This is a genomic window from Pseudoclavibacter caeni (assembly GCF_008831125.1).
Taxonomy (GTDB): domain Bacteria; phylum Actinomycetota; class Actinomycetes; order Actinomycetales; family Microbacteriaceae; genus Pseudoclavibacter_A; species Pseudoclavibacter_A caeni.
Window position 1 is genome coordinate 1 of sequence record NZ_WBKA01000004.1, and the last position, 56233, is coordinate 56233.

The 56233-nt window shown below is 72.5% G+C and carries 54 protein-coding genes (1 of these 54 cut by a window edge); 16 read left to right on the forward strand and 38 right to left on the reverse strand.

Annotated elements, in window-relative coordinates:
* Positions 1 to 636 precede the first annotated feature (636 nt).
* From tyrS to infC, 14 genes are all read right to left on the reverse strand, one after another.
* Positions 637 to 1947, reverse strand: a complete 1311-nt coding sequence (gene tyrS / locus F8O02_RS05840) for a tyrosine--tRNA ligase (RefSeq protein ID WP_225734140.1) — start codon at positions 1945 to 1947, stop codon at positions 637 to 639.
* A 185-nt stretch (positions 1948 to 2132) separates the two neighbouring features.
* On the reverse strand, positions 2133 to 3596 hold the full coding sequence (gene argH, locus F8O02_RS05845; RefSeq protein WP_158036321.1) for an argininosuccinate lyase: 1464 nt from the start codon (positions 3594 to 3596) through the stop codon (positions 2133 to 2135).
* A complete protein-coding gene (locus F8O02_RS05850; RefSeq protein ID WP_158036322.1) occupies positions 3596 to 4906 on the reverse strand; it encodes an argininosuccinate synthase in 1311 nt (436 codons plus the stop codon). Before F8O02_RS05850 ends, argH begins: the two co-directional genes overlap by 1 nt.
* A gap of 86 nt (positions 4907 to 4992) precedes the next feature.
* A complete protein-coding gene (argF, locus tag F8O02_RS05855) occupies positions 4993 to 5916 on the reverse strand; it encodes an ornithine carbamoyltransferase (protein WP_158036323.1) in 924 nt (307 codons plus the stop codon).
* Positions 5913 to 7133 (reverse strand): acetylornithine transaminase, encoded by a 1221-nt coding sequence (locus tag F8O02_RS05860; protein ID WP_158036324.1) that lies wholly within the window; start codon positions 7131 to 7133, stop codon positions 5913 to 5915. The genes argF and F8O02_RS05860 overlap by 4 nt, the downstream gene beginning before the upstream one ends.
* A 38-nt stretch (positions 7134 to 7171) precedes the next feature.
* A complete protein-coding gene (gene argB, locus F8O02_RS05865; protein WP_158036325.1) occupies positions 7172 to 8140 on the reverse strand; it encodes an acetylglutamate kinase in 969 nt (322 codons plus the stop codon).
* A gap of 4 nt (positions 8141 to 8144) precedes the next feature.
* Positions 8145 to 9299 carry a bifunctional glutamate N-acetyltransferase/amino-acid acetyltransferase ArgJ gene (argJ, locus tag F8O02_RS05870; protein ID WP_158036326.1) on the reverse strand — a complete coding sequence of 385 codons (1155 nt, stop codon included), beginning with the start codon at positions 9297 to 9299 and terminating at the stop codon, positions 8145 to 8147.
* A complete protein-coding gene (argC, locus tag F8O02_RS05875) occupies positions 9296 to 10360 on the reverse strand; it encodes an N-acetyl-gamma-glutamyl-phosphate reductase (protein WP_158036327.1) in 1065 nt (354 codons plus the stop codon). Before argC ends, argJ begins: the two co-directional genes overlap by 4 nt.
* A 40-nt stretch (positions 10361 to 10400) precedes the next feature.
* The gene (gene pheT, locus F8O02_RS05880) at positions 10401 to 12923 is read right to left on the reverse strand and encodes a phenylalanine--tRNA ligase subunit beta (RefSeq protein WP_158036328.1); all 2523 of its coding nucleotides are present in this window, start codon (positions 12921 to 12923) and stop codon (positions 10401 to 10403) included.
* Positions 12923 to 13981, reverse strand: coding sequence for a phenylalanine--tRNA ligase subunit alpha (gene pheS / locus F8O02_RS05885; protein ID WP_158036329.1), 1059 nt, complete (start codon positions 13979 to 13981; stop codon positions 12923 to 12925). The genes pheT and pheS overlap by 1 nt, the downstream gene beginning before the upstream one ends.
* An 82-nt stretch (positions 13982 to 14063) precedes the next feature.
* Entirely contained in the window at positions 14064 to 14906 is an 843-nt protein-coding gene (locus F8O02_RS05890; RefSeq protein WP_158036478.1) for a TrmH family RNA methyltransferase, read from the reverse strand.
* A gap of 48 nt (positions 14907 to 14954) precedes the next feature.
* Positions 14955 to 15335 carry a 50S ribosomal protein L20 gene (gene rplT, locus F8O02_RS05895; protein ID WP_158036330.1) on the reverse strand — a complete coding sequence of 127 codons (381 nt, stop codon included), beginning with the start codon at positions 15333 to 15335 and terminating at the stop codon, positions 14955 to 14957.
* Positions 15336 to 15364: 29 nt separating this feature from the next.
* Positions 15365 to 15559, reverse strand: a complete 195-nt coding sequence (gene rpmI, locus F8O02_RS05900; protein ID WP_158036331.1) for a 50S ribosomal protein L35 — start codon at positions 15557 to 15559, stop codon at positions 15365 to 15367.
* A 51-nt stretch (positions 15560 to 15610) separates the two neighbouring features.
* On the reverse strand, positions 15611 to 16198 hold the full coding sequence (gene infC / locus F8O02_RS05905; protein WP_158036332.1) for a translation initiation factor IF-3: 588 nt from the start codon (positions 16196 to 16198) through the stop codon (positions 15611 to 15613).
* Positions 16199 to 16609: 411 nt separating this feature from the next.
* Between infC and F8O02_RS05910 the strand changes: the two genes are divergently transcribed.
* The gene (locus F8O02_RS05910; protein ID WP_225734186.1) at positions 16610 to 16924 is read left to right on the forward strand and encodes a DUF1844 domain-containing protein; all 315 of its coding nucleotides are present in this window, start codon (positions 16610 to 16612) and stop codon (positions 16922 to 16924) included.
* 28 nt (positions 16925 to 16952) lie between these two features.
* Here the strand turns inward: F8O02_RS05910 and F8O02_RS05915 are convergent, their stop codons facing one another.
* The 6 genes from F8O02_RS05915 to F8O02_RS05940 all read right to left on the reverse strand — a co-directional run bounded on the left by F8O02_RS05915 (position 16953) and on the right by F8O02_RS05940 (position 21505).
* Complete coding sequence (locus F8O02_RS05915; RefSeq protein WP_158036333.1) at positions 16953 to 17732, reverse strand: SseB family protein; 780 nt, start codon at positions 17730 to 17732, stop codon at positions 16953 to 16955.
* Positions 17733 to 17761: 29 nt separating this feature from the next.
* The gene (priA, locus tag F8O02_RS05920; RefSeq protein WP_158036334.1) at positions 17762 to 18514 is read right to left on the reverse strand and encodes a bifunctional 1-(5-phosphoribosyl)-5-((5-phosphoribosylamino)methylideneamino)imidazole-4-carboxamide isomerase/phosphoribosylanthranilate isomerase PriA; all 753 of its coding nucleotides are present in this window, start codon (positions 18512 to 18514) and stop codon (positions 17762 to 17764) included.
* Entirely contained in the window at positions 18507 to 19202 is a 696-nt protein-coding gene (hisH, locus tag F8O02_RS05925) for an imidazole glycerol phosphate synthase subunit HisH (RefSeq protein ID WP_158036335.1), read from the reverse strand. The genes priA and hisH overlap by 8 nt, the downstream gene beginning before the upstream one ends.
* Complete coding sequence (gene hisB / locus F8O02_RS05930; protein ID WP_158036336.1) at positions 19199 to 19807, reverse strand: imidazoleglycerol-phosphate dehydratase HisB; 609 nt, start codon at positions 19805 to 19807, stop codon at positions 19199 to 19201. Before hisB ends, hisH begins: the two co-directional genes overlap by 4 nt.
* 64 nt (positions 19808 to 19871) lie before the next feature.
* The gene (locus tag F8O02_RS05935; protein WP_158036337.1) at positions 19872 to 20978 is read right to left on the reverse strand and encodes a histidinol-phosphate transaminase; all 1107 of its coding nucleotides are present in this window, start codon (positions 20976 to 20978) and stop codon (positions 19872 to 19874) included.
* 128 nt (positions 20979 to 21106) lie between these two features.
* Positions 21107 to 21505 carry a LysM peptidoglycan-binding domain-containing protein gene (locus F8O02_RS05940; protein WP_158036338.1) on the reverse strand — a complete coding sequence of 133 codons (399 nt, stop codon included), beginning with the start codon at positions 21503 to 21505 and terminating at the stop codon, positions 21107 to 21109.
* Between the two features lie 325 nt (positions 21506 to 21830).
* Between F8O02_RS05940 and lexA the strand changes: the two genes are divergently transcribed.
* Complete coding sequence (lexA, locus tag F8O02_RS05945; protein WP_158036339.1) at positions 21831 to 22508, forward strand: transcriptional repressor LexA; 678 nt, start codon at positions 21831 to 21833, stop codon at positions 22506 to 22508.
* Between the two features lie 30 nt (positions 22509 to 22538).
* Here the strand turns inward: lexA and hflX are convergent, their stop codons facing one another.
* A complete protein-coding gene (hflX, locus tag F8O02_RS05950) occupies positions 22539 to 24107 on the reverse strand; it encodes a GTPase HflX (protein WP_158036340.1) in 1569 nt (522 codons plus the stop codon).
* Positions 24108 to 24132: 25 nt separating this feature from the next.
* Here hflX and F8O02_RS05955 point away from each other — a divergent pair, with 25 nt between their 5' ends.
* The 3 genes from F8O02_RS05955 to F8O02_RS05965 are packed head-to-tail and all read left to right on the forward strand — an operon-like array spanning position 24133 to position 26886.
* Positions 24133 to 24750, forward strand: coding sequence for a class I SAM-dependent methyltransferase (locus F8O02_RS05955; RefSeq protein WP_158036341.1), 618 nt, complete (start codon positions 24133 to 24135; stop codon positions 24748 to 24750).
* A 47-nt stretch (positions 24751 to 24797) separates the two neighbouring features.
* Positions 24798 to 26516 (forward strand): AMP-binding protein, encoded by a 1719-nt coding sequence (locus tag F8O02_RS05960; protein ID WP_158036342.1) that lies wholly within the window; start codon positions 24798 to 24800, stop codon positions 26514 to 26516.
* Positions 26517 to 26568: 52 nt separating this feature from the next.
* Positions 26569 to 26886, forward strand: coding sequence for an antibiotic biosynthesis monooxygenase family protein (locus F8O02_RS05965; RefSeq protein WP_158036343.1), 318 nt, complete (start codon positions 26569 to 26571; stop codon positions 26884 to 26886).
* Positions 26887 to 27089: 203 nt separating this feature from the next.
* On the opposite strand, the gene dapD is transcribed toward F8O02_RS05965, so the two are convergent.
* Positions 27090 to 28052, reverse strand: coding sequence for a 2,3,4,5-tetrahydropyridine-2,6-dicarboxylate N-succinyltransferase (gene dapD, locus F8O02_RS05970; protein ID WP_158036344.1), 963 nt, complete (start codon positions 28050 to 28052; stop codon positions 27090 to 27092).
* A gap of 123 nt (positions 28053 to 28175) precedes the next feature.
* Between dapD and dapE the strand changes: the two genes are divergently transcribed.
* The gene (gene dapE, locus F8O02_RS05975) at positions 28176 to 29273 is read left to right on the forward strand and encodes a succinyl-diaminopimelate desuccinylase (protein ID WP_158036345.1); all 1098 of its coding nucleotides are present in this window, start codon (positions 28176 to 28178) and stop codon (positions 29271 to 29273) included.
* 189 nt (positions 29274 to 29462) lie between these two features.
* Positions 29463 to 29630, forward strand: a complete 168-nt coding sequence (locus F8O02_RS05980) for a DUF3117 domain-containing protein (protein ID WP_158036346.1) — start codon at positions 29463 to 29465, stop codon at positions 29628 to 29630.
* A gap of 104 nt (positions 29631 to 29734) precedes the next feature.
* Here F8O02_RS05980 and F8O02_RS05985 read toward each other — a convergent pair whose 3' ends face one another.
* Complete coding sequence (locus F8O02_RS05985) at positions 29735 to 30373, reverse strand: O-methyltransferase (protein WP_225734141.1); 639 nt, start codon at positions 30371 to 30373, stop codon at positions 29735 to 29737.
* Positions 30374 to 30449: 76 nt separating this feature from the next.
* Between F8O02_RS05985 and F8O02_RS05990 the strand changes: the two genes are divergently transcribed.
* Positions 30450 to 30830 (forward strand): twin-arginine translocase TatA/TatE family subunit, encoded by a 381-nt coding sequence (locus F8O02_RS05990; RefSeq protein WP_225734188.1) that lies wholly within the window; start codon positions 30450 to 30452, stop codon positions 30828 to 30830.
* 96 nt (positions 30831 to 30926) lie between these two features.
* Here F8O02_RS05990 and F8O02_RS05995 read toward each other — a convergent pair whose 3' ends face one another.
* From F8O02_RS05995 to F8O02_RS06005, 3 genes are read right to left on the reverse strand one after another with little or no spacing between them, the layout of a single operon-like run.
* A complete protein-coding gene (locus F8O02_RS05995; protein WP_158036348.1) occupies positions 30927 to 32057 on the reverse strand; it encodes a P-loop NTPase in 1131 nt (376 codons plus the stop codon).
* Positions 32035 to 32730 carry a DUF1003 domain-containing protein gene (locus F8O02_RS06000; protein ID WP_158036349.1) on the reverse strand — a complete coding sequence of 232 codons (696 nt, stop codon included), beginning with the start codon at positions 32728 to 32730 and terminating at the stop codon, positions 32035 to 32037. The genes F8O02_RS05995 and F8O02_RS06000 overlap by 23 nt, the downstream gene beginning before the upstream one ends.
* Positions 32708 to 33976, reverse strand: a complete 1269-nt coding sequence (locus F8O02_RS06005; protein ID WP_158036350.1) for a magnesium transporter MgtE N-terminal domain-containing protein — start codon at positions 33974 to 33976, stop codon at positions 32708 to 32710. Before F8O02_RS06005 ends, F8O02_RS06000 begins: the two co-directional genes overlap by 23 nt.
* 46 nt (positions 33977 to 34022) lie before the next feature.
* Between F8O02_RS06005 and F8O02_RS06010 the strand changes: the two genes are divergently transcribed.
* Positions 34023 to 34547 (forward strand): general stress protein, encoded by a 525-nt coding sequence (locus F8O02_RS06010; protein WP_158036351.1) that lies wholly within the window; start codon positions 34023 to 34025, stop codon positions 34545 to 34547.
* Between the two features lie 81 nt (positions 34548 to 34628).
* Here F8O02_RS06010 and F8O02_RS06015 read toward each other — a convergent pair whose 3' ends face one another.
* On the reverse strand, positions 34629 to 35297 hold the full coding sequence (locus F8O02_RS06015) for a M24 family metallopeptidase (protein ID WP_158036352.1): 669 nt from the start codon (positions 35295 to 35297) through the stop codon (positions 34629 to 34631).
* Positions 35294 to 35692, reverse strand: a complete 399-nt coding sequence (locus F8O02_RS06020) for an aminopeptidase P N-terminal domain-containing protein (RefSeq protein ID WP_179416293.1) — start codon at positions 35690 to 35692, stop codon at positions 35294 to 35296. Before F8O02_RS06020 ends, F8O02_RS06015 begins: the two co-directional genes overlap by 4 nt.
* Positions 35693 to 35726: 34 nt before the next feature.
* Here F8O02_RS06020 and F8O02_RS06025 point away from each other — a divergent pair, with 34 nt between their 5' ends.
* Positions 35727 to 36605 carry a PHP domain-containing protein gene (locus F8O02_RS06025; protein WP_158036354.1) on the forward strand — a complete coding sequence of 293 codons (879 nt, stop codon included), beginning with the start codon at positions 35727 to 35729 and terminating at the stop codon, positions 36603 to 36605.
* A gap of 20 nt (positions 36606 to 36625) precedes the next feature.
* On the opposite strand, the gene F8O02_RS06030 is transcribed toward F8O02_RS06025, so the two are convergent.
* The 3 genes from F8O02_RS06030 to efeU all read right to left on the reverse strand — a co-directional run bounded on the left by F8O02_RS06030 (position 36626) and on the right by efeU (position 40978).
* Positions 36626 to 37990, reverse strand: coding sequence for a Dyp-type peroxidase (locus tag F8O02_RS06030; RefSeq protein WP_225734143.1), 1365 nt, complete (start codon positions 37988 to 37990; stop codon positions 36626 to 36628).
* Between the two features lie 161 nt (positions 37991 to 38151).
* Positions 38152 to 39372, reverse strand: coding sequence for an iron uptake system protein EfeO (gene efeO / locus F8O02_RS06035; RefSeq protein ID WP_218859563.1), 1221 nt, complete (start codon positions 39370 to 39372; stop codon positions 38152 to 38154).
* Between the two features lie 31 nt (positions 39373 to 39403).
* Positions 39404 to 40978 carry an iron uptake transporter permease EfeU gene (efeU, locus tag F8O02_RS06040; protein WP_158036355.1) on the reverse strand — a complete coding sequence of 525 codons (1575 nt, stop codon included), beginning with the start codon at positions 40976 to 40978 and terminating at the stop codon, positions 39404 to 39406.
* A gap of 156 nt (positions 40979 to 41134) precedes the next feature.
* Between efeU and F8O02_RS06045 the strand changes: the two genes are divergently transcribed.
* The 5 genes from F8O02_RS06045 to F8O02_RS06065 all read left to right on the forward strand — a co-directional run bounded on the left by F8O02_RS06045 (position 41135) and on the right by F8O02_RS06065 (position 46663).
* Positions 41135 to 42460 (forward strand): PIG-L deacetylase family protein, encoded by a 1326-nt coding sequence (locus tag F8O02_RS06045; protein WP_179416292.1) that lies wholly within the window; start codon positions 41135 to 41137, stop codon positions 42458 to 42460.
* A 94-nt stretch (positions 42461 to 42554) separates the two neighbouring features.
* Complete coding sequence (gene fdxA, locus F8O02_RS06050; protein WP_158036357.1) at positions 42555 to 42881, forward strand: ferredoxin; 327 nt, start codon at positions 42555 to 42557, stop codon at positions 42879 to 42881.
* 56 nt (positions 42882 to 42937) lie between these two features.
* On the forward strand, positions 42938 to 44044 hold the full coding sequence (gene dapC / locus F8O02_RS06055; protein ID WP_158036358.1) for a succinyldiaminopimelate transaminase: 1107 nt from the start codon (positions 42938 to 42940) through the stop codon (positions 44042 to 44044).
* Between the two features lie 139 nt (positions 44045 to 44183).
* A complete protein-coding gene (locus F8O02_RS06060; RefSeq protein ID WP_225734144.1) occupies positions 44184 to 45470 on the forward strand; it encodes a citrate synthase in 1287 nt (428 codons plus the stop codon).
* A gap of 149 nt (positions 45471 to 45619) precedes the next feature.
* The gene (locus F8O02_RS06065) at positions 45620 to 46663 is read left to right on the forward strand and encodes a YdcF family protein (RefSeq protein ID WP_179416291.1); all 1044 of its coding nucleotides are present in this window, start codon (positions 45620 to 45622) and stop codon (positions 46661 to 46663) included.
* Between the two features lie 125 nt (positions 46664 to 46788).
* On the opposite strand, the gene typA is transcribed toward F8O02_RS06065, so the two are convergent.
* On the reverse strand, positions 46789 to 48693 hold the full coding sequence (gene typA, locus F8O02_RS06070) for a translational GTPase TypA (RefSeq protein ID WP_158036361.1): 1905 nt from the start codon (positions 48691 to 48693) through the stop codon (positions 46789 to 46791).
* Between the two features lie 195 nt (positions 48694 to 48888).
* On the opposite strand from typA, the gene glpX reads away from it, so the two are divergent.
* On the forward strand, positions 48889 to 49863 hold the full coding sequence (glpX, locus tag F8O02_RS06075; RefSeq protein WP_158036362.1) for a class II fructose-bisphosphatase: 975 nt from the start codon (positions 48889 to 48891) through the stop codon (positions 49861 to 49863).
* 95 nt (positions 49864 to 49958) lie between these two features.
* Here glpX and hemL read toward each other — a convergent pair whose 3' ends face one another.
* The 6 genes from hemL to hemE all read right to left on the reverse strand — a co-directional run.
* The gene (gene hemL / locus F8O02_RS06080; protein ID WP_158036363.1) at positions 49959 to 51296 is read right to left on the reverse strand and encodes a glutamate-1-semialdehyde 2,1-aminomutase; all 1338 of its coding nucleotides are present in this window, start codon (positions 51294 to 51296) and stop codon (positions 49959 to 49961) included.
* A 96-nt stretch (positions 51297 to 51392) separates the two neighbouring features.
* Positions 51393 to 52454, reverse strand: coding sequence for a porphobilinogen synthase (gene hemB / locus F8O02_RS06085; protein WP_158036364.1), 1062 nt, complete (start codon positions 52452 to 52454; stop codon positions 51393 to 51395).
* 40 nt (positions 52455 to 52494) lie between these two features.
* Complete coding sequence (locus F8O02_RS06090) at positions 52495 to 53355, reverse strand: uroporphyrinogen-III synthase (protein WP_158036365.1); 861 nt, start codon at positions 53353 to 53355, stop codon at positions 52495 to 52497.
* Positions 53352 to 54545, reverse strand: coding sequence for a hydroxymethylbilane synthase (hemC, locus tag F8O02_RS06095; RefSeq protein WP_158036366.1), 1194 nt, complete (start codon positions 54543 to 54545; stop codon positions 53352 to 53354). The genes F8O02_RS06090 and hemC overlap by 4 nt, the downstream gene beginning before the upstream one ends.
* Entirely contained in the window at positions 54542 to 56101 is a 1560-nt protein-coding gene (locus F8O02_RS06100) for a protoporphyrinogen/coproporphyrinogen oxidase (RefSeq protein ID WP_158036367.1), read from the reverse strand. Before F8O02_RS06100 ends, hemC begins: the two co-directional genes overlap by 4 nt.
* Positions 56101 to 56233, reverse strand: partial view of a uroporphyrinogen decarboxylase gene (gene hemE / locus F8O02_RS06105; RefSeq protein WP_179416290.1) — the final stretch only. Its footprint extends 977 nt past the window's final position; 133 of the gene's 1110 nt are visible here — the last part of the coding sequence; its start codon lies off the right edge, out of view — the gene reads right to left on this strand; it ends in the stop codon at positions 56101 to 56103. Before hemE ends, F8O02_RS06100 begins: the two co-directional genes overlap by 1 nt.

A 56233-nucleotide genomic window follows, 5' to 3' on the forward strand; every position in this document is an offset into this window, starting at 1 on the left:
GTCCTGAGCCAGGATCAAACTCTCCGAAGAAAATCTGATCGGCTCCAACACACCACGACCCGAAAGCCATGGCATGCAAAACCAAAAGAAATCACTCAAACCAACCAAGCAAAAACCCAGCCAGCCGAGGACAAAATTGGCATCGACATGTGCACACTGTTGAGTTCTCAAGGATCGGACACACCAACCATCACCACCCAAACCAACCAGGCGGCTACCTGCCAGCGCAACTTCTCCAGCCTACCACATCCGATTCTGTGTCGCAAACCCGGAAACCGGATGTGCAACCGTTCGGAAGCAGCCGACTCAGCTTACCAGATCCATACTCCGTGTCAAGCTCACCTCGACCGGCGGATCCGATCCGCATCCCCGCTCCGCTCTGACCTGGTGGCCAGTGCCTCGCGGCGACAAGAGATAAACATACTCATCACCGCCGGCCTTGCGAACCCGATCCCGATCCCGGGCGTGTCGCACGCCTTGTGCATCAGGCCCGCCCAGCCCATCGACCACGGGCCGCGCCCATCAGCTACCCCACCGCAGACGCCGGGCACGAGGCACCCCGCACACCGCTCGCAAGACGACGAAGGCCCGCCCCCATGCCATCGCACGGAGAACGGGCCTCGCAGCCGGGCGCGGTCAGTCGCCCACGCGCACCCCAGCCAGCGTGCGCCGACCGCGGCGCAGCAGGACGCGTCCGCCGGGCAGCACCATGTCGGCGTCGAGCGTCGCCTCGGGATCGGTCACCCGGACGTTGTCTACGTACACGCCCCCCTGACCGATCGCCCGCCGCGCCTCGCTGACGCTGCGGACCACGCCGGTGTCGGCGAGCACCCGCGCGATCGGATCGCCCAGCGCGGCCCCGGTGCCGGGCAGCTCATCGAGCGCCTGGCCGAGCGTCGCCGGGTCGAGCGCCCGCAGGTCCCCGTCGCCGAACAGGGCCTCCGAGGCGCGCACCACGTTCCGCGCCGCGGTCTCGCCGTGCACGAGCGCCGTCACCTCGAGCGCCAGCCGCCGTTGGGCGGCACGCCGGTACGGCTCCTCGGCCACCTGCCGGGCGAGCTCCTCGATCTCGGCGCGAGTGAGGAACGTGAAGACCTTGAGTCGCTCGACCACGTCGGCGTCCTCGGTGTTCAGCCAGAACTGGTAGAACGCGTACGGCGAGGTGAGCTCCGGGTCGATCCAGATCGCGTTGCCCTCGCTCTTGCCGAACTTCGTGCCGTCGGAGTTGGTGATCAGCGGCGAGCCGATCGCGTGCACGCCGACCTGCTCGACCCGGCGGATGAGGTCCACCCCGCCGACGAGGTTGCCCCACTGGTCCTGCCCGCCCGTCTGCAGCGTCACCCCCTCGCGGCGGTAGAGCTGCAGGAAGTCGTTGGCCTGCAGGATCTGATAGCTGAACTCGGTGTAGCTGATGCCTGCCTCGGAGCGCAGCCGCTTCGCCACGGCCTCCTTGGCGAGCATCTGCCCGACCCGGAAGTGCTTGCCCAGATCGCGCAGGAAGTCGATCGCGCTCAGCGGCGCCGTCCAGTCCAGGTTGTCGACGACGTGCAGGGCGTTCTCGCCCTCGTCGCCGAGATACCCTGACACCTGGTCCCGGATGCGCACCACCCACTCCGCGACCTGGTCGCGCGAGTTGAGCGTGCGCTCGGCGGTCGGCCTGGGGTCGCCGATGAGCCCGGTGGCCCCACCGACCAGCGCATACGGGATGTTCCCCGCCAGCTGCAGCCGGCGCAGCAGCAGCAGCTGCACCAAGTGCCCCAGATGCAGGCTGCCGGCCGTCGGGTCGAACCCGCAGTAGTACCGCACCGGCCCCTCCGCCAGTGCCTGCCGCAGCGCGTCGAGATCCGTGCTCACCGAGATGAGCCCCCGCCACTGCAGCTCATCGACGATCGAGTCGAACGAGTCGTCGATCCGCTGGGGTGCCAGCTCGATCGGGTTCTCCGTCACCGTTCCAGTCCTCCTGGTCTGCGCCCCGGGCGCCTCTCGGCCCCGCGGCATGTTCCTGTCCGGCTCCCGGCCGGAGCGTCGATCGTCCGGTCCGGGCATCCAGTCCGGCCGTGCGTCAAGGATGCTCGGGCCCGGTGCGTCCGGCCACCCGAGCGTGCGACGCCGAGACGACGCCGCGCCCGCTGTCAGTCGCGGTCCGAGCCGTCCGCCGCCGCATCCGCCGTGGCAGCCACGCCGATGCGCGCGAGCAGCCCGGCGAGCACCTGCGGCGCATGCCGGATCTGCTCCCGCACGTTCACCAGCGCGGTGCCGCCCCGGCCCGTGCGCGCGTCGACCGACCCGCGCACGGTGAGCACGTCGCGCACGCCCGGGGTCAGCCGGGGATCGATGCTCGCGTACTGGGCGTCGGTCGGCTCGTCGAGCGCCATCCCGTGCTGCTCACAGAAGCTCACGAGCCGGCCGGAGATCTGATGGGCATCCCGGAACGGCACGCCCCGCTTGACCAGCCACTCGGCCACGTCGGTCGCCAGGGAGAACCCCTTCGGCGCCTGCTCGGCCATCCGCTCGGTGTTGAACCGGGCCGTCGCGATCATCCCCGCGAACGCCGGCAGCAGCACCTCGAGCTGGCCGACCTGGTCGAAGACCGGCTCCTTGTCCTCCTGCAGATCACGGTTGTACGCGAGCGGCTGAGCCTTCAGCGTCGCCAGCAGACCGGTCAGATCGCCGATCAGCCGCCCGCTCTTGCCCCGGGCGAGCTCGGCGATGTCCGGGTTCTTCTTCTGCGGCATGATCGACGACCCCGTCGAGTAGCCGTCATCCAGCGTGACGAAGCCGAACTCCGCCGTGTTCCAGATGATGATCTCCTCGGCCAGCCGCGACAGGTCGATGCCGATCATCGCGAGGATGAACGAGAACTCGGCGATCACATCCCGGCTCGCCGTGCCGTCGATCGAATTCTCCACCGACGACGCGAAGCCGAGATCCTCGGCGACCGCCTGGGGGTCGAGCCCGAGCGTGTTGCCCGCGAGGGCCCCCGACCCGTATGGAGACACGTCGACGCGATCGCGCCAGTCGGCCAGCCGGTCCAGGTCGCGCAGCAGCGGCCACACGTGGGCCAGCAGATGGTGCCCCAGCAGCACCGGCTGGGCACTCTGCATGTGCGTGCGCCCGGGGAGCGGGTCCGCCGCATGCCGATCGGCCTGCTCCACGAGCGCGTCTACGACATGGGCGACGAGCCCGGCGATCGTGCGTGCATGATCCCGCGCGTACATGCGCACGAGCGTGGCGATCTGGTCGTTGCGCGACCGCCCCGCCCGCAGCTTGCCACCGAGCTCGGGACCCGCGATCTCGATCAGCCCGCGCTCGAGCGCGGAATGCACGTCCTCGTCCTCGGGACGTGCCGTGAACGCGCCGGAGGCGACCCGACGGCCGAGCTCGTCGAGCGCAGCGAGCATGTCGTGCAGCTCCGCCTCGGTGAGATACCCGGCCCGGGCGAGCGCACGCGCGTGCGCATGCGACCCCGCCAGGTCATATGGGGCCAGCACCCAGTCGAACTGCGTCGACCGACTCAGCTCAGCCAGAGCCGGGGATGGCCCGCCCGCGAACCGACCGCCCCACAGCGACCCCGCCTTCCCGGCGCGCTCCGACATCAGCGCTCCGTCTCGCGGGCGACCGGCTCGGCGACCGGGGTCGCCGCGGCCTCGCCCTGCGGCAGCTCGGACGCCGCGGAGGCCTCCACCGACACCGCGCCCTGCCCGAGCGCCAGCGGGTTGTCCCGCCGGGCGGCGATCTTCGACGGCAGCGACCAGATGTTGATGAATCCCTTGGCCGCCTTGTGCTCGAACGTGCCGCCCTCATCGTACGTGACCAGGTTGTAGTCGTACAGGCTCTGCGCGCTGCGCCGCCCGGTGACCGTCGCCCGACCGCCCTGCAGGTGCAGGCGGATGTCGCCGGAGACCATCTGCTGGGTCTCGTCGATGAACGCGTCGAGCGCCCGCTTGAGCCCCGAGTACCACAGGCCGTCGTAGACGAGCTGCGACCAACGGTTCTCCACGTCGCGCTTGTAGCGGTTCACGTCACGCTCGAGGGTGAGGTTCTCCAGCTCCTCGTGGGCGGTGATCAGCGCGACCGCACCCGGCGCCTCGTAGACCTCGCGGCTCTTGATGCCGACCAGGCGATCCTCGACCAGGTCGAGCCGACCGATGCCCTCGTTGCCGGCGAGCACGTTCATGCGCTCCACCGCCTGCAGCGGGGTGACCGCCTCGCCATCGATGGCCACCGGGATGCCGTGCTTGAACGTGATCACCACGTCCACGCCCTCAGGGCTCGCCTCCACCGGGTTCTTCGTGTACGTGTAGAGATCCTCGATCGGCGCGTTCCACGGATCCTCAAGGAACCCGGTCTCCACCGCCTTGCCCCACACGTTCTGGTCGATCGAGTACGGGCTCTTCTTCGACTGCCGGATCGGCAGGTCATGTGCCGCGGCGTACTCGATCGACCGGTCACGGGTCAGCTCCAGATCGCGGATCGGCGCGATGCACTGCAGATCCGGTCCCAGCGCGGCCACGGCCGCCTCGAAGCGCACCTGGTCGTTGCCCTGGCCGGTGCAGCCGTGCGCGACCGAGTCGGCGCCGAGCTCGTGCGCCGTCTTCACCAGGTACTTCGAGATGAGCGGACGCGACAGCGCCGACACCAGCGGATAGCTGCGCTGGTAGGCGGCGTTCGCCTTCAACGCGGGCATCAGATAGTCGCTGGCGAACTCGTCCTTCACATCCGCGACGATCGCCTCGACGGCGCCGCAGGCGAGCGCCCGCTGCCGGACCTCCTCGAGATCCTCACCGCCCTGGCCGACGTCCACCGCCAGCGCCACGACGTCCTTGCCCGTGCGCTCCTTGATCCAGCCGATGGCCACCGAGGTGTCGAGTCCGCCCGAGTAGGCGAGGACGATGCGATCAGTCATGTGCTTGTGCTCCTTCAGACAGGTGCCGCGCTCGCGGCATGGTCATTGTATCGACCCGGACGCCGCCCGGGCGGGCGGCGTGGCCGTCACTCGTGGCTCAGCAGCCAAGCCAGCAGGGCCTTCTGCGCGTGCAGGCGGTTCTCCGCCTCGTCCCACACCACGCTGCGCGGGCCGTCGATGACCGAGGCGCTCACCTCGTACCCCCGGTAGGCGGGCAGACAGTGCATGAACACCGCCTCGTCGTCGGCGAGCCCGAACAGCGCGTCGTCGACCTGGTAGTCCGTGAACAGGCGCAGCCGCTCGGCCTTCTCCGCCTCCTGCCCCATCGACACCCAGGTGTCGGTGAGCACGACGTCGGCCCCGGAGACCGCCTCACGGGGATCGGTGCCCACGTGCACGGAGCCGCCGGTCGCCGCGGCGATCCGCTCGGCGTCGGCGACGACCGCGGGATCGGGCTGGTGTGTGGCGGGGCCCGCGACGCGCACGTGCATGCCCGCCGTGGCCCCGCCGAGCAGGTACGAGTGCGCCATGTTGTTCGCCGCGTCACCGACATAGGCCAGGGTGAGGCCCGCGAGCGTCCCCTTGTGCTCGCGGATCGTGAGCAGGTCGGCGAGGATCTGGCACGGATGGAACTCGTCGGACAGCGCGTTGATCACCGGCACGCGGCTGTTGGCGGCCATCTCCTCCAACCCAGACTGCGCGTACGTGCGCCACACGATCGCGGCGACCATGCGCTCGAGCACCCGCGCGGTGTCGGCGATCGACTCCTTGCCGCCCAACTGGCTCGACTGCGACTCGACCACCAGCGGGCTGCCGCCGAGATCGGCGATTCCCGTCGCGAACGAAACGCGCGTGCGGGTGGAGGTCTTGTCGAAGAACACCGCGACCGTGCGCGGCCCGGCGAGCGGACGCACCAGATACGGGTCGCGCTTCATCCGTGCGGCGAGGTCGAGCACCTCCGCCTGCTCGGCAGGGGTGAGATCGTCATCCCTGAGGAAGTGCCTGGTCATGCATCCTGCCTCTCCGTGTCGTCACTCTGCCGGTCCAGCGAGCGGCAGGCGGCCGTCCACCGCTCGCCGAACTCCGCGACCTCTGGCTCGCCGATCACCAGCGGCGGGGCCAGCCGGATCGTCTGCTCGTCCGGGGCGTTGATGATGAGCCCGGCGGCGAGCGCCGCGGTCACCAGCCGCGGGGCCACGGAACGCTCGAGTCGGACGCCGAGCAGCAGGCCCTGCCCGCGCACATCGGCGGCGAGCGGCAGCCCGGCGAGCAGTTCACGCAGCTCGGCGGAGCGGCGGGCGACGTTGTCGAGCAGGTGCTCCGACTCGATCGCGCCGATGACCGCGCGCCCCGCGCTCGTCGCCAGCGGGTTGCCGCCGAACGTCGAGCCGTGGTCGCCGGCGTGCAGGATGCCGCTGGCGCGTCCGGTGGTCACCGTCGCCCCGATCGGCACGCCGCCGCCGAGCCCCTTGGCGAGCGTGAACACGTCGGGCATCACCCCGGCCCGCTGGAACGCGAACCAGGTGCCCGTGCGCCCCATGCCGGTCTGCACCTCGTCGACGATCATCAGCGCGTCATGCTCGCGGGTGAGCCGGCGCGCCGCCTCGAGGAACCCCTCCGGCAGCGGCAGCACGCCCGCCTCCCCCTGGATCGGCTCCAGGAACACGGCGGCGACCTCGTCATCCATCGCGGCCTCGAGCGCCGCCACCGTCGCGGGGATGAACTCGACGTCAGCGGCCAGCGGCTCGAACCGCTCGCGCAGCCGCTCCTTCCAGGTCACCGACAGCGCGCCCATCGTCCGCCCGTGGAAGGCGTGGTCGAGCGCGAGGATGCGCGACCCGCCCCCGTCGTGCTCGTGCGCCCGGGCGATCTTGAACGCGCCCTCATTGGCCTCGGTGCCGCTGTTGCAGAAGAACACGCGGCCGCCCTCGGGGTCTCCCGCGATGCGGAGGAGGTCCTCGGCCAGCCCGATCTGCGCGGGCGAGGTGAACAGGTTCGACACGTGGATGACGCGCGCGGCCTGTTCGGCGATCGCCCGCACGAGCGCCGGGTGGGCGTGGCCCAGCGCCGACACGGCGATGCCGGCCAGGAAGTCCAGATAGCGGCGGCCGTCGACGTCGTACACCCACGCACCCTGCCCATGGTCGAGCTCGGCGGCGGGGGTGCCGAACACCGGCAGCAGGTGCTCGGCGTATTCAGCGGTCCAGGGGATGTGTTCTTCGGTCATGTCTCCAGTCTCGGATCTCTCGTCTCGGAAGTCGTGCGTCAGCGCGCGGCGTCGCCCGATGGGGACGACGCCTCGGATCGTCGCCCCGCGGCGGCCGATCGGCGCGAGGGGGTCACCAGAGTGCCGATGCCCTGCCTGGTGAAGATCTCCAGCAGCACCGAGTGCGGCAGCCGCCCGTCGACCACGTGTGCCTGCGGCACCCCGCCGCGCACCGCCTCCAGACAGCTCGCCATCTTCGGGATCATGCCGCTCTCGAGCCCCGGCAGCATCGCCTCGAGCTCGTCGGCATCCACCTCGCTGACGAGGCTCGTCGGATCCGGCCAGTCACGATACAGCCCGCCGACGTTCGTCAGCAGCACGAGCTTCGCCGCGCCGAGCGCCACGGCCAGCGCGCTCGCCGCGGCGTCGGCGTTGATGTTCAGCGACGTCTGCCCGCGCGGCCCCTCCGGGGCGATGGACGACACGACGGGGACGCGTCCGGCGTCCAGCTGGCCGCGCACGATGGTCGGGTCGACGTCGACGACCTCGCCGACCAGGCCCAGATCGACCTCGTGGCCGTCCTCCTCCGCGGTGATCCGCCGCCCGGTGAACAGCCCGGCGTCCTCGCCCGAGATCGCCACCGCGATCGGGCCATGCCGGTTGATGCGCCCGACCAGGTCGCGGGAGATCTGCCCGGTGAGGACCATCCGCACGATCTCCATCGCCTCCGGCGAGGTGTAGCGGTACCCGGCGCGGAACTCGGAGAAGATGCCGAGCCGTTCCAGCATCTTGGTGATCTGCGGGCCGCCGCCGTGGACGACGACCGGGCGGATGCCGACCAGGCTGAGATAGACCACGTCCTGGGCGAACGCGTCGAGCAGCTGCGGGTCGACCATCGCGTTGCCGCCGAACTTGATCACGAACGTCTCGCCGTGGAACTTCTGCAGCCAGGGCAATGACTCGATGAGGGTCGCCGCCTTCAGCTCGGCCAGCTGCGTGTCGGGCGCGCCCGTCGTCTCCTCCGCCATCCGCCTAGCTCTCGTACTCGCTGTTGATGTCGACGTATTCGTGGGTGAGATCCGTCGTGCGCACCATGCCCGTGTGATCCCCGGTGCGCAGGTCGACGAGCACATGCGTGGCCCGAGGCGCGAGGTCGACGGTCGCCGGGTCCGCGTCCGGCGCGCCCGCGTGACAGATGCGGGTGCCGTTGATCGTCACGTCGATGTCGAACGGGTCGAATGCAGCGCGTGTGGTGCCCACCGCGGCGAGCACGCGCCCCCAGTTCGGGTCGCCGCCCGCGATCGCACACTTGAACAGGTTGCTGCGGCCGATCGCGCGGGCGACCTCGATCGCGTCCGGCTCGCTCGCCGCGCCGACGACCTCGATGTCGATCGTGTGCGAGGCGCCCTCGGCGTCGTCCTGGATCGCCGCGGCGAGCCGGTCGGCCACTGCGGTCAGCGCCATGCGGAACTCCTCGGGGTCGGGGGTCACCCCGCTCGCCCCCGAGGAGAGCAGCACCACGGTGTCGTTCGTGGACATGCACCCGTCGACGTCGAGCCGGTTGACCGTGCGGTCGGCCGCCGCGACCAGATGGCGGTGCAACGCCTCGGCGTTGACGACCGCGTCGGTGGTGATCACGACGAGCATCGTGGCCATCCCCGGCGCGATCATGCCGGCGCCCTTGGCCATCCCGCCGACCGTCCAACCGGCCGGCGAGCGCTCCTCGGCCTGCTTCACCCGGGTGTCGGTGGTCATGATCGCCTCGGCCGCCCGCGGCCCGCCTCCGACGTCGAGCTCCGCGGCCGCGGCCGCGACCCCGGGCAGCACCCGGTCGAGCGGCAGCTGATGGCCGATGATGCCGGTCGAGCACACGGCGACGTCGTCGACCCGGCAGCCGATCGCGTCCGCGACCGCCTGCGCCGTGGCCCGCGCCGCCTGATACCCCTGCTCGCCGGTGTAACAGTTCGCGCACCCCGAGTTGAGCACGACCGCGTCGGCGCGTCCGTCGGCGACCGCCGCACGACTCCAGCGCACGGGGTTCGCCTCGCAGCGGTTCGTCGTGAACACCGCCGCGGCCTCGTGTCGCGGCCCCCGGTTGACGACGAGCGCGAGATCCCGGTGCCCATTCGCCTTGATGCCCGCAGCGACCCCGGCCGCCTCGAAGCCTGCTGCTGCGGTGACGCTCACGGTGCGACCCCCTCGATCGGCAGCCCCGCGCCCTCGTCGAGCCCCAAGGCGATGTTGGCGGACTGGATGGCCGCCCCCGCCGTGCCCTTGACCAGGTTGTCGAGGGCGCTCACCGCGACGAGGCGGCGGGCGTCGTGATCGACCGCCAGGCCGATGGACGCGAGATTCGAGCCCAGCACCTCGGCGGTGGCCGGGAACCGCCCCGGCTCGCACACCTGGATGAAGCGCTCCCCCCCGTATGCCGCAGCGTAGGCCTCGCGCAGGTCGTCCTCCGTCGCGCCGACGGCGAGACGGGCCGTCGAGGTGGCGAGGATGCCGCGCGACATCGGCACGAGCACGGGGGTGAACGAGATGCGGATGTCTGCGGTCGAGGTCTCCCCCCGCCCACTGGCCGCCCAACGCAGATCCTGCACGATCTCGGGGATGTGACGGTGGGTGCCACCGACCTTGTAAGCGTTCGCGGAACCCATGATCTCGCTGGCGAGCATCCCCGGCCTGAGCGCGCGACCGGCGCCGGACGTGCCCACCGAGAGCACGCTGACGAGGTCGTCGGTCTCGACGAGCCCGGCGGCGACCGCCGGGGCGAGCGCGATGCTCACCGCGCTGACGTTGCAGCCGGGCGCCGCGATACGCGTCGCCTCGCGCAGCCACTCGCGCTGTTTCGACTCCTGCCGGGGCAGCTCGGGCAGTCCGTAGGCCCACGCCCCGTGCCAGTCCCCGCCGTAGAAGCGATGCCAGTCGTTCTCGTTGATCAGCCGGTGGTCGGCGCCGGCGTCGACGACGACCACGTCATCGGGCAGCATATCGGTCAGCGGGCCGCTGTGTCCGTGCGGCAGGGCGACGAACACGAGGTCATGCCCGGCGAGCGTCTCCGCGCTCGTCTCCTGCAGCACCAAATCGCCCAGCGTGTGCAGATTCGGATGCAGCTCGCCGAGACGGCGCCCCACGCTGGAGTGCGCGGTGACGGTGCGCACCTCGAACTCGGGGTGCGTGGACAGCAGACGCAGCAGCTCGCCGCCGGCGTAGCCCGAGGCGCCGGCGACCGCAACGGATGATGACATGTCACCCGATCTTACTCGGGGTGATCAGGCGACGCGCCGCTCAGGCCCGCAGCGTGGCCCCGTGCCGCTGCTCGGCCAGCCGCACCGCGCCGTCCCGGGCCCTCGTGGCCTCCGCCGCGGTGAGCGTGCGGTCCGCGGCGCGGAACCGCAGTGCGAAGGTCAGCGACTTCTCGTCGGCACCGACCCCCTCCCCGCGGTAGTCGTCGACCAGCCGGATGTGCTCCAGCAGCGGCCCGGCCCCCTCGGCGACGGTATCGCGCACCACATCCGCGGGCAGGCCCCGCGGCACGAGCAGCGAGAGATCCTGTGTCGCCGCCGTCTGGGTGAGCACCGGGCGGGCGTGCACCTGCGCGGGCGCCACCCGCTCCAGCTCGGTCAGGTCGAGCTCCACGACCGCGACTCGACCGGCGAGCGCCAACTCCTCGGCGAGATCGGGGTGCAGCTCGCCGGCGGTGCCGACGACCACCTCGCCCTCGTCCATCGGGACGACCACGCGGGCGCCGCGACCCGGGTGCAACCCCGGCAGCTCGGCCTGGACCAGCCGCGGCTGCACCCCGAGGGCGAGCCCGACCTGGGCGACGAACGCGGCCGCCTCCCGCCAGTCCACCGGCTGGGCGGCGAGGCCCGGCTGCCGGGGCACCACCTCGCCGGTGATCACCGCGGCGACGTGCCGGGGCTGATCGGGCAGGCTCTCCTGCAGCGCGCGCAGCGTCTCCGGGTCAGGGCGGACGGCGCCGACCGGCAGCCGATCAATGCCCAGCGGGCGCTCGGGCGCGGGCCGGAAGACGATCTCCTGCTCGAACAGCGCGAGATCCGTCATCCCGCGGCTCACGTTGCGATGCGCCACCTCGAGCAGTCCGGGCAGCACGGTGCGGCGCAGCTGGGCGCGCTTCGCGTCCAGCGGGTTCGCGAGAGTCACCACCGGGCGCCCGGCCGGCTCGAACATCGCGTTCTCCGCCGCCGAGCGGAACGGATAGCTGAACGCCTCGGTGTACCCGGCCCCGACGAGCGTGCGACCCAGCCGCCGCCGAGCCTGCTGGGCCCGCGTGTAGCCATGCCCCGGGGGAGCCACCGGCAGCCGCACCGGGATGCGATCGTAGCCGGTGATCCGCGCCACCTCCTCGACGAGGTCCACCGGCTCGGTCAGGTCGGGCCGCCACGGCGGCGCGGTGACCGCGAGCGTGTCGCCGTCGTCGACGACGCCGGAGCCGATCTGACGCAACGCCGAGACGATCTCGTCACGGGTCAGGTCGATGCCGGTCAGCGCACCCGGCAGGGTCACCGGCAGCGTGATCGTCACCGGCTGCCGCGGGGCGCTCCAGGACGAGCCGAGCTCGCCCGCCCGACCGCCGGTCAGCTCGACGACGAGGTCGACCGCACGCTGCGCTGCGGCCGCCGCGATCGTGGGGTCCACCCCGCGCTCGTAGCGCTTCGACGCCTCACTCGGCAGCTTGTGCCGGCGGGCGGTGCGGGCGATGGAGACGGGTTCGAAGGCGGCCGACTCGATGAGCACCCGCGTGGTGTGCTCGCTCACCTCGGTCGCCTCGCCGCCCATCACGCCGGCCAGGCCGATCGCACGCTCCCCGTCGGCGATGACGAGATCCTCCGGGTCGAGCTCCCGCTCCCGCCCGTCGAGCGTGGTCAGCCGCTCCCCCGGCCGGGCCCGGCGCACGACGAGTCCGTCGCGCACGGTGTCGAGGTCGTAGGCGTGCAGGGGCTGACCGGTCTCGAGCATCACGTAGTTGGTGACGTCGACGACCGGCGAGATCGACCGCATGCCGGCCAGCTGCAGCCGGGCGGCCATCCACGGCGGGGTGGGCGCGGTCGCGTCCACGCCCTCGACGACGCGGGTGACGAACGAGCGCACGCCCTGCCGGCCGCGGATCGGGGCCTCGTCGCGGATGGCGACAGGGAACCCGCTGCCCGTGCCCGGCTCGCCGACGCGGGCGATCGGGTCAACGAAGCGCGCCCCGGTCGCGTGGGCGTACTCGCGGGCGACTCCGCGCACGGAGAACGCGTAGCCGCGATCCGGGGTCACGTTGATCTCGACGGCCGCGTCGTCCAGACCGAGCAGCGGGATCGCCGGGGTGCCGACCTCGGGGTCGAGGCCGAGCCGTTGCAGCACGAGGATGCCGGAGTGGTCCTCGCCGATGCCGAGCTCGCGTGCGCTGGCCATCATCCCGTCGGAGAGATGCCCGTACGTCTTCCGGGCAGAGATGCGGAAGTCGCCGGGGAGCACGCTGCCGGGCAGCGTGACGACGACCTTGTCGCCCACGGCGAAGTTGTGCGCGCCGCAGACGATGCCGCGCACGTCGGCGCCGCCGTCGGCGGCCGGCTCGCCCTCGGGCGCGACGCGGACGCTGCACCAGTTGATCGTCTTGCCGTTCGTCTGCGGCTCGGGCTCGGCGGAGAGCACCTGCCCGACGACGACGGGGCCGGAGACCGCGAAGCGGTGCGCCGCCTCCTCTTCCAGACCCACCTTGACCAGCGCGGCCAGCACCGCCTCCGGCGTCGTGTCCTGCAGCTCGACGTACTCGCCGAGCCAGCTGAGTGGAACCCGCATCAGATGATCACCCCGAACTGCTCGCTGAAGCGCACATCGCCCTCGACCATGTCGCGCATGTCATTGACGTCATTGCGGAACTGGAGCGTGCGCTCCACCCCCATGCCGAACGCGAAGCCGGTGTACTCGTCCGGGTCGATGCCGGCCGAGCGCAGCACATTCGGATGCACCATGCCGCAGCCGCCCCACTCCACCCAGCGGGCGCCGCCCTTGGCGCCCGGATACCACACGTCGAGCTCGGCGCTCGGCTCGGTGAACGGGAAGTAGCTCGGCCGCAGCCGGATGCGCGCCTCGTCGCCGAACATGATGCGCGCCATGTGCTCCAGCGTGCCGCGCAGATCGGCCATGGTCAGCCCGTGGTCAACCGCGAGCCCCTCGAACTGATGGAACACCGGCGTGTGCGTCGAGTCGAGCTCATCGGTGCGATACACCTGCCCCGGCGCGAGGATGTAGACGGGCAGGTCACGCGTCAGCAGCGAGCGCACCTGCACCGGCGAGGTGTGCGTGCGCAGGAGCAGGTGCCGGTCGACCGGCTCGACGAAGAAGGTGTCCTGCATCGCCCGCGCGGGATGATCGGCGTCGAAGTTCAGCGCGTCGAAGTTGAACCACTCGTTCTCGACCTCGGGACCCTCGGCGATCTCCCAGCCCATGCCGACGAAGACATCGGTGACCTGCTCGACGAGCAGGCCGAGCGGGTGTCGGGCGCCGACGCGGTGGATACTGCCCGCGGCGGTGACGTCGACGGTCTCGGCGGCCAGCCGGGCGGCCTTCTCCGCCCGGGCGAGCTCCTCCTCGCGGGCGGTGAACCGCTGCCGCACCCGGCCGCGGGCCTGGCCGACGAGTCGGCCGGCCTGAGCCTTCTCCGACTTCGGCAGCCCGGAGATCGTGCGATTGAGCCTCGACAGCATCGACTCGTCGCCGATGAGCGAGGGGCGGGCGTGCTTGAGCTCAGTGCTCGTCGCGGCCCGGTCGATCGCCGCGATCGCGGCGGACTCGGCCTCGGCGACGGACTCGGGTGTGATGGCGGGAAGATCCGGCGGTGTGTGTTCTGCTGACATAATTCCGTTCCATGACTCGCGGCGGCCGGCCGCATCGGTGGGCACGCACGAGAAGTCCGCCTGCGGGCGGACGCGTTCCATTCTACCGGCCCGTGCCGGGGGCGGCTGCGGCGCGCCGGGCAAGGGCCCGCCGCTGTCGGAAGGCCGTCTGGTAGAGCAGCACGCTCGCGGCGGTGGCGAGGTTCAGTGACTCGGCCCGGCCGTAGATCGGCAGCCGCACCACATGGTCGGCGAGGGCGAGGTCGTCGTCCTCGAGGCCGTGCGCCTCGTTGCCGAACACCCAGCACACCGGGCCGGCGAGCATCCCCGCCGCATCCGCGGGATCGAGCTCGGCGCCCGAGACGTCCGCGGCGAGCACCGTCATGCCCGCCCGGCGGGCGAGGGCGGTCGACTCGGCCAGATCCGCACCCACGGCGAACGGCACGTGGAACAGCGATCCGGTCGTGGCGCGCACGACCTTGGGATTGAAGGGGTCGACACTGCCCCGGGTGAGGACGACCCCGTCGGCGCCGGCCGCATCCGCGACCCGCAGCACCGCCCCCGCGTTGCCGGGGTCGGCGACGCGGGCGAGCAGGGCGACGAGCACGGGGGCGCCCTCGAACATCCGCTCCACGGCGGCGGGATGCTGCCGGGCCACCGCCACGATGCCCTGCGGATGCCGGGCGTCGGCGATCGCCCGCAGCACCGCGTCGCCGACCGACTCGACGCGGGCGCCGGCCGTGGCGATGCCCTCGGCGAGACGTCGGATGCGCGGCGTCGGACTCGGCCCCACGAACGCCTCGACGAGCAGATCGGGGCGGCAGCCCAGCGCCTCCTCGACCGCCTGGGGCCCCTCAAGCAGAAAACGCCCGGTCTTCGACCGGGCGTCTCTGCGCGCGAGAGCGGCTGCGGCTCGCACCCGCTCGTTGTGCACGCTGGTGAGCATCATTCGTCCCTCATGGACGCACCCACCGGCTGGCGGCTCATCGCCACGTCACGCCTTCGGGGCGTTGACGTCGGCGGGCAGCGCCTGCTTCGCCGTCTCGACGAGCGCGGCGAAGGCCGGCGCATCGTTCACGGCCAGCTCGGCGAGGATCCGCCGGTCGACCTCGACGCCGGCGAGGCCGAGCCCCTGCACCAGACGGTTGTAGGTGATGCCGTTCTGCCGGGCCGCGGCGTTGATCCGCTGGATCCACAGGCGACGGAACTGCCCTTTGCGCGCCTTGCGGTCGCGGAAGGCGTAGGTGTACGAGTGGGTGACCTGCTCCTTCGCCTTGCGGTACAGGCGCGAGCGCTGACCGCGGTACCCCTCGGCCTTCTCCAGGATCTCCCGGCGCTTCTTCTTCGCGTTGACGGAACGCTTGACTCTGGCCATCTCTGTGCTCTCTCCTCAGACCTTTGTGCTTACTTGCCCAGCAGGCGACGGACCTGCTTCACGTCACCGGCGGCGACCGGGACGTCGGCGCTCAGCCGGCGGGTGCGGCGCGACGCCTTGTGCTCGAGGAGGTGACGCTTGTTCGCCTGCTCCCGGTACAGCCTGCCGCTGCCGGTGGTGCGGAAGCGCTTCTTCGCACCGGAGTGGGTCTTCTGCTTTGGCATCTTCTTCTTCTCTCTCGTGTCGCCGACCCGGAGGGCCGGAGCGGGTGCCGGTCAGTCGGCCTGCTCGGCGTCGGCCTCGGCGCGCTCCGCCTCGCGGCGTGCGCGCTCGGCCTCGGCGCGGATCTCGGCCTTGGTGCGCGTCGGGGCGAGCACCATGGTCATGTTTCGCCCGTCCTGACGGGGCTTGAACTCGATCGTCGCGTACTCCTTGAGCTCGTCGGCGAGCTTCATCAGCAGCCGGTAGCCGAACTCCGGCCGCGACTGCTCGCGGCCGCGGAACATGATCATGACCTTGACCTTGTCGCCCGCCTTCAGGAAGCGGATGACGTGACCTTTCTTGGTCTCGTAGTCATGACTGTCGATCTTCAGCCGGAAGCGGATCTCCTTCAGCTGCGCGTTCGTCTGGTTGCGGCGCGCCTCACGGGCCTTCTGCGCGGCCTCGTACTTGAATTTGCCGTAGTCCATGAGCTTGGCCACGGGGGGCTTCGAACGCGGCGCGACCTCGACGAGGTCGAGGCCCGCCTCCCGGGCCAGACGAAGGGCCCGGTTCACGGAGACGACACCGATCTGCTCGCCCTTCGGCCCGACCAGACGGACCTCGGGGACTCGGATTCGGTCATTGATGCGCGGCTCGCTAATCGGCTGCTCCTCACTCGCGACGGTCGATGAACGTCAGAGGAGCGCGGCGGCTCGCGGCTCGAAGGCCGACCCGGTGGTCTCACAGAACTCGACTACCATAGGTGGGAGTGCGTGACTCCTCTTCAGCTCAGCTGAGCGCCCTGGAGACGCACAGCACTCATGACAATACCAGATCGGCGCACGGGATGCGACCAGCAGACCGGCCCGACGCGAAGGAGCGAGATGAGCGACACCACCGGCCACGACCACGACGCGACGGGCACCGCATCCGCACCCGGCACCCCGGAGAACGCGGCCACGCCGACCGCGACGGCCCCGGAGGCGACGGACGCCGAGTCGCTGCGCCCCGACACGCGCCCGCGAGTCGCGGACCGACCGCTCGACGACGAGGAGCGCGAGGCGCTCGACCAGATGACCCGGGACATCGGCGACGTGCCCGCAGTGGAGATCATCTCGACGGCGGCGGTGCACCTGATGAGCGCCGCCGCGGTGAAGATCGGCCTGGCTCAGGATCCGGAGCACGAGCGCGACCTGGACGAGGCGCGCAAGCTCATCGAGGCGCTCGCAGGCCTCGTCGTCGCGGGTGCGCCCGCGGTCGGCAACCTGCACGCACGCTCCCTGCGCGACGGTCTGCGGACGCTGCAGCTCGCCTTCCGCGAAGCCTCGATCTTCCCCGACGCGCCGGGCAAGGGCCCGGGCGAGAAGTACACCGGCCCGGTGAACTGAGCGCCGCTCCGGCAGCGGCCCGGCCCGCTCAGCGCGGCGAGCGCACGAAGCGCACGCCGATGGAGTCGACCTCGGCCATGATCGTCTCGTCGGCGCGCCACTGCTCGCCCAGCCAGTCGGCCATCTCCTGCAGATCGGCGGCCTCGAGCCCGTCGATGACCTCGAGCTGCACGAGGATCTCGGGGCCGGCCAGACGAGAGTGCGGGTCACCCGGGACGAGCACGAGCGACTTGATGCTCGGCAGCTCCGCGGCGGGGCGCAGGAACGCGTCGAGCACCCGGGGATCCTCGATCGCCGGCCGCCAGGTCTCCCCCGTCGCCAGCGCCTCGAGCGCCGGCCAGCGGACGACGAACTCGCTCTCCGTCCCCGGGTCGACCACGACGCGAGGCGTGTGCTCGCCTGCGGCGGCGAGCGCTACCCGAGGGGCCTCCGCCGGAACGGGCCGAGCGTCGGGGTTCCAGGCCTGCATCGCCTGGACGGAGCTGAAGACGGGCAGCGCGCGCTGGCCGTCCGGGGTCGCCACGGTGACCGTGGCCAGCTCGGCCGCCTTGTCCGCAGTGAGCCCGCCGGAGGTGGTCTCGCCCTGTTCGAGATGTGCGACGAGCGGTATCAGCAGACGCGTGCGATGCAGCTCGGCGATGACATCGGAGATCCGGATCTCCCCGAGCCGGAAGCGCCGCACCGCCGCAAGCCAGGCCGCCGGGGCGGTACCGTCATCGGCAGCGAACCGGTTGGCCTCGAAGCGACGCCCTGCCCATGGCGTGCCCGCCGAGTCGGCCGGCAGCCCGGCTGCGCATGTCTCGCTCATGCCGTCCTCTCTCCGCCTGTGCCGGAGGCTCAGTCCCCGGCGACGTCCAGTGCCTCGGCCAGAGTGAACCGCCCGGCGTAGAGCGCCTTGCCGATGATCGCGCCCTCCAGACCGAGCGGGATGAGCTCCCGCAGCGCGGCGATGTCGTCGAGCGATGAGACCCCGCCGGAGGCCACCACTGGACGATCCGTGCGGGCGAGCACCGAGCGGAGCAGGTCGAGGTTCGGCCCCTGCAGGGTGCCATCCTTCGACACATCGGTGACCACATAGCGGGCGCAGCCGGCCTCCTCCAGCCGGGCGAGCACGTCGAACAGCTCCCCGCCCTCCTGGGTCCAGCCGCGCGCCGCGAGCCGGGTGCCACGCACATCGAGCCCGACGGCGATCGACTCGCCGTACTCGGCGATCACGTTCGCCGCCCACTCGGGGTTCTCCAGCGCGGCCGTGCCGAGGTTGATGCGCTTGACCCCGGTGGCCAGCGCCTGCTCGAGCGAGCGATCGTCACGGATGCCGCCGGAGAGCTCGATGTTCACGTCACCGGCCTGCCTGATGACCTTGCGGATCACCTGCCGGTTCTCCCCGCGCCCGAACGCGGCGTCGAGGTCGACCAGGTGGATCCACTGCGCCCCCTGCCTCACCCAGTCGAGGGCCGCGTCCGTCGGGTCGCCGTACGAGCGCTCGGTGCCGGCCTCGCCCTGCGTGAGCCGCACCGCCTTCCCCCCGGCGATGTCCACCGCCGGCAGGAGGGTGAGCGCCGGCCGCTGGGCCAGATCGTCGTCAGTCATCTTCGCCTCTCTCATCGGTCTCGGGCACCGCATCCGCCGCGGGCCCGGCGAGCGTGCCGAGCCAGTTGCGCAGCAGCCGGATGCCGGCTCGCCCGGACTTCTCCGGATGGAACTGTGTCGCACTCAGCGGCCCGTTCTCGACGGCAGCCACGAACGGCTCGCCATACTCGGCTGTGGTCACCACGGCCGGCGGGAACGGCGGCATCGTCTCGAGCGTCCAGCGGCGCGCCGCATACGAGTGCACGAAGTAGAACCGCTCGTCGGCGACCCCGGCGAACAGCCGGCTGCCTCGCCCGGAGCGGACGGTGTTCCACCCGATGTGCGGCAGGGTCGGCGCGTGCAGGCGCTCCACGGCACCGGGCCACTGGGCGAGGCCCGCGTGCTCGGCACCCCCCTCGATGCCGCGCTCGAACATGACCTGCATGCCCACGCAGATGCCGAGCACCGGCTGGCCGCCGGCGAGTCGCCGCTCGATGAGCCGGGGGGCGTCCACGGCGCGCAGCTGATCCATGACCGCGCCGAACGCGCCGACACCGGGCACGACGAGTCCGTCGGCGGCGAGCACCTGCTCGGGATCATGTGTGAGCCGCACGTCGGCGCCGGCCCGCACGAGCGCCTTGGCCGCCGAGTGAACGTTGCCGCTGCCGTAGTCGAGCACCGCCACCTGCGGCCGGGCCGAGGCGGTCACAGTGCACCCTTCGTCGAGGGCACCCCGGTCACCCGGGAGTCCAGCGCCACCGCCTGGCGCAGCGCGCGGGCGACGGCCTTGAACTGGGCCTCGGCGATGTGGTGGGGGTCGCGGCCGGCCAGCAGCCGCACGTGCATCGTCAGCCCGGCGTGCACGGCGAGCGACTCGAGCGCGTGCCCGACGAGCGAGCCGGTGAAGTGTCCGCCGATGAGATGCAGGACGAACGCCTCGCTCTCGCCGGTGTGGACGAAGTACGGTCGCCCCGAGATGTCAACGACGGCCTGGGCGAGGGCCTCGTCGAGCGGCACCGTGGCGTCGCCGAACCGGGCGATGCCCCGCTTGTCGCCGAGCGCCTCGCGCAGCGCCTCGCCGATCACGATCGCGGTGTCCTCCACGGTGTGATGCACGTCGATCTCCACGTCACCGCGGGCGTGCACGTCGAGATCGATGAGCGAGTGCCGCCCCAGTGCGTTGAGCATGTGGTCGTAGAATGGCACGCCGGTGTCGATGGTGCAGGCACCGGAGCCATCCAGATCCAGCGTGACCTCGACGGTCGACTCGGAGGTCTGCCGGCGCACGGTGGCACGGCGGTGGGTATCGGTCATCTCTCTCCTCGACCTCTGACAGGGGCCGCCGTCTGACGGGCGCGGCGGTCCGGGCGCCGGGTGATCAGTCTACCCTGTGCCGCCCGAGGGCCTGCTCCGGGGCGAGCTCGGCCATCGCCCGCAGGAACGCGGTCGTCTCCGTCTCGGTGCCGGCGGTGACTCGCATCGTGTGCGGGATGCCGTTGTCGCGGATGATGATGCCCTGGCCGAGCAGGCGATCGAAGACGGCCGTCGTGTCGCGCACACCGCCGAAGCACACGAAGTTGGACTGGCTCGGATGCGGGTCGAAGCCCAGTTCGCCGAGACGCGCCGCGATGCGGTCGCGCTGCCCGCGGATGCGGTCGACGTTGGCCAGCATCTCGTCACTGTGCCGCAGCGCGGCGAGCGCGGCCGCCTGGGTGAGCGCCGAGAGGTGATAGGGCAGCCGGACCAGGCGCAGGGCGTCGACGAAGGCGGGATCGGCGGCCAGATACCCCAACCGCACGCCGGCGAAGGCGAAGGCCTTGCTCATCGTGCGGGAGACGGCCAGTCTGGGACGGCCGTCCAACAGCTCGAGCGCACTGGCCGTCCCGGGGTCGGAGAACTCCTGGTAGGCCTCGTCGACGACGACCACGCCGCGACAGGCGTCGACGACGGCCTCGACGACCTCGAGCGGCATCCCCGTGCCGGTCGGGTTGTTCGGTCGACACAGGAAGATGAGATCTGGATCATGCTCGCGCACCGCCCGGACCGCGGCGTCCGGATCGACGGTGAAGTCGTCGGCGCGGGGCACGGGGATCCAGCCGGTCTGGGTGCCCGCCGCGAGCAGCGGGTACATGGAGTAGGTCGGCGTGAAGCTCAGCAGCGTGCGCCCCGGCCCGCCGAAGGCCTGCAGCACCTGCTGGAGCACCTCGTTCGACCCGTTCGCCGCCCACATCCGATCGGCGGTGAGCCCATGGCCGAGGTAGGCGGCGAGCGCCTCGCGCAGTTCGGTGAACTCACGGTCCGGGTAGCGGTTGAGTCCGCGGACGACGTCCGCCAGCGACCGGGCGATGTCCTCGACGGCCGCGGGCGGCAGTCCGTGCGTGTTCTCGTTGACGTTGAGCTCGACGGGCACATGCAGCTGCGGGGCCCCGTACGGCTGCTGACCGACGAGCTCGTCACGCAGGGGGAGGTCATCCAAGGTGGTCACCCGTCCAGTCTAGCCGCGCGGCTCACCCTTCCGCCCCTGGCACGCGTGGGCGGCCGGAGCGGGCGCGCACGCGACCCCCCGTCTCGCCCTGCCGAGCCGCGGCGGAGCACTCGCGCAGCCCCGCCCCCTCATCCCTGGCGCAGGCTCGCCGGGATGACGAGCCGCATGCCCGGCTGCAGCATCGCGTCGTCGAGCCGATTGGCCTCGCGGATCCGCGTCACCGCGTCGACCACGTCATGCCCCGGTGCCTGCTCTCGCGCGATGTCCCACAGCGTGTCACCCGGCTGCACCTGCACCCGGACGACCTCCAGCGGCTCGTCCGCCGAGCCCGCGCGCGCCTGGGACGCGAGCCCGACGACGGAGACGACGAGCGTCACGAGCAGGACGAGCAGCAGCAGCGCGCGGACGCGACGCCCCCGCGAGGTGAGCACGAGACGACCGCTCGCCGGCGAGCTCCCCGCACCGTCCCCGCCGGCGGGGACGGCATGGGCGAGAGATCCACGGGGGTCTCGAATCGCGATGGTCATGATGACTCCTCTCGAACGCCTGTTTCGAACATACCTTCGAACACGCGTCGCGGCAACCCGGGCGACGCACCCGCGTTCGAACACCGCGTTGCCGCCGTCGACGCCGTTCGGATACAGTTTCGAGTGACCCTCTGACACGATCGCCGGGACCGGTCGTCGCCGGCGGATCCGCGGCGGGCGCGCGTCGGCCCCGGCCTCCTCGGCGAGGTCGGGGACGTCGGACACCGGGCATGATCCGCGGTGACGGGCACGAGGGGCGACGGGCCGACGGGCGGCGGGTCGACGGGCGCGAGGCCCGCCCCGGGCGAGCGGAGGAGAGGACGACATGGACGCAGCACACGCACGGGAGGGGCGTCCGCCGCTGACCGAGAAGCAGCAGCGCATCCTCGACTTCATCACCGCCTCGATCGGCGAGCGCGGCTATCCGCCGAGCATGCGCGAGATCGGCGACGCCGTGGGCCTGTCATCACTGTCGTCGGTCACCCACCAGCTGGGCCAGCTGGAGCTCGCCGGGCGCATCCGTCGACATCCGCACCGCCCGCGGGCGCTCGAGGTGCTCGACCGAGGCGACGCCCCCGCCGCGGAGACCGACGACGCGGCGACCCGGATGCTCGAACAGGTCTCCGAGGAGACCGCGATGGTGCCGGTCGTCGGCCGCATCGCCGCCGGCGCCCCGATCCTCGCCGAGCAGCACGTCGAGGACGTCATGCCGCTGCCCCGACAGCTCGTCGGCCACGGCGAGCTGTTCCTGCTGCGCGTGCAGGGCGACTCCATGGTCGACGCGGCCATCTGCGACGGCGACTGGGTCGTCGTGCGCCGGCAGAACGACGCCGTGGGCGGTGACATCGTCGCGGCCATGCTCGACGACGAGGCCACCGTCAAGACGTTCCGCCAGCGCGACGGCCACACCTGGCTGCTGCCGCAGAACACCCGCTACGAGCCGATCCTCGGCGACCACGCCGTGGTCCTCGGGCGGGTCGTCGCGGTGCTGCGCTCCATCTGAGCCGCCCGACCGGGTGAGCCGAGATCTCGGCTACCCCTGCTGCACGGGGGGCTCGGCCGCGGCCTGCACAGGGGTCTCGGCCACTGCCACGGCGTGCAGCCGCTCGGCCAGGCCGGGGCTCACCCGGGCACGCAGCCGGGTGCCTTCCGCGAGGTACTCCTCGCCGGAGACCCGGCCGTGCTCGTGAGCGCTCGAGACGAGCTCGCCGTGCTCGTACGGCACCACCACGTCCACGTCGACGCCCGGATCCGGCAGAGCCGCCTCGATGCGCGCGGTGAGCTCGGCGATCCCCTCACCCGTCCGGGTCGACACGAACGAGGCGTCCGGATCGATGCCGCGCAGCACCATCCGCCGCTCCGCGTCGACCAGATCGACTTTGTTGAACACGAGCAGCTCGGACACATCCGCGAGCCCGGACTCGGCGAGCACGCCACGCACCGCGGCGATCTGCGCGGCCGGATCCGGATGCGACGCGTCGACGACGTGCACGAGCAGGTCGGCGTCCCGCGCCTCCTCGAACGTCGAGCGGAACGCCTCGACGAGCTGGTGCGGCAGCCGGCGGACGAACCCGACCGTGTCGCTGAGCGTGTACACGCGGCCGTCCCGTGCCTCCCGCCGGCGCACCGTGGCGTCGAGCGTGGCGAACAGCCGGTTCTCGACCAGCTCGTCCGAGCCGGTCAGCCGGTTGAGCAGCGACGATTTGCCGGCGTTCGTGTACCCGATGATCGCCGCCGAGGGGATCTCGTGCCGGACGCGATTGGCCCGCTTGGCCTCGCGAGCCGGCCCCATCGCGCGGATCTGCCGCCGCAGTCGGGCCATGCGGGTGTGGATCGCCCGCCGATCGAGCTCGATCTTCGTCTCGCCGGGGCCACGGGAGCCGATGCCCTCCCCGGCGACGGCGCGGCCGCCGGCCTGACGGCTGAGCGACCCGCCCCAGCCGCGCAGGCGGGGCAGCATGTACTCGAGCTGGGCGAGCTCGACCTGGGCCTTCGCCTCGCGGCTCTTGGCGTGCTGGGCGAAGATGTCGAGGATCAGCGCGGTGCGATCGACGACTTTGACCCGCACCACGTCCTCGAGCGCGCGCCGCTGGCTCGGGGCGAGCTCCGTGTCAGCGATGACGGTGTCGGCGCCGAGCTCGGCGACCAGGTCGCGCAGCTCGCGGGCCCGGCCGCGGCCAAGATACGTGCTCGGGTCCGGTGTGGGGCGACGCTGCAGCAGCGCGTCGAGCACCCGCGATCCCGCGGTCTCGGCGAGCGCGGCGAGCTCCGCGAGGGAGTGCTCGGCCTCGGCCTGGTCCCCCTGCGTGTACACGCCGATGAGCACGACGTTCTCGAGGCGCAGCCGGCGGTACTCGACCTCACTGACGTCCTCAAGCTCCGTGGAGAGCCCCGCGACCCGGCGCAGGGCCTGTCGGTCGAGACGCTCCTCGTCGCCGCCATGGGCCGCCGCGGCCTCGTGCTGCAGGGCCTGGGCGCCCTCGCTGAGCGCGTGGGGCTCGTCGGCTCGCGCGTGGTCGACGACCACCTCGACATCATCCGTCGCCCGGACCCGAGCCTCGATGCGATCCAGCAGCTCGTCCACCGGGCGAGATTCGATCATGTGCACCTCCGTATACCCTGAACGCATGGCCCAGGAGCATTATTTCGCGGCGCAGCCGTCCGTCGCGCCGCAGTGGCACGACATCGACGTCGAGCTCGCCGGACGCGAGCGCACGGTGACGACCGCCCGGGGCATCTTCTCGTCCGACGCGCTCGACCGCGCCACCCGGGTGCTGCTCGACCGGGTGCCGGACCCCGCGGGATGCCGCGAGGCGCTCGATCTCGGCTGCGGGTGGGGGCCAATCGCCCTGTCGCTGGCCCTGCGCGCCCCCGATGCGCGGGTGTGGGCCGTGGACGTCAACGAGCGGGCGCTGGAGGCGACCGCCCGCAATGCGCGCCGGCTCGACCTGCCCGGGGTGCACGCGGTGGCCCCGGACGCGGTGCCTGCAGGCTTGCGTTTCGACGTGATCTGGGCGAATCCGCCGATCCGCATCGGCAAGCCCGCCCTGCACGCGCTGCTGCTGGACTGGCTGCCCCGACTCGCCGACGACGGCGAGGCGTGGCTCGTCGTGGCCAAGCAGCTCGGCGCCGACTCACTGACCCGCTGGCTGGCCGAGCGGCTCGCCCCGGAGATCACCGTCGAGCGCGTCGACACGGCGCACGGCTTCCGCGTCCTGCACGCACACCGACACGCCCGGCGGTAGGCTGGGCCGCGCGGCGCACGCGCGCCGGGAAATGCGAGGGAGCACGAATGGCCGCGATTGCTGACGACGCGAGCGCCGAGACCGCAGCGGGAGCCGACGGCTCCGCGCGAACCGAGACTGAGGAGCGCATCGCGCGGGAGATCGCCGACTGGCGCGCCCGCTACGACGCGCCGGACGCGAGCGCGATCGAGCTGCTGCTCCACGCGCATCCCGCCGACGCCCTCGCCTTCCGGGTCGTGCACGGCGACTGGTCGACGACCGACCTCACCTACGGCGAGCTCGACCGGCTCTCACGGCGCACGGCGCGCGTGCTCGCCGACCTCGGCGTCACCCGGGGCACCCGGGTGGGCGTGATGATGTCGCGCTCGGTCGAGTACGTCGGCATCCTGCTCGGCCTGTGGCGGCTCGGCGCGGTGCACATCCCCCTGTTCACCGCCCTCGCCGCCCAGGCGATCGGGATGCGGGTGAACGCCAGCGGTGCCGCGCTCGTCGTCGTCGACGCCGGCTGGCGACACAAGCTCGACCCGAGCGAGGACCTGCCCCTGGCCGGGCGCGCCTGGCGCATCCTGCGCGTCGAGGGCAGCGAGCCGGGCGCCGAGCCCGTGACGCCGACAGCGGTCTGGTCCGACGACGCCGTGCTCGAACCGCTGCTGGCCGACGCCGAGCCCTGGGATGACCAGGCCGCCATCGGCGGCGACGGTCTGCTCGCCCTGCTGTACACCTCCGGCACGACCGGGGCGCCGAAGGGCGTGCCCCTGCCGATGCGGGCGCTCACCTCGTTCCGGTCGTACATGATCAACGGCCTCGACCTGCGCGACGACGACGTCTTCTGGAACGCGGCCGACCCGGGGTGGGCGTACGGGCTGTACTTCGGCGTGCTCGGCCCGCTCGCCGTCGGCCACGCGAATCTGCTCACCCATGACAAGTTCTCCGCCCATCAGGCCTGGCAGGTGCTCGCCCGGTACCGCGTGACGAACTTCTGCGGCGCGCCGACGATGTTCCGGGCGATGCGCAACGACCCCGAGGACGGGCTCGACATCCACCTGCGCCGGGCCTCCTCGGCCGGCGAGCCGCTCACCCCCGAGGTGCTCGAGTGGTCCGGCGACGCCCTCGGCTCCGCCCCGCACGACCACTACGGGCAGACCGAGCACGGGATGCTCATCGGCGTGCCGTGGCGCGACGGCATCCGCCTCGCCCCGCAGGCCGGCACCATGGGTGTGCCCTTCCCGGGCTGGTGCTGCGAGATCCTAGACCAGGCGGAGGACCGTCCCGCCCGCCCGGGCGAGGTCGGCCGACTCGCCTTCTCGCCCGCGGAGAGCCCGGTGTGGTGGTTCCCGGGCTACGACGATGCCCCGGACCGCACCGCCGAGCGGTTCACCGCCGACGGACACTGGTACCTCACCGGCGATCTCGCCTGGCGCGGCGACGACGGGCAACTGCACTTCGTCTCCCGCGACGACGACCTGATCCTCGCGGCCGGCTACCGGATCAGCCCGCTGGACGTCGAGAGCGTGCTGGCGATGCATCCCGCGGTGCGCGAGGTCGCGGTTGTCGGCCGCCCCGACGAGCTGCGCGGCGAGGTCGTCGCCGCCTACATCGTGCTGGCACAGAGCTTCACCGGCGACGAGACGCTCGTGCACGAGCTGCAGCAGGAGGTCAAGACCCGCTACGCGGCCCACGCCTACCCGAGGATCATCGAGTTCGTCGACGAGCTGCCCCGCACCGCGAGCGCGAAGGTGCAGCGCTACCTGCTCAAGTCGCGCTGATCGCGCGCCGGACCTCCCGCCGACCCCGGCGGGCTGACAGTGAGGAGAACGCATGTCGTACGTCGTCATCAACGCGCTGACCGTGCCCGCAGGCCAGGGGCCGGAGCTCGAGCGCCGCTTCGCGGCCCGGCGTCACGCCGTCGACGGCCGCCCCGGCTTCGAGGGCTTCCAGCTGCTGCGCCCGACCGCGGAGGACGGCCGCTACCTGGTGCTCACCCAGTGGGCTTCACAGGAGGACTTCGCGGCATGGCGTGACAGCGCCGCCAACCGCGAAGCGCACCACCACTCGGGCGGCCGGGCGCCGGTCGCCACGGGCGCCGAGCTGTTCGAGTATGAGCCCGTCGACCTCGAGGCGCTCGCGCGGGAGTAGTCCCCGCCCGATCCGCCGGCCGGGAGCGTGCCGACCGCGCGGCTCGAGGCGCGCGCAGGCGTGGTCCGTGCCGGATCCACCCGCTGGATCCGCCCGTTGGAGGCACCCCGTGCCGGCAGGACCGGATCACGTGACGAGGCCGGGTCGATCGCGTTCGTCGCGTGCCGACCCGGCCCCGTCACGTCTCACCACCCCTGTCTCGCTCAGGCGTGCAGCTCGGGGTTCAGGGCGATGCCCACGCCCCTGCGCGGCACCGCCTCGACGGCGCCGCTGATCGAGTTGCGCCGGAACAGCAGCCCGTCATGCCCGCTGAGGGCGACGGCCTTGACCGTGCGCGGGGTGTCGCCGCCGAGCAGCGTGACCTTCGTGCCGGCGGTGAGGTAGAGGCCGGCCTCCACGATGCAGTCGTCGCCGAGCGAGATGCCGACCCCGGCGTTCGCACCGAGCAGCGACCGGCGCCCGATGCGCACCCGCTCGCGCCCGCCCCCGGAGAGGGTGCCCATGATCGAGGCGCCGCCGCCGATGTCCGAGCCGTCGCCGACGACGACGCCCTGCGAGATGCGCCCCTCGACCATGGACTCCCCGAGCGTGCCCGCGTTGAAGTTCACGAAGCCCTCGTGCATGACGGTCGTGCCGGGGCACAGATGCGCGCCGAGCCGCACCCGGGCGCCGTCACCGATGCGCACGCCGCGCGGGCTGACGTAGTCAAGCAGGCGGGGGAACTTGTCGATGTGCAGCGCGAACACGCCCTGCGTGCGCAGCCGGCCCCGCAGGCGGTCGAAGTCCTCCGGCGAGATCGGCCCGCGATTCGTCCACACATTGTTCGGCAGGTGGCCGAAGATCCCCTCCAGCGAGATCGTGTTCGGCCGCACGAGCAGATGTGACAGCAGGTGCAGCCGCAGGTAGGCGTCGGCCGTGTCCTGCACGGGCTCGGCGAGGTCGACGACGACGCTGAGCACCTCCCGGTGCACGCCGAGCAGCGTGTCCTCTCCCTCGATCCCGGCGAACCGATCGTCGATGCCGGGCTGCCGGCCGGGGGCGTCCGCCGCGTCCTCGAGCAGCTCGGGCAGTGGGAACCAGACGTCCAGCAGCGTGCCGTCGGCGCTGCGGGTGCCGAGGCCGGTGCCGAAGCCGAAACGGGGATGGTCGTCACGCGTGTCTGTCATGCGCCCGATCATATCCCGGTCGCCGTGGCCGAGGACCAGCGCGCGGCCCTGGCACGCCGCCCCATCCGGCGACGCCCACGCCAGGTGAGAGGCCCGGGCGCGGCCCCGGCTACCATGGCCTCCATGACCTCCGCACCGACCGCACCGGCCACCCCCGCCCTCGACCTGTCCGCCGATCCCGCCGAGCTCACCCGGGCGCTGTGCGACATCCCCTCCGTCTCCGGCGACGAGCACGCGCTCGCCGACGCGGTGGAGGCGGCCCTGCACGCGCAGACCGACCTCGAGGTGCTCCGCGACGGCGACGCGGTCATCGCCCGCACGCATCTCGGACGCAGCCGCCGGGTCGTGCTCGCCGGGCACCTGGACACCGTGCCGATCCGCGACAACGTCCCCGCCCGGCTCGTCGACGACGCCGACGGCCGCTGGCTCGTCGCCCGCGGCGCGGTGGACATGAAGGCCGGCGACGCCGTGTTCCTCGCCCTCACGACCCGCCTGCCGCGGCCGGCGGCCGACGTCACCTGGGTGTTCTACGACCAGGAGGAGGTCGCCGCCGAGCGCAACGGCCTCGGCCGCGTCGCCCGGAACCACCCCGACTGGCTCGCCGGCGACCTCGCCATCCTCGGCGAGCCGACCGACGGCCGCGTCGAGGGCGGCTGCAACGGCACCTGCCGGTTCCTCGTGACCACGCACGGCCGGCGCGCCCACTCCGCGCGCGCCTGGGTCGGGGACAACGCCATCCATCACGCCGCGGACGTGCTCGACGTGCTGCGCGACTTCCGGCCCGAGACGATCACCGTCGACGGGCTCGCCTACCGGGAGGGCCTCAACGCCGTGGGCATCAGCGGCGGGGTCGCCGGCAACGTGATCCCCGACGAGTGCACCGTGCACGTCAACTACCGCTTCGCCCCGAGCCGGTCGGCCGCCGAGGCCGAGCAGCACATGCGCGCCCTGTTCGCCGGGTTCGACATGCGGTTCGTCGACATGTCCCCGGGTGCCCGCCCCGGACTCGACGCCCCCGTAGCCCGCGAGTTCGTCGCCGCCGTCGGCACCGACCCGCTGCCCAAGTACGGCTGGACGGACGTGGCCCGGTTCAGCGCCCTGGGCGTGCCGGCCCTGAACTACGGCCCCGGCGACGCGCTGCTCGCCCATGCCGACGACGAGCGGGTGCGAGTGGACACGATCGCGCCGTGCCTGGACGCCCTGGTGACCTGGCTCTCCTGACGAGGACTCGCCCGGCCGAGCCACCACAGCCGCCCCGCAGACCGGCGCAGCTGTGGTCGATGGGGCTCGTGATGGCGCGCACGTGGTCCCGGGCAGCCGCATGCCCGCGCGCTCGCCGACCGCCGGACCGCCGTGAGATACTGGGAGCAGTGTGGCCGCGAACCAGCGGCCGCGAGAGAGGTGGTTGGCATGGCAGCGCAGAAGCCGCGGACCGGCGACGGCCCCATGGAGGCCGTCCGCGAGGGCAAGGTCATCGTCGTGAAGATCCCGCTCGAGGGCGGCGGGCGCCTGGTCATCTCGGTCACCCCGGACGAGGCTGGCGAGCTGCGGGACGCGCTCGCGGAGGCGGTGGCCTGAGGAGCCACTCCCGGCATCGGCGACGGCAGCTCAGCGCGGCGGGGCCACCGACACCTGACGGCACCCCGACACCGCCTTTCGGAAGCGTCCGACCCGTGCGGTACTCAGCCGCCGGGTGCGACGATCGTGAACAGCCCGTCGTCGACCGGCAGCAACGATGACCGGATGTGCTCCCGGCTGCCGAACTCGTCGAGCAGTCCCCGCAGCGCGGTGACCTGCTCCGAGCGATCGGCCGGATCGGTGACCGCCCCGTGCACCAGTGCGTGGGCGAGCACGATGAGTCCGCCCGGACGAGCGAGCCGCAGCCCCTGCGCCACGTACTCGACCGCCCGGCCGAGATCCGCGTCGATGAACACCAGGTCGTAGCCGCCGTCGGCCAGTCGGTCGAGCACGCTCGTGGCCCGGCCAAGGATCGTGCGCACGTGAGCGCGCGGCAGGTGGGCCGCGTCGAACGCCTGCCGGGCCGCCTGCTGATGGTCGATCTCCGCGTCGATCGTGGTGAGGGTCGCCTCGGGCGCCCCGTGCAGCAGCCACAGGCCGCTCACCCCGGTGCCCGTGCCGATCTCAACGATGCTGCGGGCACGCACGGCCGCGGCGAGCACCGCGAGATGCGCGCCGACGACCGGGCTGACCGGCTCGACGCCCCATTCCAGCGCGGTGCGCCGGGCGGATGTGATCACCGGCGGCTCGGTCTGCCGCTCCGCCGCGAATCGGCTCACGCTCGCCACCTGGCTCATCGTCATCGTCACCTCGTCTTCCAGCTCTCCGCCCCGCCCGCCGGCCACGCCGAGCCGTCACGGTTACTGTACTGTATTGTCTGTGGGCCTGAGCTTCGAGAAGATCCTGCTGGTGGCGGTCGTCGCCGCGATCCTGCTCGGCCCGTCGAACCTCCCGCGCTACGCCGAGACGCTCGGCCGGGCCACACGCCGCTTCAAGCTGTTCGTGCAGGAGTCGAAGCAGCGGGTCAAGGAGGAGTCCAGCGACGTGATCGACGACGTCGACTGGCGGAAGCTCGACCCCCGACAGTATGACCCGCGCCGGATCATCGCCGACGCGCTGCGAGACGACCCGACGCCCACGGTCGCCGCGGCGGCTGCGGCGGCTGCGGCACAGCCCAGCCGGGTGGAAATCGTCGCCCGGCAGCGCGAGGACCGCGAGCGCAACCTCCGCCCCGCGCCGTTCGACGACGACGCCACCTGACCCGGCCTGCCCCTGCGGCGACGTGCACCCGCGCGGACGGCACGCGCCCTCGATGGCCCCGTGGACGACCCGTCACCGGCTCATCCGACGGACCGCTCACCCCACCTGCAGCGGCAGGTGCCGCCCGGCGAGCCCGCGCGGGCCGTCCAGCAGGTCGGCAACCGCGCGCAGCGCGACGACGGCGGGGTCGTCCGGGTGGGTCAGCACGGCCGGGCTGCCGAGGTCGGCGCCCTCGCGCAGCGGGATGCTGATGGGCACGCTGGCCAGCAGCGGCACAGGCGTCTCCAGCTCGGTCGACAGCGCGTCCGCCGCCCGGCGCCCGCCCCCGGCGCCGAACAGCTCGACGCGCGCGCCGTCCGGCCCGGCGAGCCACGCCATGTTCTCGACCACCCCGATCACCCGCTGGCCGAGCCGGCCAGCGAGCAGGCCCGCGCGCACGGCGACGGTGGAGGAGGCCGGCTGCGGCGTGGTGACGACGATGACCTCCGCATCCGGCAGCAGCTGGCCGGCGGTGATCGCGACGTCACCGGTACCCGGCGGCAGGTCGAGCAGCAGCACGTCCAAATCGCCGAAGTGCACGTCGGTGAGGAACTGCTGGAGCGTGCGCTGCAGCATCGGCCCGCGCCAGGAGACGGCGTGGTCGGCTCCGACGAACATGCCGATGGAGATCGCCCGGACGCCATGGCCGACCGGGGGGACCATCATGTGCTCGTCGAGCCGGGTGGGCCCCGTGGTGATGCCGAGCTGGCCGGGGATCGAGAAGCCGTACACGTCCGCGTCGACGACGCCGACCCGCCGGCCGCGCCGGGCGAGCTCCGCGGCCAGGCTCGCGGTCACCGTGGACTTGCCGACCCCGCCCTTGCCGCTGGCGACCGCGACGACGCGGGTGAGCGTGCCCGGCCCGAAGGGGTTGCCACGGCGGCCGCGCACCCGCTCGAGCAGCGCCTCGCGCTCGTCGTCGTCCATCACCTCGAGGGTGACCTCCGCGAGGCCAGGCCCCACGACCCGCTCCAGCGCCTCGCGCACGTCACGCTCGATGCGCTGCGCCGCCGGGCACCCCACGATCGTGAGTCGGACGGTCGCGCGGGCCCGACCGTCCTCGATCGTCGCCCGGGCGATCATGCCGAGCTCCAGCAGCGACCGGTGCAGCTCCGGGTCCTGGACCCGGGCGAGCGCCGGTTCCAGCGCCGGGTCGATCGGCCGCTCAGGATCGGGCAGCACCGGCATCCCCGTCGTCAGGACGCGGCCCCGCGGCCCGGTCCGGTGCGGCGTCGTCCCCCGCCGGGGTCGCCTCGGCCGCGGCGGCACCGCTCGACCCGGCTGCCCACTCCGCCGCCGACGCAGCGGACACGGCGCCCGCCCCGGACGCGTCGTCGGCCTGCTCGCGGAGTGCGGTGATCGTCGCGGTGAGATCCTCCAGCTGGTCGCGCAGCTCGTCGCGCACGAACCGCTCGCTGGCCAGATCGCTGATCGCCAGCCGCAGCGCGACGACCTCGCGGGCCAGGTACTCGGTGTCGGCGAGGTTGCGCGCGGAGCGCTGGCGGTCCTGCTCGATCTGCACCCGGTCGCGGTCGTCCTGCCTGTTCTGCGCGAGCAGCAGCAGCGGCGCCGCGTACGAGGCCTGCAGGCTCAGCACGAGGGTGAGCGCGGTGAACCCGAGATCCGCCGAGTCGAAGCGCAGCGCCTCCGGGGCCATCGTGTTCCACGCCATCCAGACGATGATGAACACGGTCATGCCGATGAGGAACGCCGGCGTGCCCATCGCCCGGGCGAACCCCTCAGTGGCCCGGCCGAACCGGTCGCCGCTCAGCACCCCCGCGTCCCGCCGCGGCCACAGGCGCAGCCGGCGGACCCGCGGGGCGTTCAGCAACCCCTCGTCAACGCGCGTCCTGGCTGCCATCGGTCACCTCCTCGCCCACGCGATGCCGCCAGTCCTCCGGCAGCAGGTTGTCCAGCACGTCGTCGACCGTGACCACCCCGAGCAGCCGCCGGTTGCGGTCGACGACGGGCAACGAGGTGAGGTTGTAGGCGGCGAGCGTGCGGGCCACCTCGAGCGCCGAGGCGTCCGGGGACATCGGCTCGACCTCCTCGGTGACGAGCGTGCCGAGCCGCTCGTTGGGCGGGTACCGCAGCATCCGCTGGAAGTGCACGAGCCCGATGTAGCGCCCCGTGGGCGCCTCGTAGGGCGGCAGCGTCACCCACACGGCGGCCGCGAGCGCCGGGGCGATCTCGTGCCGGCGGATGAGGGCGAGCCCCTCTGCGACCGTGGTGTCTGCCGAGCAGATGACCGGCTCGGTCGTCATCAGGCCGCCGGCGGTGTCCGGCGCGTAGCGCAGCAGCATGCGCACGTCGCTGGCCTCCTCGGGCTCCATCAGCTGCAGCAGTCGCTCCTTGCGGTCCGGAGCGAGCCGAGCGACGAGGTCGGCGGCGTCGTCAGGCTGCATGTGGTCGAGTACCTCGGCCAGGCGGATGTCCTCGATCGTGCCGACGAGCTGGATCTGGTCGTCCCGGGCGAGTTCCTCGAGCGCGTCGGCGAGACGCTCGTTCGACAGCGCGGCGACGACCTCGGCCCGACGGCGCTCGGGCAGCTCCATGAGCGCGCCGGCGAGGTCGGGGGCCTGGAGATCCTGCAGCGAGGCGAGCAGGTGGGTCGTGTCCTGCTCGCCGTGGTCGTGGCGGATCTCCTCCGTCTCCGCCCACGGCACGAGCATCGTCTCGCCCCGGGCGAACGGGGAGGCGCTCGTCTTCGGCCGGCGCAGGAACACGTCGGCGACGACCCACTCGCCGGTGGCGAGCTGCTCGATGCTGACATCCTCGACCCGACCGGTGCGGTCGCTGTCATGCAGGCGCACGCGCCGGCCGACGATCTCGGCGAGCACGCGGGTCTCTCCCGCCCGCTGCTCGAAGCGGCGCAGGTTGATCAGCCCGGTGGTGATGATCGCCCCGGTAGTGATGCCCGTCACCCGGGCGATCCGCAGGAACACGCGACGACGGCCCGGCACCTCGACGAGCAGCCCCACGACGACGGGCGGCCCCACCGTGCGGTACGTGACGATCACGTCGCGGGCTCGGCCCACGCGATCGCCCGACGGGTCGAAGACCCCGCAGCCGATCAGTCGGGAGACGAAGATTCTGGGCGCGCTCACAACCGAATCGTACGCCGCGGGGCCCGGCGGATGCGACAATGGTGGCATGAGTGATGCACGGGGTCTCGGAGACCAGACGCGGGCGCAGATGTTCCCGACGCTGCCCAGCGGGGTGGTCGTCGGCGAGTACCGCACCTATCAGGATGCCGTGGCCGCGGTCGACCGGCTCGTCGAGCACGACTTCCCGGTCGAGGGCGTCAGCGTGGTCGGCAACCACCTGCACAGCATCGAGCGGATCACCAGCCGCCTGAGCTACCCCCGGGCGGCCGTCTCCGGCCTGCTCAGCGGCGTGTGGTTCGGGCTGTTCCTGGGCCTCATCATGATGATCTGGTCGCCGACGAACGGGTTCAACTACCTGCTCGCCGCGCTCGCCCTGGGCGCTGGGTTCGGCATGATCTCCGGCATCATCACGTACGCGGTCAGCCGCCGGTACAAGAACTACCAGTCGACGAGCACCGTGGTCGCCGACTCGTACACGCTCGTGTGCGCACGGGAAGCCGCCGGGCGTGCGATGGGCATCCTCGGCACCACGCCGTCCCTGGGCGACCCCGTCCCGCCGGCCGCGAGCTGACCGGACGCGGGCGGACCGGGCCGGTGCGCCGCAGCTGATCCACAGCGGCCCGCCGCCCGGGGGTCGGGGCCGCCCATCGCCTCACCGGCCGGGCCAGCGCCCCGCGACCCACGCCTCCACCTCGTCTGCCGTGTGCACGACGGACGCGACCGCTGCCTCGTGCAGGGCGCGGAACGGGACGCCGGGGCCGGCCGCGGCGAGCACCGCGTCGTACACCTGCCGCTGCGCGGGGGTGAAGCGCCCCGACACCGGGATCGTGCGGGTGACGTCGGCGGTGTAGAGGCTGTCGAGCTCGACGCCCGCGTCGAGCAGCAGCAGGTCGCCGGGCCGCACCGGGCCGTCGTCGTCCGACCAGTGCAGCCGGCAGGCGTGCTCCCCGGCCGCGGCGATCGTGTCATAGCCCACGTCGTTGCCGAGCTCGCGGGCGCGGGCCCAGAACACGCCCTCGACGACCCGCTCGCCGCGCGGGTGCCCGACGATCCGGGGCAGCCGGTCGCGCACGTCCTCGAAGCCCGCGAGCGTCGCGGCCGCCGCGGTGCGGATCTGCCCGACCTCCCAGGCGTCCTTGACAAGCCGCAAGGCGCTTGCGGCGTCGGCCAGCCGCACGTCGTCGGCCCGGTCGCGGCCCGGGGCGATCGCGTCGGCCAGCGCGGTCACGGCGGGGTCGGCGTCCGCGAGCACCGCGAGCGGAGCCGTGGCGGACGCGGCCACGAGCGCCTCGTTCAGGCCGGCGACGTCCGCGGTCGTCACGCCGAGCCGGCGGACACCGCGTCGAGGCCGGGCCGGGGCCCGGTCCAGAACGCCCCGTCGACCGGGTCCGCGTACCCCTCGACGGTGTCATGTCCGGCGGGCGGCCGGAAGCGGAGCACCGCCCGCCCCGTCGCGGTGCTCACGAGCACCGCGCCGGGCACCGCGTCCCACCCCCACCCGGTCAGATGGGTGAACGCGCTGTGCGGACGGAACGGTGGTCGCAGTCGTTGCTGCGCACATGCGGTCGGCCGGCGGGGATCACGAGCGTGCGGCCGGGCAGCGCCCGACGCAGCTGGTCGCGCCGCACCGCGGCCCGGTCGGCCACGGGGTCCCGCGGCGGCAGCCCGCGCGGCACGGACGTCCGCGTCGCCCGCCACGTCGTCCCATTCAGCCATGTCGCCCATTGTGGAACTCCCGTACGATGAGCCCATGACCACCACGGCCCCGGATGAGACGGCGATCGACCTGCACACGCACACGCGGGCGTCGGACGGCACTGACGCGCCCGCCGAGCTCGTCACCCTCGCCCTGGAGGCCGGCCTCGACTGGATCGGACTGACCGACCACGACACCACCGCGGGCTGGGCCGAGGCGATCGCCGCCGCCCGCCGCACGGGGCTCGGCCTCGTGCCCGGCATGGAACTCTCCACCCGGCTCGAGGGCTGCTCGGTGCACCTGCTCGCCTACCTGATCGACCCCGACGACCGGGCGCTCACGGAGACGACCGCCGAGCTGCGCGACGTGCGCGAGAACCGGGCACGCCGGATCGTCGACGCGCTCGCCCGGGACTTCCCGATCACCTGGGACGACGTGCTCGCCCAGTCCGCCGACGCGCGGACGGTCGGCCGCCCCCACATCGCCGACGCGCTCGTCGCCGCCGGGATCGTGCCCGACCGGTCGACGGCGTTCCAGCGGATGCTGCATCCCAGGGCCGGCTATGTGCTGCCCTATCACGCGCCGGACGCGCTCCAGGCCGTGGGCCTCGTGCGCGATGCCGGCGGCGTGCCCGTGATCGCCCACCCCGGCGCGTACCGGCACGGCACGCTGCTCACCGACGCACTGCTGCGGCGGCTCGTCGACGCGGGGCTCGTCGGGGTGGAGGTGGACCACCGGCTCGACCCGCCGGCGCTGCGCCGCACGCTGCGGGCACAGGCGGCGGCGCTGGAGCTCGTGACGACCGGGTCGAGCGACTACCACGGCACGGGGAAGCCCAACCGGCTCGGTGAGTTCCGCACGAGCCCCGAGGCGCTCGAGCGGATCCTCGCGATCGGCACCGGCTCGGTCCCGGTGCGGCCGGCCGGTCGCTGAGCCGGACGAGGCACCGCTGGCTACGACTCGAAGAGTTCCTGGGCGATGTAGCGGCCCTCCGCGGGCGAGGGCGGCACGGCGAACACGCCGGTGCCGATGTGCGAGATGTACTCGTTGAGCAGGTCCGAGGCGCCCAGACGCCGCTGCAGCGCGGCGAAGTGCCCGGGGTCGTTCTGGTAGGTGAGGAACAGCAGCCCCGCGTCCAGCTGCGCGTGCTCGTTGAGCCCGTCCGTGTAGTTGTACGGCCGGCGCAGGATGCGGATGCCGCCGTTGTTCTCGTACGCGGCGAGCGCGATGTGCGCGGTCGGGTCGATCACCCGGTCGCCGTTCTCGTCCGTCATCTGGAAGTCCGGGGTGTCGAACTCCTTCGAACCGGTCAGCGGCGCGCCCTCGGCCTTCGTGCGGCCGAAGATCGTCTCCTGGTCGCCGATCCGATCGGCATCCCACGTCTCGAGGTTCATGCGGATCTTGCGCACGACCTGGTAGGTGCCGCCCTCGAGCCACGACTGGTCACCGCCGTTGACCCACACGAACTCGTCGAACTGCTCCGGGGTGCTCACGTTGCGGGTGCCATCCTTGAACCCCATGAGGTTGCGCGGCGTCTCCTGCCCGGTGCCGGCCGAGGCACGCCCGAAGCCCATCTGCGTCCAGTGGACGGACACCTGACTGCGCCCCATCCGGGCGAGGTTGCGCACAGCGTGGTAGGCGACCTGCGGGTCGTCGGCGCAGGCCTGGACGCTCAGGTCGCCGCCGACGAGGGCGGGATCGAGATTGTCGCTGGGCAGCGTGGGCAGGTCGGCCAGCAGCGCGGGCCGGAAGCGCTCGAGCCCGAACCGGTTCTCGGCGAAGATCGCCGGCCCGAGCCCGAAGGTGATCGTGAGACTCGCCGGGTCGAGGCCGTACGCCTCGCCGGTGTCCTTCGGCAGGCCGTTTTCGCTGTCGGGCTCGACCGAGCCGACCGGGTCGCCCCGCTGCATGAGGCTCGCGGCGGCCGACCATCGGGCGAGCAGCGTCTGCAGGTCTTTCACCGACGACGTGGTCAGGTTGAAGGTCATGTACATCGCGTACCGCTGGGGCGGGGTCGCGATGCCCACCGGATGCTTCTGCCCGTAGAACGGGATCTGCGTGCCGAGGTCCACGCTGTCGCCCGCAGGGTGCGTCGCCGCCCACGTCGCCCCGCCGCCTGCGAGCGCGCCCCCCAACACACCGAGGCCGGTGCCGGTCAACAGCGCGCGCCGGGAGAACCGGGGCCGGTGACGGCCCGTCGTCGCGTCGGCGGCGGATGCTCCTGAGACTCCGTCGACCGACGCAGCGGCAGACGTGGCTCGCGCCATCGACTCGTCTGGCCTGTTCGCTGCGTTCTGCGCTCTGTCGTGCTCGCTCACTGTCCGTCTCCTCGGTTCCTGGTCCCAATCCGACACGCGAGGCGGGGCGCCGGTCTGTCGTTCGGCGCCCCGCCCGGGGTGCACCCGCTCATCTCATGTAGATGAGGCAGGCCTGCGTCATCGATCGACGCCTTCCAGCGTACGCCGATGATCGGTCATGGTCACTGCGCGGTGGCGACCTTCTCCGCCAGGGAGGCGAGGTCGTCGTGCAGCGGCTGGATCGCCTTGGTGAGCTTCTCCGAGTCGCTCGCCTTCAGCTCGGCTGTGTACGCCTTGAAACCGCCGAGGGCGCTCGAGTCACGGTAGCCGTCCAGCGTCTCCTGCACGTCCTGGTACTCCTGGTCGATGCGGCTGACGAGATCGGCATCGATCTTCTCCAGTCCGTCGCGCAACGCGGCGTACGCCTGCTGCGAGCCCTCGACGTTACCGGCGAAGTCGACGAGGTCGATGTGGCTGTACGCCTCCTCCTCACCGGTGATCTTGGTCGTCGCGACCTCCTCGAGCAGGTCGGCGGCGCCGTTGGCGAGGTCCTCGGGCTTGAGGTCCTCGGTGAAGGTCGGGATGACCTGGGTGTTCAGGATGTCGACGTTGCTGACGAGCTCGGTGGAGTACGCCTTCGTCTGGTCGGTGATCTCGCCGTCCTGCCACAGATCGCGTTCGATCGCGTGGAAGCCGTGCCAGCCGGCCGCCTCGTCGAGGTTCGACTCGCGCATGTCGATGAGGTAGTCGAGGTTCTTCGTGTTGTCCTCGGGATCCTCGTTGCCGGGCATCTGGAATCCATCGACCGCGGACTCGGCGCGCTCGTAGTACGGACGGGCGGCGGCGTAGGCGGTCTTCGCTCCCTCGAGGTCACCGGCCTGCACCTTCTCGTCGAGCGTCTTGACCGTGGCGTCCAGCTGGGCGACCTGATCGGTGATGTACGAGCCGTACGTGGCCACCCCCTGCTTGAGGATGTCCTGCGTCGATCCGCTGGGTGCGGCGGCCTCACCCGTGACGGTGAAGTCGACATACTCGGTGTCCGCGCCCGGGCAGTAGATCTTGTAGTCACCGCCGTCGAGCGTCGAGGTGAAGCTCACCGCGTCCAGGCCGGGAGCGAGGTTCTCCTTCTCGCCGATGATCTTCTGGTTGTGGAGCAGCTCGACCTCGCTGATCGAGGGCGCGCTCTCATTCGTGACGGTGAAGGTCACCGGGCCCGCCTGCGCCTCGGTCGTGTCAAGGGCGCAGGTCTCCTTGCCCCCGTCGCTCTTGAGCGTCACGTTGACCTGCGACGTCCCCTCCGAGTCGTTCGGCCCACTGCCGTTCGACGAGCAGCCGGCCAGGCTGATCCCGGCGAGGACGGCCATGCCACCGGCGACGAGCACTCGCGTCTGATGCTTCTTCATCTGTCTCCCTCTCAGTCCGGCGAGCCGAGGATCAGCTCGCCTCCTTCTCGTCCCCGGTCTCTCCACCGGGAAGCTCCTGAACCCGCGCACGGCGACGATCCCATGCGCCGCTGGTCGCCAGCGCCAGCGCGGTGACGACCAGCGCCGCCGGCACCCAGACCCACCACAGCGTCCGCTCGTCGGCCTCGGCTCGCGCTGCCTCGAGCGCGCCCTGCGCGTCATCGGCCTCGTCGTCAGGCACCGACCAGTCGTCCGCCACGGCGCCGCTGACGCTCACGGTCTTCTCTCCGCTGACCCCGCCCCCGACGAGTGTCGCGGTGAGTGTGACCTCCTGCTCGGCGGTGACGAGCGCCGACCCGCTCGTGCGCGCGCTGATGAACGCCCGCTGGGACCAGCTGGCGGCGAACGGCCCCGGGGTGCGCTCCGCATTGAGCCCGGAGGGCAGCCGGCCGCCGTTGAGTCGCTGCAGCTCGGCGAGGGTGACGGACCGGGGCAGCTCAGCGGAGGCCGGCTGCTGCTCCGTCGTCTCCCACTGCGTCACCGGCACTCCGTCGACCTCGCCGTCCGAGACCCGCTGCAGGGTGTGGACGGCCCCCGGCACGTCGCCCGCCACGACGAGCTGGAGCGCATCCCCCGTCACCGTCGCCGTGACCGAGCCTGAGCCGCCGTCATCCGCGGTGATCCGACGGGTGTCGCCCACGACGTCCGTGTCGCCGCGGGGCACCGCGACGAGCAGCATCACGGCCACGACCGCCGCCGCCGCGGCGAGCCACCGCTTCAGCGCCGGCCGGCGCTCGAGCGGCACGGCATACCGCTGCGGCCAGAAGTAGATCGTCAGCACGGGCACGAGATAGGCGAGCCAGCCGAGCACCTCGATCAGCCGCGGATCCGTGGGGATGCCGAACATGCCGGTCACCACCGCGGCGAGCACGGAGGTCTTCGGCATCCAGGTGGAGAAGTCGGCGACCTGCTGCTGGCCGATCACTACCCAGCCCGCCTCATGGGCGGTGCGCAGCGCGCTCATGACCAGTCCCGCCGCCACGAACACGAGGAACACGCCCGTGAGATGGAAGAACATGCGCAGGTCGAGCCGCAACCCCCCGACGTAGATGCCGGCCCCGATCGCGACCGCAACGAGGATGCCGACGACGGCGCCACCCAGCGCCGCCCCTTCGCTGGCGGACGCCTGGATGGCGGCCAGCAGGAACACCGCCGTCTCGAAGCCCTCTTTGAGCACGGCCAGGAAGGCCATGCCCGCCAGCGCCCACGCTCCGCCGCTGTTGAGCGCGCTGGAGGCGTCATGCTCGAGATCTCGCTTCATGAACCGGGCGTGGTGGTTCATCCACAGGATCATCGTGGTGACGAACACGATCGCGACGACGCCGATGACCGTCTCCAGGGCCTCCTGCTGCGCCTGGGGCAGGCTGCGCGAGAGCAGCTGCAGGGTGACGCCCACGGCGATGCTCAGCAGGACGGCTGCAGCGACCCCGATCATCATCGGGCGCAGCGGACGACCGTTGCGTTTGAGGAACGCGGCGATGATGCCGACGATGAGCGTGGCCTCGAGGCCTTCGCGCAGGCCGATCAGGAATGTGCCGAGGAACAACCGGGTCCAATCATCAGATGAGGTGAGCGACGGCTCACGATCCTAACACCGATCGGGCGGCACAGGTTAGGCTCGCCTGTCTACACGTCGCGCATCCTTATCTCGACCGTCCGCCCCGCGCCGGCCGTGTCGGCGGGCGGTGCGACAATGGGCCGCATGGAGAACACGGCCAAGCGCATCCTCTTCGTGCTCGCGCACCCCGGCGACGAGACGGTGTGGGTCGGCGGCACGATCGCCGACGCCGTGGCCCAGGGCGCGCAGGTGACCGTGGTCACCGTCACCCGGGGCGAGCACGCCCCGGTGCTGCCCGAGGAGCTGCGCTACCTCGCCTCCGACCCCGCCGCGCTCGCCGCCGCCCGCGAGTCCGAGCTCGCCCAGGCACTTGCCTGCCTCGGCGTGACCGACCACCGCTGGCTCGGCGGGCTGCGGGCGAAACCGGCCGACGTGCCGCTGCACCGGTATGCGGACGCGGCCCCGGCGTCCGCCACACCCGCCGCGGAGTCGGCCGCGACGACGCCGCTCGCCGAGGCCGACCCGGAGGCGGTCGCCGCCGACGTGCAGGCGGTCGTGCAGCAGCTGCGCCCCCATGCGATCGTCACGCTCGGCGCCGTCGACGCCGATCCCGACCACGCCGCGGTGCGGCGCGCCACGGCCCGGGCGTTCGCCGAGGCGCACCGTGACGACGAGGCCTGGCACCCGCGCACCCTGTTCGCCGTCGAGCGCCCCCGCGGGCCCCTGCGGCACGATCTGCGCCGACTGGCCCGCAGCAGGAGCGTCGTGCGACCGCGTCCGCACGACCGACACACCACCGTCCCCGACCGCCGCGTCGACACGAGCGTCGACGTGCGCGCCCGCCGCGAGACGATCCGCCGGGCGCTGCAGTGTCATCGCACCCGGATCGCGCTGGAAGGCGACGTCTGGACGCTCGCCGACGGCACCGGCGCGCCCGTGCAGGGCTACGAGTACCTCGTGGAGATCGGCGGGCGAGCCCGCCCCGTCTCCCCCGACGCCGAGCGCGACCTGATCAACGGCTGGGAGCCGCTCGCCGCCCGCGAGGGAGATCTGCACCGCCACCCCGTCGACGAGATGCCGTCCGGCCGCGGCATCCTCCTGCTGGAGCGTGCGGGCACCGCGATCGCGCTCGTGCTGCTCGGCATGCTCGTCGCCACGATCACGACTTTCAGCCACGCGGCGGTGTGGCGCCCGACCGGGCAGGCCGACCCCGCCATCCCCTGGGGGCTCGTCGTGTCGTTCATCGCGCTCGTCGGCGTGGCCCTCGCCCTGCGACTCGAGCCCGCGCCGCCCTGGTCGGCCGCCTGGTACGCGCTCGGCGTCTGGGCCGCTCTGTACACCCTCGCCCAGGCCTCCTCGAGCCAGGCACTCATGACCGTGCCGCTCGGCGCGATCTGGCTGTACGGCGGGATGCTCGCCGTCGCCGTGGTCGCCTTCATCCCGCTGCACCGCTCAGGCGGCGGACGCTGATCGGCGCGCCCGCCCCGACCAAGGGTCGCCTGCCTGTCGCCGGCGGCCGGCCGCGACTAGACTGCAGCCCGAGACTTTCGGAGGTTTGAGACCCGTGACCTACGTGATCGCCCTGCCCTGTGTGGACGTCAAGGACCGCGCCTGCATCGAGGAATGTCCCGTCGACTGCATCTACGAGGGCGAGCGCACCCTGTACATCCACCCGGACGAGTGCGTGGACTGCGGTGCCTGCGAGCCGGTCTGCCCAGTGGAGGCCATCTACTACGAGGACGACCTTCCCGACGAGTGGGCGACCTACCACCGCATCAACACCGAGTTCTTCCAGGAGCTCGGCTCGCCCGGCGGCGCCGCGAAGGTCGGCCCGACAGGCTACGATCATCCCGAGGTGGCCGCCCTGCCGCCCCGCGGCGACGCCGCCTGACCGCCCGCCGCAGCAGACGCCCGCGCGTGCCCGCGCGGCAGGCACAGGAGGAATCCGTGGGACGCGATCTCATCTCCCAGACGCCGACGTACCCGTGGGAGCAGCTGGCGGACATCCGCGCGCTGGCGGCACGGCACCCAGAGGGCGCCGTCGATCTCTCGATCGGCTCGCCGGTCGACCCGGTGCCCGCGTTCATCCGCGAGGCGCTCGCCCGGCATGCCGACACACCCGGCTACGGCTCCGCCGCCGGCACCCCCGAGCTGCGCCGGGCGATCGCCGACTGGTACGCCCGGCGCCGCCGGGTGCGCGTGGCGCCCGAGGCGTGCGCGCCCACGATCGGCTCCAAAGAGTTCATCGCCCAGTTCGCACTGTGGCTCGGGCTCGGCCCCGGCGACACGGTCGTGCAGCCGGTCATCCACTACCCCACCTACGCGGTCGGTGCCGAGGCCTGCGACGCCCGGCTCGTCAGCAGCGACACCCCCGAGGAGTGGCCCGAGAGCACCCGGCTCGTCTGGCTGAACTCGCCGGGCAACCCGGACGGCTGGGTCAACGACGTGCCCACGCTGCGGACCGCCGTCGCCCGGGCCCGCGAGCTCGGCGCGATCGTCGTGCAGGACGAGTGCTACGCCGAGCTCGGATGGGAGGCGCCATGGGACGAGCACGTCCCCTGCATCCTCGAGGACGACGTGACCGACGGCGACCACACCGGCGTGCTCTCCATGTACTCACTGAGCAAGCAGTCGAACCTGGCCGGGTACCGCACGGCATTCGTCGCCGGCGACCCGGCGCTCGTCGCAGGCCTCGTGAACCTGCGCCGCCAGTTCGGGCTCGCCCTGCCCCGCCCGATCCAGGCGGCCATGACCGCGGCGCTCGGCGACGACGAGCACGTGCGTGTCCAACGCGAGATCTACCGGCGTCGCCGTGACCTGCTGCTGCCCGCGGCACGCGCCTGGGGGCTCGAGATCACCGACAGCTCCGCCGGCCTGTATCTGTGGGGCACGCGGGGAGAGAACGGCTGGGCGACCATGCGCGCGCTGGCCGAGCTCGGAGTGATCGGCGGCCCCGGCGCGTTCTATGGCCCCGCCGGTGAGCGGCACGTGCGCCTGTCGCTCACCGCCACGGACGCTGACATCCGATCCGCCGCCAGGCGCCTCGCCCGCTGATCTCCGGCCGTCGCACCGGGGGCGGTCGACGTCTGCGACATCTGCGGGAGACTCGATTTCCGCGCCGGACACCTCGTACGTAGGATACGAAAGACCGTGCTACGACGCTGTGACGCAGTCACAAAGCAAGGAGGCAGCAGTGAGCGACCGTGACCAGACCGTGAAGCTGATCCACCCGGGTGGCGAGGCCGAGTTCCCCATCCTGGAGAGCGCGGCCGGCAGCCGCGCGATCGACTTCACGAGGCTCGCCAGGCAGACGGGGCTCACCTCGTTCGACCCCGGCTTCGTCAACACCGCCTCGACCAGATCGAACATCACGTTCATCGACGGGGACAAAGGCATCCTGCGCTACCGCGGCTACCCGATCGAGGAACTCGCCGAGCACTCCTCGTTCCTCGAGACCGCCTGGCTGCTCATCTACGGCGAGCTGCCCACGAAGGAGCAGCTCGACGACTTCACCTACCGTGTGCTGCACCACAACATGGTCAACGAGGACTTCAAGCGCATCTTCGACATCTTCCCCAAAGAGGCGCACCCGATGTCGGTGATGGCCAGCGCCGTCGGCGCGCTGTCCACGTTCTACCAGGACTCCCTCGACCCCACCGACCCCGAGCAGGTCGAGATCTCCACCATCCGCCTGCTGGCGAAGATGCCGGTGCTCGCGGCCTACACCCTCAAGCGCAGCCTCGGCGAGCCCCTGCTCTACCCGGACAACCGACTCGGCTACGTCGAGAACTTCCTGCGCCTCGCCTTCGGCACCCCCGCCGAGGAGTACGAGCTCAACCCGGTCGTCAGCAAGGCGCTCGAGCGCCTGCTCATCCTCCACGAGGACCACGAGCAGAACGCCTCCACCTCCACCGTGCGCCTGGTGGGCTCCACCCAGGCGAACATCTTCGCCTCGATCTCCGCTGGCATCAACGCGCTGTTCGGCCCGCTGCATGGCGGCGCGAACGAGGCCGTGCTGCACATGCTCCAGCAGATCAGCGACGAGGGCATGGGCATCCCCGACTTCGTCGAGAAGGTGAAGAACAAGGAGTCCGGCATCCGCCTGATGGGTTTCGGGCACCGGGTCTACAAGAACTACGACCCGCGCGCGAAGATCGTCAAGGCCACCGCCGAGACCGTGCTCGACGAGCTGGGCGTGCACGACCCGCTCCTCGACCTGGCCATGCAGCTCGAGGAGGTCGCCCTCAAGGACGACTACTTCCAGTCGCGGCGCCTGTACCCGAATGTCGACTTCTACACCGGCGTGATCTACAAGGCGATGGGCTTCCCGACCAAGTTCTTCACCGTGCTGTTCGCGATCGGCCGCCTGCCCGGCTGGATCGCCCAGTGGCGCGAGCAGAACGCCGACCCGACCACGAAGATCGGCCGCCCGCACCAGCTCTACCTCGGCGAGACCGAGCGGCACTACCCGGGCGTCTGAGCCCGATCGCCCTCGGCGGGCGGCCCGCTCGGGCCCCGCACAAGGGCGTGCGAACCTCGGCCGTGGCCGCGCCTCGTGCGGTCACGGTCGTTCTGCGTCTCCGGGGCGGCCACCGGGTCTCCGGGCGGGCATGGGCGAGAATGGAAGGCATGATCCTCCTCCTGCTCGCCGTCGTCCTCGCCGCCGCCTCGATCCTGTGGGCGCGGCAGGATCCCCGCCGCCTGCGCATCGGCTTCGCCGCCGTCGCCGCCGTCCTCCTCGCCCTCTACGGGCTGCTCGTGCTGGCGGCGAACGCGCCCGTGCGAATCGGCCCGGCCAGCCTCGGCGCGTGGACCGTCCTCGGCGCGGTCGGGGTGAGCGCCCTCGGCTCCCTCGTGCTCGCCGGCTACCTGCTGTTCAACGGCGTGCAGATGCTGCGCCGTGAGGGACGCTCCCCCGCCCACCTGCTGTCGCTGCTGGCCGGCCTCGCCATCCTCGGCTACCTCGTAGTGGCCGTCGCGAGCGTGGCGTTCGACAGCCCGCAGGTCGCGGCGTGGGTGCTGCTCGCCTTCCCGCTCGTCGTCACCGCCGGTCTGCTGTTCACCGGGGTGCTCGTCACCTCGCTCGTCCACGCCCGACTCGCCCGGCGGCACCTCGGCGACGCGCGGGCGATCGTCGTGCTCGGCGCCGGGCTCATCGCCGGCCGGGTGCCCCCGCTGCTGGCGGGGCGCCTGCGCGAGGGCGCCCGGGTCGCTGACCTCGTGCGTGCGTCGCATCCGTCCGCGCCCCTCGTCGTCTCCGGGGGACACGGCGCGGACGAGCCGACCGCCGAGGGTCACGCGATGCGCGCCTGGTACACGGAGCATCCCGAGCTCGCCGCCGACCCAGTGCTCGTGGAGGACCGCTCGCATACGACGGAGGAGAACCTGCGTCTGAGCGCCGCACTGCTCGCCGAGCACGGGGTGACCGGCCCACTCGTCGCGGTGACGAGCGACTACCACGCACTGCGCGCGGCAACCCTGCTGCGCCGTCTGGGCCTGCCCGGCGACGCTGTGGGCGCCCGCACCGCCGCCTACTACCGGCCAAGCGCCTTCCTGCGCGAGGTGGTGGCACTGCTGCGGGATCACCGGGTCGTCACCGCGATCGTCCTCGCCCTGGCCGCGGCACCCATCCCGCTCGCCCTCGGGGTGCTGCTCGTGGACGCCCTCGGCTGACCCCGGCGCAGGTCACCGCCGCGGCGGGAGACTCCAGGCCCGACTGGGGGCTCCGTCCCGGACCCCGGTCAGGCGCCATCCGACGGCCCGGTCACGGGCGCGGCGAGACGATCCGTGCGGCCGACTCAGCCGCGGTGCTTGTTGCGCGCGGCGACCTTCTGCCGCTGGTTCTGCTCGAGGATGACCTTGCGGATGCGCACGGCCTCGGGCGTCACCTCGACGCACTCGTCGTCGCGGATGAAGTCGAGCGCCTCCTCGAGTGTCATCGGCTTGGCGACGTTGAGCCGCTCGAACACATCAGCCGTGGAGGAGCGCATGTTCGTCAGCTTCTTGTCGCGGACGATATTGACGTCCATGTCCTCCTGCCGCGGGTTCTCGCCCACGACCATGCCCTCGTACACCTCGTCGCCGGGCTGGACGAACAGCTGGCCGCGATCCTGCAGGTTCGTGATCGCGTACGCGGTGACCTGCCCGGATCGGTCGGAGACGATCGACCCGGTGCTGCGGGTCTGGATCGGCCCGGCCCACGGCTCGTAGCCGCCGGAGATGCTGTTCGCGATGCCAGTGCCCTTCGTGTCGGTGAGGAACTGTGTGCGGAACCCGATCAGGCCGCGGGAGGGCACCACGAACTCGAGGCGCACCCACCCGGTGCCGTGGTTGGCCATGTTCTCCATCCGGCCGCGCCGCTCGCCGAGCAGCTGCGTGACCGCGCCGAGATGCTCCTCGGGCACGTCGATGGTGAGCCGCTCGACCGGCTCATACGTCTTGCCGTCGACCTCTTTGGTGACCACCTGGGGCTTTCCGACGGTGAGCTCATAGCCCTCACGGCGCATCTCCTCGACGAGGATCGCGAGCGCCAGCTCGCCACGGCCCTGCACCTCCCAGGTGTCCGGCCGGTCGGTCGGCAGCACGCGCACGGAGACGTTGCCGACGAGCTCGCGCTCGAGGCGCTCCTTGACCAGGCGGGCGGTGACCTTTGCGCCCTTCACCCGGCCGGCGAGCGGCGAGGTGTTGATGCCCACCGTCATCGAGATCGCCGGCGGGTCGACCACGATCGGGGGCAGCGGCCGAGGATCCTCCGGATCGGTGATCGTCTCGCCGATCATGATGTCGGGGATGCCCGCGACCGCGACGATCTCGCCGGGGCCGGCCGACTCCGTGGGCACGCGGTCGAGCGCCCGGGTGGCGAGCAGCTCGGTGATCTTCACGTGCTCGGTCGAGCCGTCGGAGCGGATGAGCGCGACCTGCTCGCCCTTGTGCAGCTCGCCGCTGAAGATGCGCACGAGCCCGAGCCGGCCGAGGAAGTTCGATGCGTCGAGGTTCGTCACGTGCGCCTGCAACGGGGCCTCGTCGTCATAGGTCGGCGCGGGCACGTGCTTCATGATCGCCTCGAACAGCGGCTCGAGGTCCGGGGAGTCCGGCAGCTCGCCGTCGGCGGGACGGTTCCAGCTGGCGCGCCCGGCGCGCCCGGAGGCGTAGATCACCGGCACGTCGAGCAGGGCGTCCTCGTCGAGATCCGGCACCTCGTCCTCGAGGTCGCCGGCCAGGCTGAGCAGCAGGTCCTGGCTCTCGTCGACGACCTCGGCGATGCGCGCGTCGGGACGGTCGGTCTTGTTGACCACCAGGATGACGGGCAGCCGGGCGGCGAGCGCCTTGCGCAGCACGAAGCGCGTCTGCGGCAGCGGGCCTTCCGAGGCGTCCACGAGGAGGACGACGCCGTCGACCATGCTCAGCCCGCGCTCGACCTCGCCGCCGAAGTCGGCGTGTCCCGGTGTGTCGATGACGTTGATCGTGATGTCGCGGCCGTCGCTGGCGGGGCCGTTGTAGAAGATCGTGGTGTTCTTCGCGAGGATCGTGATGCCCTTCTCGCGCTCCAGATCGTTGGAGTCCATCACGCGGTCCTCGACGTCGGCGTGCGCGTCGAAGGAGTTCGTCTGCTTCAGCATCGCGTCGACGAGCGTGGTCTTGCCGTGGTCGACGTGGGCCACGATGGCGACGTTGCGAAGATCCTCGCGGGAGACAATGGACATAGAGGCAGGACTTCCTTGACTGAGCGGAGACGACGCGCGCGAACGCCACGCGCCATGAGAGACATGGGTCTCAACCAGCCCAGTATACTCGCGCGGGCGCGACGCGGGCCGGCGCCCCGGCCGAGCATCCCGCACACGGTAGGCTGGAGGAAAGTCAAGGCGGTCGATCCGCGACCGCGTCCAGAGGAGTTCTCGATGACTGATCAGTCCCAGCAGCCCGACCGCAACCTCGCCCTCGAGCTCGTGCGCTCGACCGAGGCCGCCGCGATCCGCGCGTCGGCGTGGGCCGGCCGCGGCCAGAAGAACGAGGCCGACGGCGCCGCCGTCAACGCCATGCGCCAGTTCCTGCACACCGTCTCGTTCGACGGTGTCGTGGTGATCGGCGAGGGCGAGAAGGACAAGGCGCCCATGCTGTTCAACGGCGAGCACGTCGGCGACGGCACCGGCGTCCAGGTCGACATCGCGGTCGATCCGATCGACGGCACCACCCAGACGGCCGCCGGCCGCCCGAACGCCGTGTCGATCATGTCCGTCGCCGACCGCGGCAGCATGCTCGACGCGTCGAGCGTGTTCTACATGGACAAGATCGTCACCGACCGCACCGGCGTCGGCGTCGTCTCGCTCGACCAGAGCCCGGAGGACAACATCCGCGAGCTCGCCCGCGCCAAGGGCAAGCCCGTCGGCGAGATGACCGTGATCGTGCTCGACCGCCCCCGGCACGAGGAACTCATCGAGCGCATCCGATCGGTCGGCGCGAAGACGAGCCTGATCCTCGACGGCGACGTCGTCGGCGGCATCAACGCGGCGAGCCCCTGGGGCGACGCCGACCTGCTCATCGGCCGCGGCGGCAGCCCCGAGGGCGTGATCACCGCCGCCGCGATCAAGGCCTTCGACGGGTTCATGCAGGGCCGCCTCGCCCCGAAGGACGACGCGGAGCGCCAGCGCGGCATCGACGCCGGCCTCGACGTCGACCGCATCTATGGCGGTGACGACCTGGTCGCCAGCGACAACACCTTCTTCGTCGGCACCGGCGTGACCGACGGCGTGCTGCTCAAGGGCGTCAAGGGCCCCCGAGACGGGTACATCCACACCCAGTCGATCGTGCTGCGCTCGAAGTCCGGCACGGTCCGCTGGATCGAGGCCGACCACCTCGCCTCCAAATGGGCGTGACCCCGGCCGCGCGCTGACGCGCGCCCAAGCCACCCGACGGCCCCGGCGGGCTCCCCTCTGTGAGAGTCTGCCGGGGCCGTCGTCCGTCTCCGCGACTACGCCTCGGGCGGCCGGGCCTCGGCCGCCGCGGCGGCAGCCCGGGGCAGCGCGGCCGCGATGCGGTCGACGATCTCGGCGTCATGCGCGGCCGACACGAACCACGCCTCGTATGCCGACGGCGGCGCCGCCACGCCCTGGTCGAGCAGCGCGTGGAAGAACGGCGCGTACCGCCAGGTCTCGCTCGCCCGCACCTGCGCATAGTCGGTCAGCGGCCCGTCGTGCTCCCCGAACGCGATCGAGAACAGCGACCCGGCGGTCTGGATGCGGTGGGCCACCCCGGCCGCGTCGAGCGCCTCGCCGATCGCGTCTCGCAGAGCGGCGCTGGCCGCGTCCACCCGCTCGTACACCGTGGCGTCCGCCAGCCGCAGCGTGGTGATCCCGCCCGCGATCGCCAGCGGGTTGCCGCTCAGCGTGCCCGCCTGGTACACAGGTCCCACCGGCGCGAGCAGGTCCATGACCCCGGCGCGCCCGCCGACCGCGGCGATCGGCATGCCTCCGCCGATGACCTTGCCGAAGGTCATCAGATCCGGCCGATACGGCTCCGCCGCGTCCGCGTTCTCCAGCCCCCACCAGCCACACTCGCTCACCCGGAACCCGGTGAGCACCTCGTCATACGTGACCAGCGCGCCATGCGCGTGGGCGATGTCGATGATCCCGGCGTTAAACCCCGGCAGCGGGGCGACGACGCCCATGTTCGCCGCCGCGGCCTCCACGATGATTCCGGCGATGTCATCCCCGCGCTCGTCGAACACCCGGCGCACCGCGTCGAGGTCGTTATACGGCAGCACGATCGTCTGCGCGCTCGTCGCCGCCGTGACCCCCGCCGAGGCCGGTAGCCCGAACGTCGCGAGCCCGGAGCCCGCGTCGACAAGCAGCGAGTCGGAGTGCCCGTGATACAGCCCGGAGAACTTCACGATCAGATCCCGCCCGGTCGCCCCGCGCATGAGCCGGATCGCCGTCATCGTCGCCTCGGTGCCCGTCGACACGAAGCGCAGCCGCTCCACCGGCCGCACCCCGGCCCGCTCGACCCGGGCGGCGACGAGCTCGGCGAGCTCCGCCTCCCCCTCGATCGGCGCGCCGAACGACAGCCCCCGGGCCGCCGCCTCCTGCACCGCCGCCACGACGTGCGGCTCGGCATGGCCGAGCAGCGCCGGCCCCCACGACCCGACCAGGTCGATGTACTGACGCCCCTCCACGTCGGTGACGGTCGCGCCAGACGCGCTCGCGATGAAGCGGGGCACCCCGCCCACCGAGCCGAACGCGCGCACGGGCGAGTCGACCCCGCCCGGGATGATGCGCGCGGAACGCTCGAACAGCTCTGCATTCGTGGTCATGTTCGTCCTCTTCTTCTCCCGCTCTCTGGTCTTCACCGGCCGTGCCCGCCATGGGGCCGGCGGTCGCCGGCACGGCCGCGCCGGTGACCGGGCCGCTCAGGCGGCGAAGTCGCCCGTGCGCAGGCGCTCGGCCAGCTCGATCGCCCAGTAGGTGAGCAGCCCGTCGGCTCCGGCCCGGAAGATGCCCGTGACGGCCTCGTCGATGACCCGCTCGCGCTGCAGCCAGCCGTTCGCGGCCGCCGCCTCGATCGCAGCGTACTCCCCGGAGACCTGGTAGGCCCACACCGGGACGGGGCTCGTCTGCGCGACCCGGTAGAGCACGTCGAGGAACGACGCGGCGGGCTTGACCATGACGATGTCCGCGCCCTCCGCGACGTCCAGGCTCGCCTCGCGCACACCCTCGCGACCGTTGGCGGGATCCTGCTGGTACGTGCGGCGGTCGCCGCGCAGCTGCGAGTCGACGGCCTCTCGGAACGGCCCGTAGAACCCGGAGGCGTACTTCGCCGAGTAGGCGAGCAGCAGCACGTCCTGGAACCCGTTCGCGTCGAGCACGTCGCGCAGGTAGCCGATCTGGCCGTCCATCATGCCGCTCGGGGCGAGCATCCGCGACCCGGCGCGCGCCTGGGCCAGGGCCATCGCCCCGTACCGCTCGAGGGTCGCATCGTTGTCGACGGTGCCGTCCGCGTCGAGCACGCCACAGTGGCCGTGGTCGGTGAACTCGTCCAGGCACAGGTCGGACTGGATCACGAGCGCGTCGCCGACCTCGGGCACGAGGGCGCGCAGGGCGCGCTGCACGATGCCGTCCTCGGCGTCCGCCTGCGAGCCGACCGCGTCGAGGTGAGCGGGGATGCCGAACAGGTTGATGCCGCCGACACCGGCCTCGGCCGCGCGCACCGCGATGCGGCGCAGCGAGTCGATCGTGTGCTGCTGCTGGCCGGGCAGCGAGGCGATGTCCACCGGCTCGTCGATGCCCTCGCGCACGAACAGGGGCAGGGTCAGCTGCGCGGGGTCGATGCGTGTCTCGCGCATCATGCGGCGCACCGCCGGGGTGACCCGGCCACGGCGCGGGCGTACCCGGGGGAAGGCCGCGAGCGCGGGGGCTCCCGGGGTGTCGGTGGTGAAACGCGGCGCTGCGGCCGCGGGCTGGGCGTGAGTCATGGTGTCTCCTTCGCGTTCCGCGTCGCCCGGGCGGGCGGCGTCACATCCTGCCGTGCGATCGGGGCGATCGCGAGATCGTGGTGGCGCCGGCGGCCCGGCGACCGCGGGCGGCGAGCCCGGCGACCGCGTCGAGGAGCCCCTCGGCGTCGTGTGGGTCGGCGACGGCGGCGACCTCAAGGCCGACCGCACGGGCGTCGTCAGCGGTCTGCGGCCCCATCGCCACGAGCGCCGTCTGCGTGCGGGCCGCGCCGAACTGGATGGCGATCTGCCGGGCGACGGTGCCGCTGGTGACCAGCGTGGCGTCGAGCGCGCCACGGCGGACGTCCTCGATCACCCGCTGGTCAAGGGCCACCCCGATCATCCGGTACGCGACCGGGTCGGCCACCGTCCAGCCGCGCCCGGCGAGCCCGCGGGCGAGCGTGTCGTGCGCCTGCGCCGAGCGGGGGAGGACGACCGTGGTGCCCGGCTCCGCGGGTGCGGGCAGGGCGGCGACGAGGCCCGCCGCGCTGTGATCGGCGGGGACGAGCACCTCGTCGGCGCGCACGCCGGCGATCGCCTGCGCCGCACGGGCGGTCGCCGACCCCACCGCGGCGACGCGGGTGCCGGCGGGCACGGTGGCCCCGTGATCGACGAGGACGCGGGCCGCGCGGGCGCTGGTGAGCACGAGCCAGGCGACGTCCCCGGCCGCGAGCCGAGCCAGCGCCGCGTCGAGAGGGCGCTCGTCGACCGGCGGCACCGCGCGCACGAGCTCGGCGAGCACCGGGTCGCCGCCCCGGGCGCGGACGCGGCGGGCCATCCGCTCGCCGCGCTCGCCCGACCAGGGCACGAGCACCCGCCAGCCGGCCAGGTCGCTTGGGGCGGTCCGCTCCGCCTGCGCCCTCGCCTCCGCCGGAGCGGTCATCGGCGCGACTCCCCGGAGACATCCGTCGCGTCGGGGTGGTCGCCGACGGCCGGGGCCGGCACAGCGGGACGACCGGCCGTCGACCCGTGCGGTGCGACTGGCCCGTGCAGTGTCGCCGGCCCGTCCTGTGGCGCCGGCCCGTCCAGGGGCGCCGTGGCGTCAGCGGCCCGCTCGGCGAGCACCTCGGCGGCGGCGATGACCCGGTCGGCGCCGGCGGCGACGAGCCGGCGAGCGATCCCCTCCCCAGCCGCGGTGGCCCAAGCCGTGATCCGCGCCGCGTCCGCATACGCCGGCACGTCGTCGAGGGTGACGTCCAGGGCGACGTCCCCGGGCTGCGGGCCGGGCGCCTCGACCGCGTCGACGACGTCATAGACGCGGGCGCGCACGAGCACGGCGCCGTCGGCGGCGACCGTCGCGTGCACACCCACCGGGGCGGCGCAGCCGCTGCCGAGCCCCGCGAGCACGGCCCGCTCGAGCGTCGCGGCGAGTCGGGTGGCCGGGTCGTCGAGCACATCGACGAGCGCGGCCTCGTCGCGGCGGGTCTCCACCGCGAGCACGCCCTGTGCGGGAGCTGGCACCCAGGCGTCAGCGGCGAGCGGGTGCACGGTCAGGTCGGCGCGGCCGAGCGGGGTCGCGAGCAGCGAGCCGCCGGTGACGTCCGCGGCCGGGTCGAGGCGGGCGAGCCCCGCCGCGGCGAGCACCACGCCGTCCAGATCGGCGTCGAGGCGGGCCAGACGGCTGTCGACGTTGCCGCGAATGTCGACCACGCGGGCGTCAGGACGCAGCCGGCGCACCTGTGCCTGGCGTCGGGTCGACCCGGTGCCGATCCGGGCGCCGGCGGGCAGCGTCGCCGGGGTCTGGCCCGCACGCGTGACGAGGACGTCGCGCACGTCCGCACGGCGGGGCATCGCCGCGATCTCGAGGCGGGTCTCCGCCGCGGTCGGCAGGTCCTTGCACGAGTGCACGACGAGGTCGATCTCCCCGGCGGCGAGCGCCTCGCGCAGCGCCGTGGCGAACACGCCGACCCCGCCGATCGTCGCCAGCGAGGCCCGGTTGACGTCGCCGTGAGTGACGACGCGGACGAGCTCGACGGGGCGTCCGGTGGCCGCCTCCAGCGCGCGGGCGACCTGACGGGACTGGGCGACGGCGAGGCGGGAGCCTCGCGTGCCCAGACGCAGCGGTGCGGTCATCGGTGCTCCTCTCCCTCTCCTCGGTCAGCGCCCGGCACTCCCCTGCCGACACCCGGCGTCGCCCGGTCGGCGTCTGGTGCTCCCCCGTCGGCACCCGGCGCGACGCGACGGCCGGCGGGGGCGGCCACGAGGCGCTCGGCGCGATCGACGGCGTCGGGCAGCACCGAGGCGAGCCCGGTGCCCGACAGCCATGATCCCACCACGGCGAGATCGCCGCACGCGGCGGCGAACGCATGCACGGCCTCGCGCAGCCGGTCGGCGTCGAGGCTCGGCTGCACGTTGTCCCAGCGGTGCACCACGGCACCCGCGACCCGGGCCGGGTCGAGGTCGAGGCCGGTCAGCGCGGACGCGTCAGCGAGCCCCCGGGCGACGAGCGCCTCGTCGTCGGGGTCGGCGGGCTGCCCAGCCCGCCCATAGCTCAGGCGCAGCACATGGCGACCCGACCGCCCGCCCCGGGCGGGATCCCGGGCGGCCTCGGCCGCCCAGGCCCATTTCGCGGTCGCGTGGGTCATCGCCTTGGCCGCGACCCCCGGGACGTCCGGGGTGACGAGCATCCCCGTGCCGCGCGGCTGGGCGTCGAGCCGGGCGTCGTCGACGACGAGGGTGACCAAGGCGATGTGCGCCGGCTCCGGCCAGGTGACGTCGCGCAGGTCCCGGGCCCCGGCGTCAGCGAGCAGCCGCAGCGCCGGTCGGGCGGTGGTGGCGAGCACGACCTGCGGGGCGTGCAGCCGCTCGCGGCCCGCGGGACCGGCGACCTCGACCGACCACCCGGACGCGTCGCGGGCGAGCGCGACGACCCGGGCGTGCGTGCGCACCGTGCCGCCCTGCTCGGCGATCACGGCGACCAGTCGGTCGGTGAGCGTGTGCATGCCGCCGGCGAGCCCGCGCACGGCTGAGCCCGGCGCCCGCTGCGCCTGCAGCCGGGCGACCGCGGCGCTGAGCGACCCGGTCCGGTCGAGCTCGGCGAGGAGGCCGGGGGCGACCGCGGCGACCGGCATCCGGTCGGGGTCGCCCGAGTAGATGCCGCCGGCGACTGGGGCGACGAGCCGGCGCACCACCGCCTCCCCCATCCGGGCGCGTACGAGCGGGCCGAGCAGCACGGGCTCGCCGGCGGCCGCACCGGTGACCGTGGCGGGCAGGGCGAGATCGCGACGGGCGCGCGCCACGCCGTCCGGCCCGATCGCGGTGAGGAGCTCCGGGGCGTCGAGGTCGCCGGGGATGCCGAGCATGCCCGTCCGCGGCAGCGGGCACACCGCGAGGCGGGGCGCGCCACTGGCGTCAGGCTCGGCGAACCCGGCCCACGCGCCGGCGGGGTTCGGTGCGACGATCGCGTCGCCGAGCCCGAGCTCGGCCAACAGCGGCGCGACCCGGCCGCCGCGGGTGGCGAACGACTCCGTGCCCGCGTCGAGCTCGAGACCCGCGAGCCGGTGCCCGGTGACCGGGCCGCCCGCGTGGCCGGCGGTCTCGAGCACAAGGGCCGACCGGCCGGCCCGGCCCGCCGTCCACGCCGCGGCGAGACCCGCGATCCCCCCGCCGATGACGATGACGTCGGCCATCAGCGCTCCGCCTCCCAGTCGTGGACGTGCGCGACCAGGGCGGTGAGCACGTCCGGGTCGGTCTGCGGCGGCACGCCGTGACCGAGGTTGAACACGTGCCCGGCCGCCTTCCGGCCGGCGGCGAGGATGCGG

Bases quoted from the DNA above. Each gene is read 5' to 3' on its own strand.
- rplT (WP_158036330.1), bottom strand. From the start codon at position 15,335: ATGGCCAGAGTCAAGCGTTCCGTCAACGCGAAGAAGAAGCGCCGGGAG.
- F8O02_RS06100 (WP_158036367.1), bottom strand. From the start codon at position 56,101: ATGGCCGACGTCATCGTCATCGGCGGGGGGATCGCGGGTCTCGCCGCG.
- hflX (WP_158036340.1), bottom strand. From the start codon at position 24,107: ATGATCGAATCTCGCCCGGTGGACGAGCTGCTGGATCGCATCGAGGCT.
- F8O02_RS05910 (WP_225734186.1), top strand. From the start codon at position 16,610: ATGACCCGGGACATCGGCGACGTGCCCGCAGTGGAGATCATCTCGACG.
- F8O02_RS06010 (WP_158036351.1), top strand. From the start codon at position 34,023: ATGAGTGATGCACGGGGTCTCGGAGACCAGACGCGGGCGCAGATGTTC.
- typA (WP_158036361.1), bottom strand. From the start codon at position 48,693: ATGTCCATTGTCTCCCGCGAGGATCTTCGCAACGTCGCCATCGTGGCC.
- F8O02_RS06090 (WP_158036365.1), bottom strand. From the start codon at position 53,355: ATGACCGCTCCGGCGGAGGCGAGGGCGCAGGCGGAGCGGACCGCCCCA.
- F8O02_RS05890 (WP_158036478.1), bottom strand. From the start codon at position 14,906: ATGCTCACCAGCGTGCACAACGAGCGGGTGCGAGCCGCAGCCGCTCTC.
- F8O02_RS06065 (WP_179416291.1), top strand. From the start codon at position 45,620: ATGATCCTCCTCCTGCTCGCCGTCGTCCTCGCCGCCGCCTCGATCCTG.
- F8O02_RS05985 (WP_225734141.1), bottom strand. From the start codon at position 30,373: ATGACGATGAGCCAGGTGGCGAGCGTGAGCCGATTCGCGGCGGAGCGG.
- hemL (WP_158036363.1), bottom strand. From the start codon at position 51,296: ATGACCACGAATGCAGAGCTGTTCGAGCGTTCCGCGCGCATCATCCCG.
- F8O02_RS05965 (WP_158036343.1), top strand. From the start codon at position 26,569: ATGTCGTACGTCGTCATCAACGCGCTGACCGTGCCCGCAGGCCAGGGG.
- dapD (WP_158036344.1), bottom strand. From the start codon at position 28,052: ATGACAGACACGCGTGACGACCATCCCCGTTTCGGCTTCGGCACCGGC.
- F8O02_RS06045 (WP_179416292.1), top strand. From the start codon at position 41,135: ATGGAGAACACGGCCAAGCGCATCCTCTTCGTGCTCGCGCACCCCGGC.
- F8O02_RS05955 (WP_158036341.1), top strand. From the start codon at position 24,133: ATGGCCCAGGAGCATTATTTCGCGGCGCAGCCGTCCGTCGCGCCGCAG.
- priA (WP_158036334.1), bottom strand. From the start codon at position 18,514: ATGACTGACGACGATCTGGCCCAGCGGCCGGCGCTCACCCTCCTGCCG.
- hemC (WP_158036366.1), bottom strand. From the start codon at position 54,545: ATGACCGCACCGCTGCGTCTGGGCACGCGAGGCTCCCGCCTCGCCGTC.
- F8O02_RS05860 (WP_158036324.1), bottom strand. From the start codon at position 7,133: ATGACCGAAGAACACATCCCCTGGACCGCTGAATACGCCGAGCACCTG.
- F8O02_RS06000 (WP_158036349.1), bottom strand. From the start codon at position 32,730: ATGGCAGCCAGGACGCGCGTTGACGAGGGGTTGCTGAACGCCCCGCGG.
- F8O02_RS05995 (WP_158036348.1), bottom strand. From the start codon at position 32,057: ATGCCGGTGCTGCCCGATCCTGAGCGGCCGATCGACCCGGCGCTGGAA.
- lexA (WP_158036339.1), top strand. From the start codon at position 21,831: ATGGACGCAGCACACGCACGGGAGGGGCGTCCGCCGCTGACCGAGAAG.
- argC (WP_158036327.1), bottom strand. From the start codon at position 10,360: ATGTCATCATCCGTTGCGGTCGCCGGCGCCTCGGGCTACGCCGGCGGC.
- rpmI (WP_158036331.1), bottom strand. From the start codon at position 15,559: ATGCCAAAGCAGAAGACCCACTCCGGTGCGAAGAAGCGCTTCCGCACC.
- F8O02_RS05850 (WP_158036322.1), bottom strand. From the start codon at position 4,906: ATGACTGATCGCATCGTCCTCGCCTACTCGGGCGGACTCGACACCTCG.
- F8O02_RS06025 (WP_158036354.1), top strand. From the start codon at position 35,727: ATGACCACCACGGCCCCGGATGAGACGGCGATCGACCTGCACACGCAC.
- F8O02_RS06020 (WP_179416293.1), bottom strand. From the start codon at position 35,692: ATGGCTGAATGGGACGACGTGGCGGGCGACGCGGACGTCCGTGCCGCG.
- argF (WP_158036323.1), bottom strand. From the start codon at position 5,916: ATGACCAGGCACTTCCTCAGGGATGACGATCTCACCCCTGCCGAGCAG.
- pheT (WP_158036328.1), bottom strand. From the start codon at position 12,923: ATGCGGGTTCCACTCAGCTGGCTCGGCGAGTACGTCGAGCTGCAGGAC.
- F8O02_RS05940 (WP_158036338.1), bottom strand. From the start codon at position 21,505: ATGACCATCGCGATTCGAGACCCCCGTGGATCTCTCGCCCATGCCGTC.
- glpX (WP_158036362.1), top strand. From the start codon at position 48,889: ATGACTGATCAGTCCCAGCAGCCCGACCGCAACCTCGCCCTCGAGCTC.
- argH (WP_158036321.1), bottom strand. From the start codon at position 3,596: ATGTCGGAGCGCGCCGGGAAGGCGGGGTCGCTGTGGGGCGGTCGGTTC.
- dapE (WP_158036345.1), top strand. From the start codon at position 28,176: ATGACCTCCGCACCGACCGCACCGGCCACCCCCGCCCTCGACCTGTCC.
- efeO (WP_218859563.1), bottom strand. From the start codon at position 39,372: ATGAAGAAGCATCAGACGCGAGTGCTCGTCGCCGGTGGCATGGCCGTC.
- argB (WP_158036325.1), bottom strand. From the start codon at position 8,140: ATGGCGGAGGAGACGACGGGCGCGCCCGACACGCAGCTGGCCGAGCTG.
- F8O02_RS05915 (WP_158036333.1), bottom strand. From the start codon at position 17,732: ATGAGCGAGACATGCGCAGCCGGGCTGCCGGCCGACTCGGCGGGCACG.
- F8O02_RS05960 (WP_158036342.1), top strand. From the start codon at position 24,798: ATGGCCGCGATTGCTGACGACGCGAGCGCCGAGACCGCAGCGGGAGCC.
- hemB (WP_158036364.1), bottom strand. From the start codon at position 52,454: ATGACTCACGCCCAGCCCGCGGCCGCAGCGCCGCGTTTCACCACCGAC.
- F8O02_RS05980 (WP_158036346.1), top strand. From the start codon at position 29,463: ATGGCAGCGCAGAAGCCGCGGACCGGCGACGGCCCCATGGAGGCCGTC.
- pheS (WP_158036329.1), bottom strand. From the start codon at position 13,981: ATGTCAGCAGAACACACACCGCCGGATCTTCCCGCCATCACACCCGAG.
- hisB (WP_158036336.1), bottom strand. From the start codon at position 19,807: ATGACCGATACCCACCGCCGTGCCACCGTGCGCCGGCAGACCTCCGAG.